This window comes from Xenophilus azovorans DSM 13620 (assembly GCF_000745855.1).
Taxonomy (GTDB): domain Bacteria; phylum Pseudomonadota; class Gammaproteobacteria; order Burkholderiales; family Burkholderiaceae_C; genus Xenophilus; species Xenophilus azovorans.
In genome coordinates, this window is the sequence record NZ_JQKD01000017.1 from 54,796 (window position 1) to 111,113 (window position 56,318).

Below are 56,318 nucleotides of genomic sequence, written 5' to 3' on the forward strand. Positions count from 1 at the left end.
CTACCACGCCAGCACCTGGGACGGCTACCCCGCCGCGCGCCAGCGGCTGCTCGACGCCGTGCGCGACACCGCGCCGCGCAACACCGTGCTGCTCGGCGGCGACATCCACCAGAACTACGTGTGCCGCGTCCTGGCGGACTTCTCGAAGCCGCGCTCCGCCGTCATCGGCAGCGAGTTCTGCGGCACCTCGATCAGCTCGGCCAGCAACGTCCCGCAGGCCCGGGTCGAAGAGATCGCGCGGCTCAACCCGCACGTGCTGCTCGCCCGCTCCGACCGGCGCGGCTACGCGGTCGCCGAGGTCACGCCCGCGCGCTGGACCACCACGCTGCGCGTGCTCGACGACGTCATGCGCGAGGACAGCGGCATCTCGACGTTGGCCCGCTTCGTGGTCGAGGACGGCCGGGCGGGACCGCAGCCGGCGTGAGCCGCGCCGCCCCGTTCATATAGATAAATTGAATGCGAAGCTGATTTAGAAAGTATTTGATCAATAGTTGTCGGGGTGCTGTACTCGACTCCGACAGTTCTTCACCCGATCCCCACCAGCACCGCACAGCCCATGCATCCGCCCTCCTTCCCCATCCAGGTCAACGGCCGGAGCTACCGCCGCCCGGACGCGCCCGCCGTCGTCATCTGCGTCGACGGATGCGAGCCCGACTACATCACGCAGGCCATCCAGTCCGGCGCCGCGCCCTTCATGCGCGAGATGCTGGCGCGCGGCACCTCGCTGATCGGCGACTGCGTGGTGCCGAGCTTCACCAACCCCAACAACCTCTCGATCGTCACCGGCGCACCGCCGGCGGTGCACGGCATCTGCGGCAACTACTTCTTCGATCCGGCGCTGGGCAGGGAGGTCATGATGAACGACCCCTCCTACCTGCGCGCCGGCACCATCCTCGCGGCCGCGGCGGAGGCGGGCGCGTCGGTGGCAGCGGTCACCGCCAAGGACAAGCTGCGCACGCTGCTGGGCCACGGGCTGCACGGCATCTGCTTCTCGGCCGAGAAGGCCGACCGGGCCACGCAGGCCGAGTGCGGCATCGACGGCGTGCTCGAGCTGGTCGGCCGGCCGCTGCCCTCGGTCTACAGCGCCGACCTCAGCGAGTTCGTCTTCGCCGCCGGCGTGCGGCTGCTCGAGACGAGGCGGCCCGATCTCATGTACCTGTCCACGACCGACTACGTGCAGCACAAGTGCGCCCCGGGCACGCCCGACGCCAACGCGTTCTATTCGATGATGGACGGCTACCTCGCCCGGCTCGACGCGCTGGGCGCGTCGATCGCGCTCACGGCCGACCACGGCATGAGCCCCAAGACGGACGCCGCCGGCCGGCCGCGCATCGTCTTCCTGCAGGAGACGCTCGACCGGCTGCTGGGCGCGCAGGCGGCCCGCGTCATCCTGCCGATCACCGATCCGTACGTCGTGCATCACGGCGCGCTGGGCTCCTTCGCCACCGTGTACCTGCGGGAGGGCGGCGACGCGGCCGACGCGGCGGCGGCCCTGCGCGGCATCGACGGCATCGAGCAGGTGCTCGGGCGCGACGAGGCGGCGGCGCGCTTCGAGCTGCCGCCGGACCGCATCGGCGACCTGGTGGTGCTCGCGGACCACCTGAGCGTGCTGGGCACGCGCGCCGCCGACCACGACCTCTCGGGCCTGACCGTGCCGCTGCGCTCGCACGGCGGCGTCTCCGAGCAGAAGGTGCCGCTGCTGTTCAACCGCCGCCTGGACGGCCTCGACCCCGCGCGCCGGCTGCGCAACTTCGATGTCTTCGACCTGGTGCTCAACCATGCCGATGCCCCGCGCGCCTAGAGAAGAAAACCGAGCGATGACGACGACCCACTACTTCAACCCCGTGCACATCGTCCACGGCGCGGGCGCGCTGTCCGCGCTGCCCGGCCTGCTCGAAGGGCGCCGCGCGGCGCTCGTGATCTTTCCCGAGGCGCGCGGCATCGGGCTGACCGCGCGGATGGAGCGCGCGCTCGGGGACGCGCTGGCATGCGTGATCGAGGACGTGCGCCCCAACCCCGACGTGGCGGAGCTGCGCCCGCTGTACGAGCGCTTCTGGCGCGAGCAGGCCGACACGGAAGTCATCGTCGCCGTCGGCGGCGGCAGCGCGATCGACACGGCCAAGGCGCTGATGACCGGCACGGCCGGCGGCGGATTCGATGCCCTGGTGGCCGGCCTCGCGGGCGACGCGCCCTTCGCGCCGACACATTTCAAGTCGCTCGTCGCCATTCCCACCACGGCCGGCACCGGCAGCGAGGTCACGCCGTGGGCGACGGTGTGGGACCGCGAGCGCCAGCGCAAGTACTCGCTGCACCTGCCGCAGACCTGGCCCAGCCATGCCGTCATCGACCCCGAGCTCATGCTGTCGCTGCCGCCCGCGGTGACGCTGCAAAGCGGCCTCGACGCGCTGTCGCACGCGCTGGAGGCCATCTGGAACGTCCACGCCAACCCGATCTCGGACACCTTCGCCGTGTCCGCGGTGCACGACATCGTGGCGGTGCTGCCGCAGCTCATGGCGCAGCCCGCCAGCCTCGAACTGCGGGGCCGCATGGCGCTTGCCGCGCTGAAGGCGGGCATGGCCTTCTCGAACACGAAGACGGCGCTCGCGCATTCGATCTCCTACGAGATGACGCTGCGCCACGGCCTGCCGCACGGCATCGCCTGCTCGTTCATGCTCGACGACGTGCTGTCCCGCGCCCTGGGCCAGCGCCCCGACCGCGACCGCGTGCTGGCCGAGGCGCTCGGCGCACCGCTGGAGGACGCCCCGCGGCGGCTGGCCGCCTTCATCGAGGGCCTGGGCGTGAAGACGCGCTTCGCCGACTACGGCGTCGACGAACAGGAGGCCCGCGACATGGTCCTGCACGCGCTGTCGGGCGTGCGCGGGCGCAACTTCATCGGCGCGCAGCCGGCGGGAGAGCAGCCATGAGCGCCGCACGCCCGAGGGACAGCGAACACTTCCGCGCGGAGGGCCTGCGCATCGACGGGCAGCGCGTGATGCGCCCGCGCACCTCCGACGTGCTGGACCCGTACAGCGGCGAGCGCGTGGGCACCGTGGCCCGGGCCACGCTGGAGGACGTGCGCGAGGCGATGCGCGTGGCCCATGCCTGCCGCCCCCGGCTGACGCGCCACGAGCGCGCGGCCATCCTGCAGCGGGCCGCGGCGCTGCTGCGCGAGCGGGCCGACGAGGCGTCGGCGCTGATCACGCGCGAGTCCGGCCTGTGCCGCAAGGACTCACTCTACGAGGTCGGCCGCGTGGCCGACGTGCTGGTGTTCGGTGCGGGAGAGGCGCTGCGCGACGACGGCCAGGTCTTCTCGTGCGACCTGACGCCCCACGGCAAGCGGCGCAAGGTGGTCACGATGCGCGAGCCGCTGCTGGGCGTCATCACCGCGATCACGCCCTTCAACCACCCGATGAACCAGGTCGCGCACAAGGTGGTTCCCAGTATCGCCACCAACAACCGCATGGTGCTCAAGCCGTCGGAGAAGGTGCCGCTGTCGGCGCTGTACCTGACCGACCTGCTCTACGAGGCGGGGCTGCCCACCGGGATGCTGCAGGTCGTCACGGGCGACCCGCGCGAGATCGCCGACGAGCTGCTGACCCACCCGCACGTGGAGATGATCACCTTCACCGGCGGCGTGGCCATCGGCAAGTACATCGCGTCCAAGGCGGGCTACCGCCGCATCGTGCTCGAGCTGGGCGGCAACGACCCGCTGATCGTGATGGAGGACGCCGACCTCGACCGCGCCAGCGAGCTGGCGGTGCAGGGCTCGTACAAGAATTCCGGCCAGCGCTGCACGGCAGTCAAGCGCATGCTGGTGCACCGCGCGGTGGCCGGCGAGTTCACCGAGCGCGTGGTCGAGAAGACCCGCCACTGGCGCTTCGGCGACCCGGCGGACACCCGGGTCGACATGGGCACGGTGATCGACGAGCCCGCGGCCCGGCTGTTCGAGCAGCGCGTGGACGAGGCCGTGGCCCAGGGGGCGCGGCTGCTGTGCGGCAACCAGCGCGCCGGCGCCCTCTACGCGCCCACCGTGGTCGACCGCGTCGACCCCGCCATGGCCCTGGTGCGGGAGGAGACCTTCGGCCCGGTGTCGCCCATCATCACCTTCGGCGACATCGACGAGGCGATCCGCATCTCCAACGGCACCGCCTTCGGGCTGTCCTCGGGCGTGTGCACGAACCGCATGGACTACTTCACGCGCCTGGCCAACGAGCTGCAGGTGGGCACCGTGAACCTGTGGGAGGTGCCGGGCTACCGCATCGAGCTGACGCCCTTCGGCGGCATCAAGGACTCGGGCCTGGGCTACAAGGAGGGCGTGCAGGAGGCGATGAAGTCCTTCACCACCTGCAAGACCTTCACCCTGCCCTGGCAGTGACGTGCCCGGCCCGTCGATCCAGATGGCGCAGGGCGCCGAGTGGCCCTACCTCGAGATCCTGCTGCGGCTGGCGCTGAGCCTGTCGCTGGGCCTGCTCATCGGCCTGGAGCGCGAGCGGCGCGGCAAGGAAGCGGGGCTTCGCACCTTCGGCTTCATCTGCCTGCTGGGTGCGCTCGGCGGCCTGCTGGGCGTGCGCTTCGCGCTGCTGGTGCTGGCGCTGGTCGGCGTGCTCGCGGTGCTGCTCAACGTACAGACGCTGCGCGCCGGCCAGGGCGCCGAGCTGACCACCTCGGCGGCGATGCTCGTGACCTGCCTGGCCGGCGTGCTCTGCGGCCAGGGCCACACCGTCTCGCCGGCCGCCGTGATGGTGCTGGCCACGGCCCTGCTGGCCTGGAAGGAGCGGCTGGCCGGCTTCTCGGCGGGCCTGAGCGAGAGCGAGATGCGCTCCGCGCTGCTGCTGGCGATCCTCGCCATCGTGATCTACCCGGCGCTGCCTGCGGGCACGGTGGGCCCGTGGAACCTGGTGGAGCCGCGCGCGGCGTGGGTCACCGTCATCCTCATCGCCGGCATCGGCTTCGCCAACTACATCCTCTGGAAGCTCTACGGCGCGCGCGGCACGGAACTGTCGGGCTTCCTCGGCGGCCTGGTCAACAGCAACTTCACCGTGATCGAGCTGTCCTCGCGCGTGGTCGCCACGGGCGGCCGCTTCATCGGCCCGGCCTACCGCGGCATCCTGCTGGCGACCACCGCGATGGTGGTGCGCAACGCCGGGCTGCTGCTCATCCTGGCGCCGCTCGCGCTGCTCGGCGCCTCGGCGTCCTTCGGGCTCATGCTGCTGGCGAGCGGCGCGCTGGCGCTGCTCAGCTATCGACGCGGCGCGCCGCAGGCGGCCGAGGCGCAGGCGGTGGACATCCAGCTCGACCTGCCGTTCTCCCTGCCCCTGGCGCTGAAGTACGGCGTGGTGTTCCTGATCCTGCACATCGTGGGCGGACTCACGCAGCAGCACTTCGGCGATGCGGGTTTCTACGTCGTGAGCATCGTCGGCGGCCTGATGTCCAGCGCCAGCGCCATCGCCGCGGCGGCCACTCTCGCCTCGCAGGGCAGCCTGTCGCCCGGGACCGCCGGCATCGGCGCGGTGCTCGCGTCGCTCACCAGCCTGGGGTTCAGCATGTCCTTCGTGCTGCGCACGCGGACGCCGGCGCTGATCGGGCGGGTGAGCACGGCGATGCTGTGCATCGCGGCCGCGGGCGTCGTCGGTCTCGTTGCCTGGCATGTCGGCCAGCCGCTGGCGGCGCGCCTGGTGCCGGCGCTGGCCGGCCTGCAGGGCTAGCCTGCGCCGGTCCTCAGGCCGGATCGGCGAAGCGCGCCGCACGCTTGTCCATTCCCGCGCGCACCGCCTCGGCCTGGTTGGGGCTGCCGATCAGCGCCTGCTGCTCGCGCGCCTCGGCCAGCAGCACCTCGGCCGGCGAGGCGGTTTCCGCCAGCGCCATCAGCCGCTTGGCGGCGCGGACCGCGTGCGGGCTGCTTGCGGCGATCTGCCGCGCCAGCGCGCGTGCATCCTCCAGCGGCGCGGCGCTGGTGCGGGTGACCAGGCCGAGCGCCGCCGCCTCGGTGCCTTCGACGATCCGCCCGGTGTAGACCAGCTCGCGCAGCACGTCGCCGCGCACGAGCGGCGCCAGCAGCGCGCAGCCGGCCATGTCGGGCACCAGGCCCCACTTGATCTCCATCACGCTGAGTCTCGCGTCGGGCGCGGCGATGCGAACGTCCGCGCCCAGCGCGATCTGCAGACCGCCGCCGAAGGCCGCGCCGTGCACGGCGGCGATGACAGGCACCGGAAGCTCGCGCCAGCCCCAGGCCACGTGCTGGAAGCGGTTGGCCAGGCCGTGCGTGCGCTCCTCCAGCGTGCCCATGCCCTGCCCCTGCGCGGCGCCGGCCATGCTGGCCATGTCCAGCCCGGCGCAGAAGGCGCGGCCCTCGCCGTGCAGCACCACGGCGCGCAGGCCGCGCGCCTCGCGCAGCCGGGCGATGATGTCGTTGATGGCGTCGAACATCGCCGGATCGAGCGCGTTCATCTTGTCGGGGCGGGCCAGCATCACGTCTGCGACGCCGGCGTCGTCGATGTGCAGGCGCACGCGGTCGGGATCGGGAGAAGCGGTCATGCGGCGTTCCGGCAAGGAAAGCGGCCTTTGTAGCCATCGGCCGGCGTTCGGACAAGCGCGGGCTGTCGCCGACCTCACAGCGCCCGCGCGATCACCTCCTTCATGATCTCGCTGGTGCCGCCGTAGATGCGCTGCACGCGTGCGTCGGCATACATGCGCGTGACCATGTACTCGTTCATGAAGCCGTAGCCGCCGTGCAGCTGCACCAACTCGTCGAGCACGCGGCCCTGCGCCTCGGAGCCCCACAGCTTGGCCATGGAGGCGGTGGCGGTGTCGAGCGTGCCGGCCACGATCTGCTCCACGCAGCGGTCGATGAAGGCGCGGCCGACCATGATCTGCGTCGCCACCTCGGCCAGCTTGAACTTTGTGTTCTGCATCTCGGCGATGGGCTGGCCAAAGGCCTTGCGTTCGCGCACGTAGGCCAGCGTGGCCTCGTAGGCGCCCTCCATGCAGGCGACGGCCGCCAGGCCGATGATCAGCCGCTCGTAGGGCAGGTCGCTCATGAGCTGGAAGAAGCCCTGCCCTTCCCGGCCGCCCAGCAGGTTCTCCGCCGGCACGCGCACGCCGTCGAAGAACAGTTCGGAGGTGTCCTGCGCCTTCATGCCCATCTTGTCGAGCACGCGGCCGACCTTGAAGCCCTCGCGGTCCTTCGTCTCGACGATGAGGATGGAGGTGCCGCGCGCACCCTGCGACGGGTCGGTCTTGCACACCACCAGGATCACACCGGCGAGGTAGCCGTTGGTGATGAAGGTCTTGCTGCCGTCGATGACGTAGCCGTCGCCCTCGCGCACGGCCCGCGTGCGGATGCCCTGCAGGTCGGAGCCGGCGCCGGGTTCGGTCATCGCGATGGCGCCGACCAGTTCGCCGCGCGCCATCGCCGGCAGGTAGCGGCGCTTCTGCTCCTCGGTGCCGTGGTTGAGGAAGTAATGCGCGACGATGGAATGCACCGAGTTGCTCATGCCGGTGAGGCCGCGGCGCGCCATCTCCTCGTGGATCACGGCCTCGTGGCGGAAGTCGCCCCCGCCGCCGCCGTATTCCTCGGGGATGTCGGTGCACAGCAGGCCCAGCTCGCCGGCGCGGCGCCACAGGGCGTGGCCCACGTGGCCGCGCTTTCGGGCCGCCTCGTCCTGCGGCTGCATCTCGGACTCGATGAAGCGCACGGCGGTGTCGCGCAGCGCGTCCAGCTCCTCGTTGCGCCAGGAACGCTCGAACTGCAATGGCATGGTGGTCCTTGTCGTGAAGTTCAGGCGCCGGGCCGGCGGGGCGGACGTCCTCAGGCCGTGGGCAGCACGTGGTCGCGGTACTGCTCGCGCAGCTTCGTCTTGAGCAGCTTGCCGGTGGCGGTGTGCGGCAACTCCTCGACGAAGACCACGTCGTCCGGCAGCCACCATTTGGCGATGCGGGTGGCGAGGAAGTCGAGCACGGACTGCTTGTCGACCGCCTGCCCCTCGCGCGGCACGACGATCAGCAGCGGCCGCTCCTGCCACGTGGGATGGGCGACGCCGATGATGGCCGCCTCCGCCACGCCGGGATGGCCCATGGCGGCGTTCTCCACGTCGATGGAAGAGATCCACTCGCCGCCGGACTTGATGACGTCCTTGGCCCGGTCCACCAGTTGCAGGAAGCCGTCGGCGTCGATGGTGGCGACGTCGCCGGTGCTGAAGAACCCTTCCTCGTCGATGGGCGAGCCGCCCTCGCCCTGGAAAGCGCCGGGCCGCCCCAAGCTTTCCAGACCCCCTCGGGGGGTGGCGGAGGCAGCGCCTCCGCCTGGGGGCTCTTTGAAATAGCCGCTGGCGATCCACGGCCCGCGCACGCGCAGGTGGCCGCGCGATTCGCCGTCCCAGGGCTGCACCTGGCCCGCATCGTCCACCAGCTTGAGGTCCACGCCCCACACGCCGCGGCCCTGCTTGAGCTTGACCTTGACCAGCTCCTCCTCGGGCAGATCGTCGTGCCTGGCCAGCAGCTTGCTGATGACGCCGATGGGGCTGGTCTCCGTCATGCCCCAGCCCTGCGTCACCTCCACGCCGAAGCCGCGCTCGAAGCGCTCCAGCATCGCGCGCGGGACGGCGGCGCCGCCGATGCCCACGCGCCGGAGGCTCAGCGCGCGCGGGTCGATCCCGGGGTTCGCGTCCAGGTACTGGAACAGCATCAGCCACACGGTGGGCACGCCCTGCGAGAAGGTGACGCGCTCGTCCCGCATCAGCTCGTACACGCTTCGGCCGTCCAGGTGCGGGCCCGGCAGCACCAGCCTGGCGCCCACCATCGCGGCCGCGTAGGGCGCGCCCCAGGCGTTGGCGTGGAACATGGGCACGATCAGCATCAGCGTCTCGCGCGAGCCGATGCCGAAGGTGTCGGGCGCCAGCTCCATCAGCGTGTGCAGCAGCGTGGAGCGGTGCGAGTACAGCACGCCCTTGGGGTTGCCGGTGGTGCCGGAGGTGTAGCAAAGGGACGAGGCGGTGCGCTCGTCGAACTCGGGCCAGGCGAAATCGCCGCTCTGCGCGCCGACCAGCTCGTCCCAGCAGCGCAGGTCGGGTACGTCGATGCCCGGCATGTGCTCGCGCGAGGTCATGCACACGTAGGTCTTCACGCTGCCGAGCTGCGGCGCGAGCTTCTCCACCAGCGGCGCGAAGGTGACGTCGAAGAACAGCACCTTGTCTTCCGCGTGGTTGGCGATGTACGCGATCTGCTCCGGGAACAGGCGCGGGTTGATGGTGTGCAGCACCGCGCCGCTGCCGGAGACGCCGAAGTACAGCGCCAGGTGGCGCCAGCTGTTCCAGGCCAGCGTGCCGACCCGCTCACCGGGCTGCACGCCCAGCGCCGCCAGCGCGTGCGCCACCTGGCACGAAGCACGGCGGATGCCGGCCCAGTCGGTGCGGTGCGTGCCGCCCTCGGGCAGCCGCGAGACGATCTCGGTGCGCGGATGGAAGCGCGCCGCATGCTCGACCAGCGACGAGATCATCAGCGGGCGGTCCTGCATCAGGCCGGAGAGGGTCATGCGGTGCTCCTTGGGTGGGCGTGAGGGGTTCAGCCGCGGCCGGGGAAGCGCGGCGCGCGCCGCTCGCTGAAGGCGCGCACGCCCTCGATGAAGTCGGGGCCGCCGACCAGCGCGCGCTGGCGCTCGGCCTCGTAGTGCAGCTGCTCGGCCAGCGTGCGCGAGGCGGCCGCGTCCAGCGCGCGGCGCGCCTCCAGCACGGCGTGCGCCGGCAGCCGCGCCAGCCGGCCGGCGAGGGCCAGCGCCTGCTCGCGCAGCGCGGCGTCGGGCGCCTGGGCCCAGGCCAGGCCCCAGGCCACGGCCTGCGCGGCGGGGATGCGCTCGTCCAGCAGCGCGGCGCCCAGCGCGCGGGCGCGGCCGGCGCGGCGCTCCAGGAACCAGGTGGAGCCGAGGTCGGGCACGATGCCCAGCCGCGGCAGGAAGGGAAAGTACAGGTACGCGCTCTCGGCCATCAGCGTGAAGTCGCCGGCCAGCGCGAGGCCGGCGCCGGCGCCCGCCGCGGCGCCGTTGACGGCGCACACCACCGGCACGGGCAGCGCCTGCAGGTCGAGGACCAGGCGGTTGGACAGCTGCTGCATGGTGTCGGCCGTGCGCTCGCCGATGCTGCGCGCATCGCCGGGCTCGCCGGCCTCGGCGATGGAGGACAGGTCGGCGCCGACGCAGAAGCCCCGGCCCTCGCCGGTGAGCACCAGGGCGCGCACGGCGGTGTCCTGCGCGGCCTCGGCCAGCCGGGCGCGCAGCTGCTCCTGCAGCGGGATGCCCAGGGGATTGAGCCGCGCCGCGTCGCACAGCGAGAGCACGGCCACCTCGCCGTGCCGGTCCAGGCGCGCCAGGCTGTCAGCGGCATCCGCCATGGCGCTCAGAGCCTCTCGACGATGGTGACGTTGGCCATGCCGCCGCCCTCGCACATGGTCTGCAGCCCGTAGCGGCCGCCGCGCGCGTGCAGGGCATGGACCAGCGTGGTCATCAGCTTGGTGCCGGAGGCGCCCAGCGGGTGGCCCAGCGCGATGGCGCCGCCGTGGACGTTGAGTTTCGCCGGATCGGCGCCGGTCGCCTGCAGCCAGGCCAGCGGCACTGGCGCGAAGGCCTCGTTGACCTCGAACAGGTCGATGTCCTCGATGCGCATGCCGGCCTTCCTCAGCGCCGCCTGCGTGGCGGGGATCGGCGCCTCCAGCATGATCACCGGGTCGTGCCCCAGCACCGTCATGCGATGGATGCGCGCCAGCGGCTTCGCGCCCAGCGCCTTCAGGCCGCGCTCGCTCACCACCATCACGCCGGTGGCGCCGTCGGCGATCTGGCTGGCGGTGGCCGCCGTGCAGCGGCCGCCCTCCTGGATCGGCTTGACGCCGGCGATGCCCTCCAGCGTGGCGTTGAAGCGGATGCCCTCGTCCACCGTGTGCGGCCGGCCCTCGTCCTCGGCGCCGCCGTCGGCGCTGCGCACGGCCACGGGCAGGATCTCCCGGGCGAAGCGGCCCTCCTGCGTGGCGGCGGCGGCGCGGCGGTGGCTCTCCAGCGCGTAGACGTCCAGTTGCTCCTTCGAGAGCCCGTACTTCTTCGCCATCATCTCGGCGCCCATGAACTGGCTGAACTCGACGCCGGGGTAGCGCTGCTGCATCGCCGGGCTCATGTAGAAGCCCATGCCGGCCTTGCGCGGCATCTCGCTGGTGCTGAACATGGGCACGCGGCTCATGCTCTCGACGCCGGCGGCGATCACCACGTCCATGCTGCCGCTCATCACCGCCTGCGCGGCGAAGTGCAGCGCCTGCTGCGACGAGCCGCACTGCCGGTCGACCGAGGTGCCGGGCACCGACTCGGGCAGCGAGGAGGCCAGCACCGCGTTGCGCGCGACGTTGATGCCCTGCTCGGCGGTCTGGCTGACGCAGCCCATGATCACGTCCTCGACCAGCGCCGGGTCGGCGCCGGCGCGGCGCACCAGCTCGTCGATGACCTGCGCCGCCAGGTCCACCGGGTGCCAGCCCGAGAGCTTGCCGCCGCGCCGGCCGGCGGCCGTGCGGGTGGCGGCGACGATGAAGGCTTCTGCCATGGAGGTCTCCTGTCGTTCGTTCGCTGGATGATCATGGGCCCGCGCAGCCCCCACCATAGGCACAAGCCCCGCTTGCCGCCTCGTCCGAAGCGCCGAAAGACGCGGCGCGCCGGAGCGTCAGCGCCGCAGCAGCGCCTGCCGCAGCAGCCGCGAGGCGCGGTCGCGGATGCGGCCCGGCATGCCGCGGTGCGGCCGCTGCGGCTGCACGCGGGCGGTGGCGCAGGCCCACAGGAAGTCGTGCAGGATCGGCGTGTCGTTGATGGTGTCGGTGCTGCCGTACTTGTGGAACTCCGGGTGCCACTGCGTCGCGGCGATGTAGCTCGCGCCCTGGTCCGGCCGGCGGCGGATCGCCTCCGGGATGCGGTCCGGCATGCTCCAGGCCTCCACCTCGAAGCCCGGCGCCAGGTCCTTGATGCCCTGGTGGTGGATGCTGTTGACGCGCGCGCTGCCCACCTCGGGGTACAGCTTCGCCAGCCGCGTGCCGGGCACGATCTCGATGGCGTGGAAGTTCTGGTCGTAGGCCACCGGGTCGCGGTGGCGCAGCGTCTCGGGGTGGCCGTGCTGCGCCTCGATGTCCTGGTAGAGCGTGCCGCCGAAGGCCACGTTGATGAGCTGCAGCCCGCGGCACACGCCGAAGACGGGCTTGCCCGCCTGCGCGAAGGCCTCCACCAGCGCCAGGTCGTACAGGTCGCGGATGCGGTCGCCGATCCAGGCGTCCTTGAGTGGCTCCTCGCCGTAGCTGCCGGGCCAGACGTCGGCGCCACCGTGCATGACGACGCCGTCCAGCCACTCGGCATAGTGGGCCAGGGTGGTGTCGCCGCGCGCGGTGTCGCCGGTCGGGCAGGGCACCATCACCACCATCGCGCCGGCCGACATCAGCCAGTGGCAGATCGACTGCTCGACGTACTGCAGCGTCTTGTTGGTGAACAGGGAGCGATCCGGGTCGGCGTGCGAGAAGCAGGCCGAAAGGCCGATCTTGAGGCGGGCGGCGGCAGGCAGGGGCATGCTTGGATAGGTTCCGGCAGCGCCGCCGGAGTTCATCGGCGCATTGTGCGCGCCGCCCCGGCGCCGGGGGGTGTCGGCCGGCCACCCGAACCGCCGACGCTGTGACATCTGCCACGGCAAGGATCGTGCCAGCACGGTATAATTATCCGGTTTCGCTTCCCGCACGACGACTGCGTCGTCTCCCTCACCCGCCGGCCTGCAGCGCCGGGCCTTCGGGCTCCAGCCTGCACCTTGCACACGCTGCATCTGGCGGTTCTCCAGTGGAACGCGCTCCGCCACATGCCTGCCGGCCGCCTGCCGTGGCCGGCCCCGGTCGTTGTCCGCCGCAGCGAATGAATTCTCTGAAAGGACACAGTACATGGCCAAGGAAGAACTCATCGAGATGCAGGGCGCCGTCACCGAAGTGCTGCCCGACTCGCGCTACCGCGTGACGCTGGAGAACGGCCACGAGGTCATCGCCTACAGCGGCGGCAAGGTGCGCAAGAACCACATCCGCATCATCCTGGGCGACAAGGTGTCGCTGGAGATGTCGCCCTACGACCTGACCAAGGGCCGCATCACCTTCCGCCACCTGGAGCGCCGCGGACCGGCGCCGAGCGGCGCACGCTGAAACAGCGCACACGCCGACACCACGAAGGGGCCTCGCAAGAGGCCCTTTTTTCGTCATGAGGTCCGGACCGACGGACATGCCGCGTCTTCGCGCAAGGCGCCGCCGCATCGGCATGCAGGACAACGCCCCGACCTGCGCCGGAGGGCGTCGCGCACGCGCCTGCGGTGGCATGCTGCGCGTTGGCCCTCCCCGGCCGCCGGGCATGGGCGGGCCCGCACAGGGGGAGAGCAACTGACACAACACCAACACTGTCCGGAGGTACATCCATGATCAAGATCGGTATCGTCGACGACCACGCCGTGGTGCGCGCAGGGCTGCGCGATTTCTTCGCCACCCATGTGGACCTGCGCGTGGAGGGCGAGGCCGCCTCGGGCCGCGAGGCCATCGACCTGGTGCGCAGCACCGAACTCGACGTGCTGGTGATGGACCTGTCCATGCCCGGCCAGAGCGGCATCGACGCGCTGGCCATGATCCGCGCCAAGGCGCCGGACGTGGGCATCCTGATCCTCAGCGCCTACCCCGAGGAGCACTACGCCATGAACCTGATCCGCCAGGGCGCCAGCGGCTACCTCAACAAGGAGTGCGACCCGGAGGAGATCGTCAAGGCGGTGCGCACCATCGCGCTGGGTCGGCGCTACATCACGCCGGCCGTGGCCGACCTGCTTGCCAACCAGCTCGGCAAGAAGGAGAGCACGGCGCCGCACGAGCAGCTCTCGGAGCGCGAGTTCCAGGTCTTCCTGCGGCTGGCCAAGGGCGAGACGGTGGGCAAGATCGGCGACGACCTGTCGCTGTCGGTCAAGACCATCAGCACCTACCGCACGCGGCTGATGGAGAAGCTGAACCTGCAGACCAACAGCGACCTGACCTACTACGCGATGAAGGCGCAGCTCATCGACTGAGCCATCGGCCCGCCTTCCGCGACAACGGCCCCTCCGGGGCCGTTTTTTCATCGCCGGGCCGCCCCAAGATGAAAAAGCATCCCCTCGGGGGATCGGACAAGCGCGAAGCGGTTGGCCGAGGGGCCATTTTTCATTTCACCATGACTCCAGCACCGAACTTTGCTGGACTACGCCGAAGCCCGATACAGCAGGTTTATCAATAACTTAGGCGAGTCCAACATATGCCGGTGCTTTCCGAAACCTGACCCGGCTTCCCCTCTGATGGCCCCTACATGGCTCTTGGGAATCGGGTCTTTCCGAGGAGTCATCGTGGCAAAACTCAAGCTCACCAAGTCCGCAGTCGATGCGGCACAACCCCAGGCGCAGGCCGTCGAACTCCGGGACACGCTGGTGCCCGGCTTCCTGTGCAAGGTTACACCAGCGGGCCGCAAGGTGTTCATGCTCCAGTACCGCACGAACGCTGGCGAGCGGCGCAAGCCCGCCCTGGGCCTGTACGGGGAACTGACCGTCGAGCAGGCCCGCTCGCTGGCCCAGGAATGGCTGGCCGAGGTGCGCCGGGGCGGCGACCCCAGCGCGGCCAAGGCCGCCGCCCGTTCAGCCCCCACGGTCAAGGAGCTGTGTACCAAGTTCATGGAGGATTACTCCAAGCAGCGCAACAAGCCCAGCACCCAGCGCGGGTATCAGGCCGTCATCGACCGCTGCATCGTTCCGATGCTGGGCCGTTTGAAGGTCCAGGACGTGAAGCGCCCGGACGTGGCCACGGCGATGAAGAAGATGGCGCACAAGCCGGCCGAGGCCAACCGTGCTTTCAGCGTGATGCGCAAGATGTTCAACCTGGCCGAGGTGTGGGGCCACCGGCCTGACGGCACCAACCCCTGCCGCCACGTCCCGATGTACCCCAACGGCAAGGCCACCCACCTCATCAGCGACGAGGACATGGGCAAGCTGTTTCGGCGACTGGAGCACATCGAAGCCGAGGGTCTGGAGAACTACGTCATCCCGCTGGCGATCCGCCTTCAATTCGAGTTCGCCGGCCGCCGCTCCGAAATCGTGACGCTCCGATGGGATTGGGTGGACCTGGACAACCGCCGCGTGGTCTGGCCGGACAGCAAGACGGGCGGCATGTCCAAGCCCATGAGCGAGGAAGCCTATCGACTGCTCTCGACGGCGCCACGGCAGGAAGGCACTCCCTATGTGCTGCCGTCTCCAAGCCATCCCGGCAAGCACCTGACCACGGGCGAGTATTACGGCGGCTGGAGCCGCGCCCTCAAGGCGGCGGGCGCCACGCACGTCGGCACGCATGGCATCCGCCACCGCTCCGCGACCGACATTGCCAACTCGGGCATCCCGGTCAAGGTCGGCATGGCGCTGACGGCGCACAAGACCGTGGCGATGTTCATGCGCTACGTCCACACCGAGGACGATCCGGTGCGCAAGGCGGCCGAGCTGGTGGCGAACCGGCGCAAGACGATCACCGAGGCGCAGCGGCCTGCGGAGGTGGCTGCATGACCAAGAAGGCGCCTGCGATGGCGGGAGTCGCACCCGCCGCCGTGCCTGCCGGCTACGCCGGCATCCACGGCGGCATCGTGGATCTGCTCGATGCCGCGCGCCAGACGGCAGCGCGCAGCGTCAATGCGCTGATGACGGCCAGCTACTGGGAGATTGGCCGCCGCATCGTGGAGGCCGAGCAACAGGGCAAGCGGCGCGCGGGTTATGGCGAGCAGTTGATCGAGCGGCTGGCAAGCGACCTCACCCAGCAGTTCGGCCGTGGCTTCAGCCGTCAGAACCTGCAGCAGATGCGGTCGTTTTTTCTGACCCGGCCAATTCGCCAGACAGTGTCTGGCGAATCTTCCCCGGAGCCAGTGCGGCCTTGGCGGCTGGACGAGCTGGCGCAGGTCTTCACGCTGCCGTGGTCGGCCTATGTGCGGCTGTTGTCGGTCAAGGACGAGCATGCGCGCCAGTTCTATGAAGCCGAGGCCTTGCGCGGCGGCTGGAGCGTGCGCCAGTTGGATCGGCAGATCGGCAGCCAGTTCTACGAGCGCACGGCGCTGTCGAAAAACAAGGCGGCGATGCTGGCCAAGGGCGCGGTGGCCAAGCCCGAAGATGCCGTCGCGCCCGGCGATGCCATCAAAGACCCCTATGTGCTGGAGTTCCTCGACCTCAAGGACGAGTATTCGGAGTCCGATCTGGAGGCCGCCTTGATCCGGCGGCTGGAAGACTTCCTGCTCGAATTGGGTGAAGGGTTCACCTTCATTGGACGGCAGCGGCGCTTGCGCATCGACCAGACCTGGTATCGGGTGGACTTGCTGCTGTTCCATCGCAAGTTACGCTGCCTGGTCATCATCGACCTGAAGCTGGGGAGTCTGACGCATGCGGACGTGGGCCAGATGCACATGTACTGCAACTATGCCAAGGAACACTGGGCCTATCCCGAGGAGAACCCGCCGGTGGGGCTGATTCTTTGTGCCGACAAGGGGCTCGCCCTGGCGCGGTATGCGCTGGAGGGCTTACCCACCAAGGTCATGGCGGCGAACTACCGGATGGTTCTGCCGGATACCGATGTGCTGCAAAAGGAACTGGAAAGCACGCGGCTCTTGCTGGAGTCTCGCGGAACGATTCGTCCCAAGACGTGGAAGCGGTAGACACACCTGCGGAGCTATACGCCTGTTTGGAGATTGGGCAGAACCTCAGTCTGTAGTCGGTTTTACGGCTTTCTTCCGTGAGGAGGAAGAAGGCAACGACGGCAAACATTCAAACAAACGTTCCGCATAGACGAATCCCATCCGCCTTACTGCGTCCTGATCGAAATACAGTAGCCATGCGGCAAGTAGCGCCAGCGAAATGAGCAATGTCAAGCCTGCGGCAAGCCCTGGATCGGCAAGGTGCACCAAGTCAAATTGGAGAGGTGCTACCTGCAAAATCTTTGCAATCAACAATCCGTAGACGACGCCCATGAGGCACGACAGGATACCGACAGGCTTCATCGCCAGCATGTTGCGATGAAATCCATAGGCGATGTTCTCTTTCAGCAAGAGCTGCTTGTTGGAACGCGTGAGTTCGCGAAGCCGCTTAGTGGCACCGATGTAGATGTCGTCTGCCTTGTCTGGGTTTGCTGATTCTTCTTCTGCCGTTGGCATGGCGATACCCAACTTGGCAGTGATCGCCGTGTGATAACGCTGCTTGCTGACACCATCAAGGAACTTGTCGCGGTGGCGTAGTGCGATGGTCGTGGGCATGCCACCCCATTTTGAGACCAGCATCTCTTCAAGTTTTTTACCACGTCCGCGCGCTACGCTCGCGAGTGCATAGATAGCGCCGCAGCCGCCCAGCAGGCCGATCACACCTGTAAGCACAGGGTGCCGAGCCCCGTAGACGCACAACAGCGGCACCAGCACGGGTAAGGCCACAAGAAGGCCAGGGATAACACGTGCCTTGCGCTCGTAGGGGTCTTTGACCAGTTCAAAAATTGTTGTCATGTGAAGTCAGGCCTGTGCCGCCAAGGCGTCGATATAGGGTTGGATTTCATCGCGGTTTTTTAGCGTGATCTGCTGTGCGAGGGGGTCTGGTGCTTCCTTGGTATGCAAACCCAAACGTCTCAGCGTGTAGTACAGAAACGCTTGGCGGCATGGAAGTTTGACCTCTCCATCTTCCATGCCGTAGTCCAACTCTAAGACTCGTTTCTTGGCTGCAGGCAAATCGGGATGCGGTGCAAGTACCAGCGTCAATACAGTTTGCCAATGCGAATCTTGGTTGGAGTCCACTTGGGTCGCCTCGAAGCCATCGATGCGCAGGATTCGAGCAAGGACGAAATCGCTGAAGCGCTGGCGCTTGTGGCAAAACGCGCGCATGTGCCAGCGAAAACCGTCATTGCCAAGGGCGTGGGGAGACAGCAAGCGAACCGATTCATCCAACGACGTCATGGACTGGTAGCTCACCAGAATGGATTCCTGCTGGCGGATTGCGCGCACCACTGCTTCGACGGTCTGCTCATTGATCGTGCGCCAAGGGGACGGGGCCCAATCTGTCTCCGGCGCGGAGCCGATGAAGCTGGCCGTCGGCTCGACAATTCCCATCTTTGTCGCTAGCAGTTCTGCTAGATAGCGTTGCGCCGAGCTTCGTTGGTAAAGCGGGTGAAAACTCTGCGCTGCCGTGTAGGTCTTGGAGCTGCGGTCGTAAGTCAGGTTGCTCGGCGCCAACTCCATGTACTTGGAAATGTCCAGCGATGCCTGCGGGACCGAAATACCAAAGTGCTCGGTGAGATCCATCCGGTTGATGCGCCGCTCCCAGCGCAGACGGAAATCGATGAATTGAAGTCTGCTCTCCAGCCCCCAACTTAGCCCCTTAGGCTCAGCAGGTTCGGCGGCAGGAACGGAAGGTTTTTGCATCAGTCACGCCTAAAAAGTAGACGGATATAAAAAATCGTCGTACATTAACTATACGCGATCATCCTTCGGTCGTCTACCCGGAGACCCCAGTGCCTACAACCATCACGTTTTTTCCCGTCGACAACGGGGACATGACCCTCATCAAGTTCGGCGATCTCGACGCGACGACTCTGCTGATCGACGTAAACATCAGGCAAGACGCCGACGACCCTGACGGGGAGGCGCGCGATGTCGCCAAGGATTTGCGCGAACGACTGAAGAAGGATGAGAACGGCAGGCCGTATGTCGATGCGTTCCTGCTGAGCCACCCGGATCAAGACCATTGCCGAGGGTTGAAGCGACACTTCTACCTAGGGCCACTCGACAAGTACCCGGACGACAAGAAGGACGACAAGGACAAGAAAATCGTGATCCGCGAGATGTGGTCGTCCCCGATCGTGTTTCGACGCGCCAGCAAGACGCACACCTTGAGCGACGACGCCAAGGCATTCAACACGGAGGCGCGTCGGCGCGTGCAACTGAACCGTGACAAGAATTTCGCCGTCGGGAACGGTGACCGCATTCAGATCATGGGCGAGGACATCGACGGAAAAACCGATGATCTCACTTCGATTGTGCGGAAGGTGGACACGCGCTTTTCAACGATCAATGGCAAGAGTTCCGCATTCTTTTCTGCGTTTCTTTTGGCTCCACTGGACGCCCAGGATGACGAGGAAGAGGAAGAGTGCCTGGTCAAGAACCAGTCCAGCGTTATTCTGAACATCACGTTGGCGGCTGACGCGCAGACGCCGGATGGTGCGAAATTCCTTACTGGTGGCGATGCTGAGGTGTTCATCTGGAACCGCCAGTGGCAACGCCACAAGGCTGAAGCAGATGTGCTTGAGTACGACATCATGCAGGCGCCTCATCATTGTTCCTGGCATTCGCTGTCCTATGACAGCTGGTCCGACTACCGTGAAAAAGCCAAGCTCGATGCTGATGCTCGCAAGGCGCTTTCGCAGACCCGTGACGGCGCCGTCATCGTCGCCAGCTGCAAGCCGATTGCAGATGATGACAGCGATCCGCCCTGCATCCGTGCGAAGCGTGAGTACGTGACGATCGTGGACGAAGCAAAAGGCGAGTTCTACTGCACAGGCGAGTACCCCAGCGAAAAGTCCGTGGAACCGCTCGTTTTCACCGTAACCGCTCAGGGTGTGCAACCTCCCTCGAAGAAGGAGTCCGGATCGAAGGCCGCTGCCGTGGTGACCTCTGCGCGCACCCCCATGCCGCACGGAGCATCATGACGGGCACCATCGCAGACGCACTGCATCAACTTCAGCGGCATCGAGGCCTTATCCGCGTTGGCGAGCCAAGGACAACTGGTGCATCGACGGAGATTGAAGTCGATGTTGCGGTCCAACTGCCGAACAGGTCTCGGCGCAATGGTATCTCTGAGACCGGAGTGCGCACCGTCGAGACGTGCGTGCTGGTATTCGGTAGTGACTGGCCCCTGTCTGCACCCGAGCCCTTCTTACGTGCGGACTTCCCGCTCAACTTGCCGCACATCAACCCCCATCGCCAAGGCGAGTTAGTCTCGCCGTGCCTATTCGAAGGGTCGTTGAACGAGCTGCTGCATCGGTTTGGCCTGGACGCCGTTGTCGATCAGTTGATCGACTGGCTGCACAAGGCCGCGGCCGGAACACTCCTGGACCTGGAGCAGGGGTGGGAACCAACGCGCCGAGACAGCTGTCCTTCGACCGTTGTATTCAGTGCCGAGAAGGTCGCGGCCGCCGCTCCCGCTGACGGCACGATTCTGGTGGTTCCCGCAGGCTACGTGACGATCGATGGCGGTCTGTACGCCATCATCAACGCCGAACTGACCGCACAAGTCGATCCTGTGTTTTATCAGGATGTTCACAACGACAAGCTGGGCAAATGGGGGAACGGCCATGCCGCGGCCTTCATCGCGCGCGCTCCGATGACCGACGGCCTCCCGCATGTGATCGGACGCTATCAACCAGAGACAGTTGTCGATCTCGCGACGCTGCTCGATCGAGCAGCGGAGCTTGGTATTGATCGCGACGCTTTGGCCCAGGAAGTGGACGGTTATTTCGGACGCTCAATCCTGGATATGCGACAGGACTCGCATGGCTGGGTGCATGGTTTGTACGCGATTGTGATTCTGGCTGTGCAAAGGCCAGCGTCGCTTGTGGGCTCGCCAGGGAGGAGTGTCGAGGTATTGCCCTATGTGGTGCGCTATGAACTCAACGCTCAATCGCTCCTGGAGCGTAACGCCACGGTTCACCCGGCCTTTCACGCGCATGCGTTGTCTCCTGAACTGCTGGCAAGGACGTCCGGCATTCCATACGCAGCCACATCACAGCCGCTGGTCGTGCTCGGCTGCGGAAGCGTGGGATCGAAAGTCGCGATGCAACTGGGGCGAGCGGGCTTTGGTTCGATGACTTTCGTCGACAACGAACCCATGTCGCCTCACAACGCCGCGCGGCATGCACTCATTGAGCGGGCATCAGTTCTGGTTCCGCCTCGGAAGTCGGCGCTGATGAAGACAGCCTTTGAATCGCTGTCGCATCTTCAATCGCGAGCGTTCGACACCGACGCAGTGACTCTTTTGGTCGATCCGGAACAGTTTGCGGCAACCGTTCCGCAGGATGCGGCCCTCATCGTGGATGCGACGGCGTCACTTCAGGTGCTGGCTGCAGAAACACAATCGGCAGCGTTGGATCAATCCCCAGCCCGATTGGCACGGATCGCGATGTATGGTCAGGGGCGCTGTGTGGCGGTATTGCTCGAAGGAGCTGGCCGTGCCGGCCGAGTTGACGACCTCACGGCGTTCTTGTTCGAGTGCTGCCGGTTTGCACCGGAACTGCGTGCGTCGATTGCCGGCGAGACGTCTGAGCCGACTCGGATTTTCGTGGGTGACAACTGTCATTCGCTGACGATGCCTATGTCTGACGCCGTTGTTTCGCGGTCGACGTCACTGGCCGGCCTGCAACTGGAACGATGGCTCGTTGATGGGCTTCCGAAGGAAGCGACGCTTTGCGCCGGAATCTCAGATGCCGAAGGCCTTGGAATGGCATGGACCCGCGCCAGCCTTGGCCCGACCACTGCGCTTGAAGTCGCAGACGATGGTGGCTGGAACATTCGGGTCCTGTCCCCAGTTGCGCAAGCAATCCATGCTGATGCGCTGCGCTGGGGTGCTCTGGAAACAGGCGGCGCCTTGATCGGCCGCATCTCGTTTGAAAATCGAACCATCACCATTGCAGGCCTTGTTGAGGCACCGCCTGACAGTGTTCGAGAGGCCGCCCGCTTCGTCCTCGGAACCAACGGGCTTGTTCAAAATTTGCGCGCCGCAAACGCGGCCTCTTTGGGGTATCTCGCCTTTATAGGAACGTGGCACAGCCACCCGAAAGGCGGCGCACATTCGGGTATCGACCGAAATACATTGCGCGGCATCGCCGAGGATGCTGGCGGCCTTCCGGCCGTGTCGTTGGTATGGACTCCGACAGGACTCACGTGTGCGGTGGATCGCTGGTAGGTGCAAAGCCACCGGCACTTTGTTGGCATAAAACAAGAGGGATGTATGGCTGACTACTTCGAGATCGACTTTCTTGGCGTCGAAACAGCGAAAAGCGGGGACGCGATCACGCTGCGCTACTCGGTGAATGGCACCGAGGGCGTGCACGTTGTTGACGGTGGGTATCTGGATACGGGTGATCAGATAGTCGAGCATCTGAAGACGTACTATGGAACAACAGTCATCGACCATGTGATCCTCACGCACCCAGATCGCGATCACGCCAACGGACTACGAAAAGTCCTGGAGCAATGCACGGTCAGGAATCTTTGGATCAACCGGCCGTGGATATACGCGGACCAGTTGATCGATCGCTTTGAGACCTATGAATCGGTTGAAGCCCTGCGACGGAAGTTGCGCTCAATCTACGATGCCACGGCAATTCTTGAGGATATTGCGGTGGAGAAGGGAATTCCAATCCATGCCCCCCTTCAGGGGCAGAGCATCGGTCCGTTCGCGGTCATGGCACCTACCCTGGGGCGCTACTTGGACCTGATCGTGGACTCCGCGAAGACACCGGAAGCTGTCGAAGAAAGTGCTTTTGATAGCGCGCTGAGCAGCATATTCCGGGCAGTGAAGGCCGCGACCGCCTACATCAAGTCCCTGTGGGGCGAGGAATATTTCCCGCCTGAGCCGACCAGTCGTGAGAATGAAATGAGTGTGGTGCAGTCGGCTGTCTTGAACGGTCATCGCGTCATGCTTACTGGCGATGCCGGGCGTGAAGCACTGCAGGAGGTGATCGACTACGCACCTTTCGTGGGACTCGCGCTGCCAGGTATTCGGTATTTCCAAGTGCCCCATCACGGCGGGCGACACAACGTTTCGACCGAAGTCTTGGATCAACTGCTCGGCCCACGGTTGAACAGTATGCCGGACAAGCACCATTGGAATGCCATATGCAGTTCTGCCAAGGCGGATGAGGATCATCCGCGGAAGTCGGTGATTCGCGCCGTATTGCACCGGGGTGGGCACTGGGCGGCAACTGAAAGCCAGAACATACGCATCGGGGCAGGCATCACCCGCGATGGCTGGGTGCCGATTCCCCAGGCGGCGTATCCGGAAGATCAAGAAAATTGACAGCGCCTGAAGGCCAGCACCACTTTTCAACTGCCTGCTGGCAACTTGGCCTGCATCCCGACGTTCCTTCGTCGGGCTCATGGGCTGCGCCCCGAGCTTCGTGCCGAATCGCAGTCATCCGGCTTCAAGCCCGGACGCTCTGATCTGGACTGACGCTTCGGACCTGCGCGCTACGCTTGTCAATACCGGGGTGGCTGCGTGGTGAGGTGTGGCGGCTTGCTGTTCCCTTCATCGTGCCACGGCGTGCTCGCCGTCAATGACTGCGCACCTTCGGCGCTTGCGGCCTGGCGGCCGTCTTCGATCTTTGACTGCTTGCGCTGCGCCGTGCCCTGCAAGGGCTGGGCAATTCCGCCCGGTAACCTTACAGGAGTTCACCATGAACCACGCATTCATCACGGACGAGCAGCGCATCGTGCTGCTGGCCAACGGCCGCGAATCCTTGGAGAACCCGGACTTCGATCCGGCCCCAGTGGTCAAGCTGTTCACGCCGGATGCCGGCGCGACCTGGCTGCTGACCGAGATTGATCCCGATGACCACGATCACGCCTTCGGTCTTTGCGACCTGGGCCTAGGGATGCCGGAAATCGGCTGGGTCAGTCTTTCCGAACTGGCGACCGTGCGCGGGCGGCTGGGCTTGCCGGTAGAGCGGGATCTGCACTTTCGTGCCGAGAAGCGGCTGAGCGCCTATGCGCGCGATGCGCGGCTGGCGGGGCGTGTCGTTGTCTGACCTGGTTCTGGGGCGCCGCAAGGCGCTCCTGAGCGTTCTCAATCATTTCAGGAGGTCAAGGCCATGAGCAGCCACCACGACTACATCCTCGAAATCACGGCAGAGCATGATGCGTTCAAGCCGTTCCCACCGGAGAACGGCCAGCCCTTGCGCTTTGCGCTCGGCGACGCGGTGATCTATACCAACGAGTTTGGCGCACAGTTCCGGTGCCGCGTCACCGGGTTTTATCGTCCCAGCGGACTTTCGGGCCTGTACGCGCGCGGTGCGCGCTACCTGCTGGACTCGTCATCGCCGTGGATGCCGGTGTCGGAAGCCAGCCTGCGCCCCGACGACCCGGCCTGATGCCTTCGCGCCCCTGGCGGGGCGCTGCGCGCTGCGCTTGCCTCCAGGGGAAAGCCCTGCGGGCTATCCCCGCCGCGCAGGCTTGGCGCCCCTCTCGCGCAGCGAACCGGCTGGTGCCGGATCGCTCCCTTCATGCCGGACATTACGATGGCACTTCGGGCGTGGGTGTGTCGGGTTCGTAGTCGCCCAGCCACTCGAAGAGACGTTCGATATCGCAGTCCAGCTGGTTCAGCGTGGCCTGGGCCATTGCGTACCAGGTGGTGCCGTCGTCCGTTTCTTCGGAGGCGGACAGCAGGACGTTGAGCTGTGCGCGCCGTCCCAGCAGGCGCTGCATCTCGTTGCCTACCGTCTTGCGGTCGGTGGTCCAGATGAGGGTCGGCAGAAAGATGCCAGGCCCTTCTGCTCCAGGCGCAGGCGTTCCGGGTTGCATGGGATCGCTCATGGTGGTTCTCCAGAAGGTGGAGATTCCACGGTAGGCATTGGCCCGTGACCGGGCCACTCGAAATTCGCGCTATTTCGGGGGGATTTCGGGATCAGCGCCGATCGGCCGTGGCGCAGTCATGCGGGCGGGCTGCCTTTGAGCCGGTGCTTACCAGGGCTTCCAGCGCCGCTGGGGTGTTTGCGGCACGGCGCCGAGCAATTGGATCGGCGGCAGTGCATGGGGCGCATTGTTCCTGGGGAAGCGCCGGCGCACTTCGCATTCCAGTTCGTGCGCGAGGCCGCGTGCGTCCTTCTCGCCGCGCAGTGCCCGTTGCCGCCAGTCTCGGGCCTGGGCCATCAGTTCATCGTCTTGTAGGGCTCGTATGTCCATGCCATTGCCATTTTGCCGATGGCTGGGTGGGTAGCTGTCCACGGGGATTTCATTGAAGTCATGTGGGCGTCCCCGGCCACCTGGGAGATGGCCGGTCGCGCTCTCGTGCTAGCGCATCGAGCCGCCTGCGGCGTCTCGCCCCCTTCGGGCTTCGATCGTTCCCTCACTCCGTTCGGCTGACGCCTCCGGCCCGGCTTCCAGCTTCGAGCCTGCGCGCTTCGCTTGCCGTGCGGTCGGCTTGTGGGATGGCCGTTGCCATGTCCAGTCCTCTTCCCTGACTTCATCACCTTGTCCGCGACTGTAGCCCGCGGCCGTGTGCCGTCAAGGCGCGCAGGGCCGTGTCCTCGGCTGCGCCTGCGGGCCGCCCCCACCCTGCGCTTGTTTCCTTGACGGCCCCCGTCCGCGCGCTCCCTTTCGTCGCGGGCGATGAACTCAGGAAAGACGGTGGCAACAGGGCCAACCGGGTTCCTCGCGCCGACCGCACCGAACAGCCGAAAGGCTGGGCTTCGAATCTTGGAATCCGGTGTGCGGTTTTCTTCAACAGCCTTTTTGTTCAGGAGAAAGACCATGCAACTCGCATCCCGCTTCGCTTCCCATTCCCCCGCATTGCGCAGCGACTCCCCGCTGTCCGATGACCAGATCCGCCGCGTGGCCCCGTCCATCTTCGCGGATGCCCCCCATGAAAGCCGCTCCGAGCGGTACAGCTACATCCCCACCGCCGCCGTGCTGACCGAGCTTCGCAAAGAGGGGTTTCAGCCCTTCATGGTGTGCCAGACCCGCGTTCGCAACGAGGGCCGGCGCGAGCACACGAAACACATGCTGCGCCTGCGCCACGCCAACCAGATCAACGCCCGCGAAGCCAACGAAATCATCCTGCTGAACTCGCACGACGGCACGAGCAGCTATCAATTACTGGGTGGCATGTTCCGCTTCGTTTGCAGCAATGGCCTTGTCTGCGGCGACACCGTGGGCGATGTGCGCGTGCCCCACAAGGGCGACGTGGCGGGCCATGTCATCGAGGGCGCCTATCAGGTGCTGAGCGGCTTCGAGCATGCGCAGGAATCGCGCGAATCCATGCAGGCCATCACGCTGGATGCCGGGGAATCGGAAGTGTTCGCCCGCGCCGCGCTGGCCCTCAAGTACGACGACCCAACCAAGCCCGCGCCCGTCACGGAATCGCAAATCCTGATGCCGCGCCGCTTCGACGACCGCCGCCCCGACCTGTGGAGCGTGTTCAACCGCACGCAGGAGAACCTGACCAAGGGCGGATTGCATGGCCGCGCCGCCAATGGCCGCAGACAGCAGACCCGCCCCGTGCAGGGCATTGATTCGGACATTCGCCTGAACCGCGCCCTGTGGCTGCTGGCCGATGGCATGCGCGCCCTCAAGGCCTGACCCCCTCTGACGTGTTCCCCGCCGGAGGGGCGGTTTCCCCTCCATTCCCTTGTTTCACTTGATTGGAGATTCACCATGAACGCCGTTACTTACACCGAAGCTCAAGCCCTCGACAGCCGCGCAAACGTGCTGCAAGCCGCCGACCCGAGCAAGCACATGATTCTGGTTCCGCTGTCGCGGCTGGTGCTGCGCCCCACGGGCCGCAACGTGCGCAAGACCGTCCCGCGCATGTCCATCCCCGAGCTGGCCGCGAGCATTCAGCGCGTGGGCCTGCTGCAAAACCTGATCGTGATTCCCGCCGCCGATGACCTGCATTACGAGGTGGTGGCAGGTGGCCGACGCTTTGCGGCCCTCAAGCTGCTGGCAAAGAAGCACCGTATCGCCAAGGATTGGGACGTGCCTTGCCTGCAGGTGGCCGATGGCACGGCCCGCACCGCCAGCCTGACCGAGAACGTGCAGCGCGAAGCCATGCACCCAGCAGACCAGTTTGAAGCCTTCGCCGCGCTGGTGGCCGAAGGCCGACCGATTGAGGACATTGCGGCGGATTTCTCCGTTACGCCGCTGGTGGTGCAGCGCCGCTTGAAGCTCGCCAATGTCTCGCCGCGTTTGATGGAGGACTACCGGGCCGATGCCGTGAGCCTCGATCAGCTGATGGCGCTCTCCATCACCGACGACCACGCCGCGCAGGAATGCGCGTTCTACGATGCGCCGCAATGGCAGCGCCAACCCTCGCACTTGCGCGAACGTCTGACGGAGCGCGAGATTGACGCCTACCGGCATCCGCTGGTGCGCTTCGTCGGGCTGGACACCTACGAGCAGGCGGGCGGCGGCATCCGCCGCGACCTGTTCGCGGAGGGCGATGCAGGCGTGTACCTGACCGACGCCGCGCTGCTGGAACGACTGGCGCAAGACAAGCTGGCGGGCATCGCCGCAGAGGTGAAGGCCGAGGGCTGGGCTTGGGCTGATGCCACGCCGGGCGTGACCCATGCCGATCTGCACGCCTTCCAGCGTGCGCCGAGGGAGCGCCGCGAGCCGAACAAGCGCGAAGCACAGCGCATCGAGAGGCTGCAAGCCAAGATGCAGGAGGTGGCCGAAGCCATTGATGCCGCGACGGACGCCGACGACGAGGACAAGGCCGATGCGCTGCAAGAGGAAGGCGAGCGGCTGGGCGAGCAGTTGCAGGCGCTGGAAGACGGCTTGCAGGGGTACGGCGCGAACGTGAAGGCCGCAGCCGGGGCCATCGTCACCATCGGCCGCAACGGCGAGGTGGTGATTCATCGCGGACTGCTGCGCGAGGCCGAGGCCAAGGCACTGCGCACACTGGAGAAGCTGCGCCAAGGGTTCAGCGACCCAGATGCCGCGAACGATGACGAAGGCGAGGACGACGAGCCGCCCAAGGCAGCAGCGATTTCCGACCGACTGGCCCAGCGCCTGAGCGCCCATCGCACCGCCGCGCTGCAAATCGAGGTGGCCCGGCATCCGCAGGTGGCGGTGGCCGCGCTGGTGCATGGCATGGTGCAGACCGTCTTGCAGGGCCGCTACTACGGGCGCGACCTGCCGCTGGGCGTGAGCCTGAAAGTCCAAGACCGGCTGGACGGCATGGCCCCGGACTGGCCCGAGTCACCCGCCGCCGTGGCGCTGCGTGAATTGCAGCAGGCGTGGAGCGGCAAGCTGCCCGAGGACAGCGCCGAACTGTTTGCCGCGCTGCTGGCGATGGAGCAAGGCGAACTGGTCAAGCTGCTGGCCGTGTGCGTGGCTTCCACGGTGGACGTGGTGACGCCTCGCGCCACACCGCACCAGCCCGGCGAGGAACTGGCGCAGGCCGTGGGCCTCGACATGGCCGCATGGTGGCAGCCGACCGCCGAGGGGTATTTCAAGCACGTTCCGAAGGCGGCAGTTCTGCAAGCCGTGGGCGAGTACGCGCCCGATCAGGTTTCCCGGCTGGCGAAGCTGAAGAAGGCCGACATTGCCAGCGAAGCCGAGCGGCTGGCCGATGGCGCGGGTTGGATGCCTGCCATCTTTAAGGTCGAAGGCCCGCAGCAGGCAGTGAAGGAAAGCGCGCAGGAGGCAGGCCCGGAGCAGGACGCCCCGGAGGATGCCGAGGCAATGGCGGATGAACCCGCCGAGGCGCTGGCCGCTTGACCCACGCCGAAGGCAAGCGCCCCGGCTTCGACCGGGGCGCTTCGCTGCAAGGAGAAGCCCCCATGACCCGCACCACCACCAACCGCCCGCGCATGGCGGCGGTCTATGCACCCGGCACGGTGCGCGCCCGCCGCTGGCACGGCGATGGCGACGTGCGCGGCTACCGACCGCCCTCGGGCTGGTCGGCCCGCGCTGACCTCACCGACATACATCCCATCACGGGCCGCGCCTTGCCGCGTGCCGTGTGGTGGATCATCGAAACGAAGGAATGATCATCGTCAGCACCGCGCCCAGGCCGTTCCGCCCTGGGCGCGGTGAAACGCATAATCCGGGCGCGGCGGTGGCCGCGCCCGGTGTTGAAGCCGAATAGCCGGGGCATTACGCCGCCGCCTTCACTGGCACTCAGGCGGCGGCGTTGAAGGCATCGCTGTACTGCGCGATGCCTTCGGGCACTGGCCCATGGAAGGCCAGTGCGAGAAAATAGCCGGGCGGCACGCCCGGCAGTTGCAGGCCCGCATGGGCCTGGAAGCCAAAGCGCCCGTAGTACGCGGGCTCTCCGAGCAGCACACAGCCTTCGGCCTGCATGGCCCGCAGTTCAGACAGCGCCTGTTCCATCAGGCGCGAGCCGATGCCGTGCCCCTGCCTCTGCGGCAGGACGGAGATCGGCCCCAGGCCGCACCAGCCTTTGGCCTTGTGGCCGTGGTCGTTGGTGATAGTCACCGGCGACAGAGCCACATGGCCGACGACCTGGCCGTGTTCTTCGGCCACGATGGAAAGCGTCAGTTCGCTAGCGTCGCGCAATGCACGCACGATGAATTGCTCCGTGTGGCTGGTGTGCGGCGCATCGGCGAAGGCGGCAATGGTCACGGCCTCGATAGCGGCAATGTCGTTCGTGGTTTCGTGTCGTAGCTGGATGGTCATGGTGTTCTGCGTTCCCTGCTCAAAATATAGAACGGCCTGGGCGTGTCGGCGCGTAGCGCCGCCGGGCTTTCGGGCTGCGCCCCGTGCCGACTTCGCTGTCACGGCCATTCGGCTTCAATCCACTCACGCCTTCGCGCCTGCGGCGCTGCGCGCTGCGCTTGCCTCCGGGGGATCGGCGCAAGGCCCATCCCCGCCGCGCGAGCTTGGCGCCCCTCGATGCCGCCGAACCGTCGATGCCGGATCGGCCCGGCCAGCGCCCCGCCGCAATGGACGGAGCTGGCGAACACGCTGGTGCTTGCTGCGGCAGGTTGTGCGAATGCGTGCCGTCCTCAACGCTGGCGGTTCTCGCCCATCACGTCACGAAGGACGGTTCACGGACATCCCGCCCGGCATCGCTATGGAGCTTCCACGCCACGCCTCAAGACCGGCGCCGCAAGGTGCGGCCGGGGCGTTCTCGCTTGTCGTCGGGTGGTTGACCTGGCCCGCGTCAGTGGGCGAGCCGGTGCTGCCTTCGTGCGGGGATGCCGAGCCGGCCCTGCCTCCTTTCGATGCGGTTCGGCCCAAGGCGTCCTTGTGTTGTTGTGAATCCTAGCGGTGGCGCGGCTGCGCCTCGGGCTTCATGGCTGCAACCGTCCGGCGAAAACAATTTCCCCTGCTTTGTCACTGCGTTCGGCGCATTCCTCGCGGGACAAATTCTTTTCGCCTCCCGGCTCTCCACTGCGTTGCGACCGCAAGCGGTGCAGCCCGCCCGTCCCCCGCCGGCCGGATCACAACAAGGACGCGATGGGCGCGAACCTTGTTCCACCAAAAGGAGTTTCATCATGGCCAACATCGGCACCTTCACCGCAGACAAAGACGGCTTCACCGGCACGCTTCGCACCCTGACGCTCAACGTCAAGGTCAAGCTGGTGCCCAACGACAAGGGGGACAACGAGAAGGCCCCGGACTTCCGCCTGCAGGCCGCCAGCCACGACATCGGCGCGGCGTGGAAGAAGACCAGCGAGGCCGGGCGGGAGTACATCTCCGTGACCCTCGACGATCCTTCGTTCCCGGCCACGGTCTATGCCCGCCTGATCGAAGGAGAGAACGGCACGCACGACCTGATCTGGTCGCGCAGCAAGCCCCAGGCGGCCTGACGGCCGCCAGCGCCCCGCCCACTGCGGCGGGGCGCTGTACTGCTTGGATCAGCAGACTGGAAGGCTTGGCTCTCCCAGCTTCGTGATGGTGGTGGTCGGGCAGCATCACCATGACTTCGTGTTGCCAGGGCGAATGCAGGGCGATTCGGCGCACTGCGCCGACCGGGCTTTGCGGGCTGCGCCCCATGCCGACTTCGCCGTCATGGCCATTCGGCTTCAATCCCTATCGCAGCTGCGCGCTTCGCTTGCCTCCGGGGGAAAACCCTGCGGCCTCTCCCCGCCGCGCGATGCTTGGCGCCCCTGAAGTCCCCGAACCGGCTGCACCGGATCGGCCACGCCAGCGCGGTCGCACGCTATGGCGTGTCACTCTTCTTCGCCACAGTCTCCAACTCCTGGCGCACCTGCGCCAGCAGCTGATCGACCTGCTGCAGGTCGTCGCCGGCATAGGCCAGCGTCAGCAGCGTGAGCGGGTGCACCTCCATGACCTCGCACAGCTCGGCCAGCTTGTTCAAGGTGGGGCTTTTGAGGTCGCGTTCCAGCGTGCTCATGTAGGTGCGGCTGGACACGTCCGAGAACGCTTCCTGGCTCAAACCACGTGCTTTCCTGATGGTCTTTAGTGCCTCCGACAATGTATGTTTCGCTGCCAACCCTGGATCTCCGCAAAATCCAAGATGACATCCGATTGAGCCCTATAGGGCTACAATCTATAGTGTTCAACTATGCCCGCCTGCCGCTTTCGTGCTTTTACGGAAATCCGTATCTGCAGCTTCTCACAGAAGCACAAAACCGCATCCGTGCCTTTCCACAAACCCGCCGATGCGGTTTTGCGCTTTCACGCTTCGGCGGTTTTGTGCGAATGAGGTAACGCCCATGAACCAACTCATGACCGAGGACGAGCGCAAGCAACTGCTGGAACACGGCCGGGTCCGGGCCGCTGGCCGGGCCATCGACCCGCTGCCCGTGGTGCGGTTGTTCACGCCGGACGCACACGCCACTTGGCTGCTGGTGTCGCTTGACCCCGCTGACGGCGATACGGCCCATGGCCTGATCGACTTGGGGATCAGCATGCCTGAGCTGGGCGAGATCAAGCTGTCCGACCTCGCATCCATCGTCGGGCCGAGCAAACAGCCCGTGATGCGAGATCGGTATTTCCGGGCGGTGCGCCCGTTGTCGGAGTACCTGCGGCTGGCCCAGGAGAACGGTTCCGTCCTCGATTGAGCCGTTCGCGCCCCGGCCAAGCCGGGCGCATTGAGACTATTTCGGTCTTGCTCCAGACCTGTCAGGTCTTAGTCGGCACTGTTGCACCAATCGGGTGCCACCTTGGCATAAACAGCCATGACGCCAGCCGTGCCATCGGGCACGGTGGATAGCGCAGGAGGCGCGCATTTCCTCGCGCGCCACCGTCGCATTCAGACGATCCACGCAATCCATCGGATGCTTTTCGTCTTGACACGCAAGTTACTAATCTACCAGCTTATTCACGATTGGATGCTAGTTCGATGCGGTGACGTTGGCGTGTGAAACCGGTGACGGCGGTCCTGCTCTACGGGAGCTTGCGTCATGGCCGAACCGCACCACCTTGCGCACTGGTATCCGACCGCCGCCTACCTCTACGTGCTGTGCCTGGACACACTGGCGCTGGCCTGGGAGTACCTGCGCCGCCATCCCGATTACCGGCTTGACTGGCTGCACCGTGCGCGCCGCCCCGATGCTGCGCATCGCTGGGGCTTGCGTCTGCTGGAAGACCCTGCCCTGGATGCGCGTGACGCGCATCCAGCCTGGCTCCCCGGCCATGGGGCCGTGGTGCAGCTTCACCCCGATGCCGATCCGCCTCCGGATGCCACCGCCTTCGCGTTCTGGCGCATCCCCGGCCACAAGCAGTTGCTGCACGACGGCAAGGGTCTGGCGCTGATCGCGCGCAGCCCCAGCCTTTGCCAGCGCTATGCGCTGGCGCCTGGCCTGGAGGACGGCATGGCCGTGGCCCATGCCTATCGTGGCCGTCACGCCGCCCCTGCGGCCCCTATGCCTGGTACGCCTGCGTCAATGGCTCGGCCCAGGCCACCGCCTGCGGCGCTGCTGGAGCTACACACCCTGCAGGCGCTCGACGCCACCCTGGCGGGCGCGTCCTTGCGCGACGTCGCCGAGGGCTTGTTCGGTGCGGACGCCGCAGCCGGCTGGTACAGCGACGGCGGCCTGCGCTCCAAGGTGCGCCGCCTGGTGCGGCGCGGCGATGCGTTGATGCGCGGCGGCTATCGCCGCCTAGCACAACTGCCGCCGCTTGAGAAGGGTCGTTTTGAAGAGAGCGCAAAACGACCCTGAGCAGGAGGGCTTCGTTTTCTGAGACTGCCTTCATCCGGTTGCGCTGTGTGGCCGGAGCCCTGCAACCGATGGAGGTTCTCACCATGCGTCCTGCTCCCTTGCGGCCTGCCGCTACTGTCTCGACCGCTGCCGCGCAGCCCCAACGCTATCTCACCAACGACGAAGCCGCCGAGTACCTGCGCCTGTCGCCGCGCACGCTGGAAAAGCAGCGCGTGCTGGGAGGCGGTCCCAAGTTCCGCAAGTTCGGCCGCCGCGTCATGTACGCCGTGGCCGACCTCGACGCCTGGGCTACGGATCGCAGCTTCGAGAGCACGTCCGATCCTGAGTACGCCGAGCACCATGCGGCGGACAGCCGTGCGCGCTGATCGCTGGCGCGCGGGTGGCCTTCGCCATGTCCAGCCCTGCGCTGCCGTCCCGGCAGCGGCCCCTGCCGGAGCGCGAACAGCTCGACCTGTTCCGCGCCCTGCCGGGCGACATGGCGCCGCGCGACAGCCAGGACCTGATGGCCTTTCCGTTCTTCTCGCTGGCGAAGTCACGGCGCACGGCGCCGATCGACTTCCAGGCCAGCGGCGTGACGATCCGCGTGGAGGGGACGCAGGAGCATGGCATCGCGACGATTTGGGACGCGGACGTGCTCATTTGGGCGGCCTCGCAGATCGTGGAAGCGCGCGACGCGGGCTTGCGCCCGTCGCGGCTGATGCAGGCCACACCCTACGAGATCCTGCGCTTCATCGGGCGCGGTACGTCGCTGCGCGACTACCAGCGCCTCAAGGCGGCCTTGGATCGCTTGCAGTCCACCACGGTGGCCACGTCGATCCGCGAGACCACGGGGAGGCGGCTACACCGCTTCTCGTGGATCAACGAGTGGAAGGAACTCGCCGATGCCAAAGGCACACCCTTGGGGCTGGAACTGATCCTGCCGGACTGGTTCTACGCCGGCGTCATGGACGCCGCCTTGGTGCTGACCATCGACACTGCGTATTTCCGGCTCACGGGCGGGATCGAGCGATGGCTGTACCGCCTAGTGCGCAAGCACGGCGGGCGACAGCCTGGCGGCTGGCAGTTCGACTTCCAGCACCTGTACCGCAAGTCGGGCAGCGTGGCGCGGTACTACGACTTCGCCGCCGACCTGCGAGCACTGGTGGCGCGGCAAGCCCTTCCGGGCTACCAGTTGGGCATCGAGTACGTCTCGGGCATTGCCTCGCCGCTGCTGACGTTCCGGCCCGTGCCGTCCACGGCACGGGGATAACTGCTGCGCAGCCTGTGGACGGACTCGTGCTATCAGGCAACAGAGGTATCGTGCTATCAGGCAACGAATCCTCGTGCTATCAGGCAACAAAACCGGCCGCAAAGCTAATACTGGCGCGGGTTTCGGCCTCTCCTAACTTCCCTAACTTAAATACTCTAACTGGTAGTAGCAGCGCCGCGCCTCGGTGGACAACCGCCACAGGACGCGAAGCGCAGCGGCAACAGGCGGGCTTTCCGACACGGAGGGTCCGGTCATGATCGTCGCGCTGCTCAACCAGAAAGGCGGCGTGGGCAAGACCACGCTCGCCACCCACATCGCCGGCGAGCTGGCGATGCGCGGGCAGTCGGTCATCCTGCTGGATGCCGATCCACAGGGCTCCGCGCTGGACTGGACACAGCGCCGCAGCCAGCAAGGTTTGCCAAGGCTATTTAGCGCCGTGGGCCTCGCACGCGAAACGCTGCACCAGGAAGCGCCAGAACTCGCCAGGCGGGCCGATCACGTCGTCATCGACGGGCCACCCAGGATCGCTGCCTTGGCGCGCTCCGCGCTGCTGGCGGCCGAGCGGGTGCTGATCCCGGTGCAGCCCAGCCCCTACGACCTGTGGGCCAGCGCCGAGATGGTGGCGCTGATCCGTGAGGCGCAGGTGTTCCGGCCTGCGCTGCGCGCGGCCTTCGTCATCAACCGGCGCGTGAGCACCACCGTGATCGGACGCGAGGCCCGCGGCGCGCTGGCCGAGCAGCCGCTTCCTGCGCTGCGCGCGGAAGTGCATCAGCGCATCGTGTTTGCCGACAGCGTGGCCGCCGGCCGGCTTGCACGCGAGACGGCGCCAGACAGCGCCGCCGCGCGCGAAATCACCGCGCTGGTCGATGAACTGCTGCGGTGGCCGTCATGAGCACTCCTGCCAGCAAGCGCACGGGCAAGCGCATCGGCATCGGCGCTCGCCCGCCCGCGAATCCGCACGCCGAGGCGTGGATTCGCCAGGGCAGTGCCGATGACCTCCAGAAAGGCGACCTCTACACGGCCCGCCTGACCCTCGACATCACGCCCGCCATGCGGGCGCGCATCAAGGTATCGGCCTTCACGCAAGGCGTGACGGTGGCCGATCTGTTGCGCGCGCTGCTGGAGCGGGAATTCCCGGAGAAGTCCTCATGAACACACCCGCCTCGACGGCTTCGGCACCGCCGTCCATCCCGCCTGTCGGCGTGGCCGACGGCGTACCGCTGACGCGCGTTGCGCTCGCATACATCGACCAACGCTTCGACCTCTACCTGCGCTTCGGTGATCCTGCCCGCATCATCCGGTTCGACCGCTGGCGCCGCTGCGCGGTGTTCACGCCGAATGCGGTTCTCTGCCGCATCCGCTGGCAGGCCAACGACTACGGCACGATCCGCTGGCAGCTCATGGTGATGCAGGCGTGCATGCCGATGGATGGCGCGCAGCGCATCTCCGGCGTGCAACCTGGCGCGCGCCTCTTGCTGCACGCCGAGGGTGAGCAATCGGTGCGTGCCGTGCTGGCGCGCATCGACGCCATCGAGGCGCTGGGCATCACGCCTGTCGGCGTCTCGCCCGCGTACTGGCGCACGCTCGCCAACCGGCTCGCAGCGCACTTGCCGCTGCCCGAATACACCGCCGAGCGGCACGCCGCCTGGCTGGCCGGGAGGGCGCTGCCATGACCGCAGTTTCCACTTCCGGCACCGCGCCGCACCCTCGCTTGCGCGTGCGCGCTCGCCTCGTGCTGGCGGGCCTGTCCGCCTGCGGCCTCGCTGCGCTGGCCTGGGCGTCCTTCGTGCATCCGCTGCCACGCCTGACCTACAACCCGTCCGACAGCGTGGAGGTCGGCTGGTATCGCATCGATCCGCTCGACCATCGCACCAGCTCGCCACCACGTCCGTTGTCGGTAGGCAGCATCGTGCTGGTGCCGCTGCCTGCCGAGGCTGCCGCGCTCGCTGCGCAGCGCGGCTACCTGCCGACGCGCATTCCTCTGCTCAAGCGCGTGGGCGCGGTGGCGCCGCAAGAGGTGTGCATCGCTGACGGCAAAGTCCGCATCGACGGCGTGCCTTCAGCCGCCGTGCTGTCTGCCGATCGCTGGGGCCGGCCGCTGCCATCCCGGCAGCAATGCCACCGCTTGCGGCATGGCGAGCTGTTCCTCCTCAGTGTGACCAATCCGGCGTCGTTCGATAGCCGGTATTTCGGGCCGGTCAGCGCAGCTTCCGTGATCGGCGTTGCGCGCCCCGTCTGGCTGGAGTCGCGCCCATGATGGCCACCGATTCGCTGCGCATCATCGTGCTATCGGGCGTGTCGTTCTGCTGGCCGTTGTCATGTCGTCGCGCGTGCAGTGCGAGCGCATCCGCGCTGCACTTCGCGCTGCCTCCGGCGCAGCCGTCCCACGTGCAGGCGTCTTGCCTCGAACACGGCTGGCCTGCGGCCATTGCCGTGTTCGCCGGTGCGCTGGCTGCTGGTGCAGCCTTGCCACCGGGCCGCAGTTGCCGGGATCGAGAACCTGGGGGACAGGGGGAGGCAAATGCGGAAGGCAAGACAAAAGGGGGCGGCACCTGTCGGCCCGCAAAGCCAGTCTGCACGTGGGGGGGCGAGGCACGCAGCGGCTTTGCCGCCGTGCCGCTTGGGGCGTGAGGCACGCACCGATACAGGCATGTCCGCGTGCTTCGCACGCCCGGACACGCCAGAGTTTGCAGGGAGCGCAGGCATGACCAACCGCCGCGACGATGATTTCCGCATCCGCCCCAGCGCACCGAAGAACCGGGGCCAGGGCTTCGTATCCAAGGTGCTCCAGCAGGCAGGCAAGGCCAGCGGCGGCAAGTCCACGGTGCGCCGTCCTGGCGGCAGTGGCAAGGGCACCGGCCAGCGGCCCGGATCGCGCCTGGGACGCGGCCACACGGCGGCGCGCTTCGCAGGGGCGAAGCTCACGCCTATGTCGCGGCGCGTGACCATCAAGACACTACTGGTCAACCAGCAGCGGGCCAGTCCGCAGTCGCTCGTCAAGCACCTGCGCTACATCGAGCGCGACGGCGTGGGCCGCGACGGCGAACCGGGTCGGGCCTATGGGCCGCAGACCGACGAAGCTGATCTGAACGCATTCAAGGAGCGCTGCGCCGATGATCGGCACCACTTTCGCTTCATCGTTTCGCCCGAGGAAGGGGCCGAGCTGGAAGACCTGCGCACCTACACGCGGCACCTGATGGGACGCATGGAGGCCGACCTGGGCACGCGGCTGGAATGGGTGGCGGTCGATCACTGGAATACCGACAACCCGCACACCCACCTGATCGTGCGCGGGCGCGACGACACCGGCAAAGACCTCATCATCGCGGGCGACTACATCACTGATGGTTTTCGTCATCGCGCCGCCGAGCTGGCGACCGAATGGCTGGGGCCACGCACCGAGCTGGAGATCCAGCAGACCTTGCAGCGCGAGGTGGAGCAAGAGCGGTGGACTAGCCTGGATCGCACGTTGAAACGCGAGGCCGGCGAGGATGGCCGGGTACAGATCGAACGCTTCAACGAACCGACGTTGCAACGCCAGCGCCTGCTGCTGATCAGCCGCCTGCAACGCTTGCAGCACCTGGGCCTGGTCGACGAGACGCAGCCCGGCAGTTGGGCCGTCCATGCCGATGCCGAGAAGACCTTGCGCGCCCTGGGCGAGCGTGGAGACATCATCCGCACCATCCAGCGGGCCATGAGCGGCCAGCCGCGCGAGCTGGCGGTGTTCGAGCCGGGCGACGATGGCCGAACTATTCTCGGCCGCGTAGCCGCGAAGGGGCTGGCCGACGAACTGCGCGACCGGGGCTATCTGGTCATCGACGGCGTGGACGGCAAGGCCCACTACGTCGCGCTCAATGCCCGCGACGAGCTGGCGAACTATCCCAGCGGCGCCGTGGTGGAGGTGAAGGGATCGGCCGCCGTGCGCGCGGCCGACAAGAACATCGCCGCGCTGGCGAGCGATGGGCTGTACCGCACCGACCTCCACCTAGCCATCGCGCAGGGTCAGGCCGGACCGGGCCGCGATCCGCAGGAAGTCGTCGCGGCCCACGTCCGCCGGCTCGAAGCCCTGCGCCGCGCCGGCATCGTGGAGCGCGTGGCCGAGGGATTTTGGAAGGTGCCGGACGACCTGGCCGAACAGGGCCGCCGCTACGACGCGCAGCGCCTAGGCGGCGTTGCCGTCGAGTTGAAATCGCACCTGCCCATCGAGCGGCAGGCCCGCGTTATCGGGGCCACCTGGCTCGACCAGCAGTTGATCGGCGGCGGCACGGGCCTGGGCGACCTGGGCTTTGGCGGCGAGGCCAAACAGGCCATGCAGCAGCGCACCGACTTCCTGGCCGAACAGGGGTTGGCCGAGCGGCGCGGGCAGCGCGTGATCCTGGCGCGCAACCTGCTGGGCACGCTGCGCAACCGGGAGCTGGCGCAGGCCGCGAAGGACATTGCAGGCGAAACGGGCCTGGAGCATCGGCCCGTGGCCGACGGGCAGCGCGTGGCCGGCATCTACCGGCGCAGCGTCATGCTCGCCAGCGGGCGCTACGCGATGCTTGATGACGGCATGGGCTTCTCGCTGGTGCCGTGGAAGCCGGTGATCGAACAGCGATTGGGGCAGCAGCTTTCCGCGACGGTTCGCGGCGGCGGGGCGTCCTGGGAGATTGGGCGGCATCGGGGGCCAACCATTTCTTGAGTCAAGGTAAAGCCACAAGCCGGTGGGCAAAATTAGATTTTATCCATAGATGGGTGATCAATCCAAAGCGTTACCAAAGGTTGGGATGCCAAAATTAGAATTATCTGTAATTTCGGATACACGGCCACATTCAAAGGCACGCTATCGCGTATATGGATTGATGGTTTCCGACCAGTGCCGCATGCGCCTTCCGCAGAATTTGGGGCAAATCCACGATGAAGAGAATAATTTGGACGTTCTGGTTTTTTGCGCTGGCATTGAGCGCTTTATGGCTTTTTACCGATACGCTCTGGCCTGCACAGTCCAACTACTTCGCCCTGCGAACGGTATGGATTCAATACAGCGGCGTACTGGCCATCGGCGCGATGTCCGTGGCGATGATGTTGGCCACGCGCCCGGCGTGGCTGGAGCCCAGCTTGAACGGACTGGACAAGATATACCGCCTGCACAAGTGGCTCGGCATCGCTGCTCTGGCCGCTGCAACAGTACACTGGCTGTGGGCGCAGGGTACTAAATGGGCCGTAGGCTGGGGCTGGCTGACGCGCCCCGCGCGCAAGCCCCGCGCAACGGCCGATTCAATGGGCTCCATTGAATCGGCGCTGCGTGGCTGGCGTGGACTGGCCGAGGACTTGGGCGAATGGGCCTTCTACGCCGTCGCCGTGCTACTGGTGCTGGCTTTGGTTAAGCGCTTTCCCTACCGGCTGTTCGCCAAGACGCACCACTGGATGGCAGCGATCTACTTGGTGCTGGCCTTCCACACCTTGGTGTTGGTGCAGTTCTCCTACTGGGCCCAGCCCGTGGGCTGGGCTTTGGCTATGCTGCTGGCGAGCGGCACGGTATCGGCGGTGTGGGTGCTGCTGGGCCGAGTCGGTGCGCAGCGCACCGCGCACGGTGTCATCGAATCGCTGCAGACCTACCCTGCGCTGAACGTGCTGGAAACCACCCTGCGGATGGACCCGGGCTGGCCCGGCCACCGGCCCGGACAGTTTGCCTTCGCCATGTCCAACCCGAAAGAAGGCCCGCACCCCTACACGCTAGCCTCAGCCTGGGTGCCGGAAGACCGGCGCATTACCTTCATCACCAAGGCGCTGGGCGACCACACCCGCCGGCTGCCTGAGCGCCTACGGGTAGGCGACCAGGTAACGGTCGAGGGGCCTTACGGCTGCTTCACTTTCGACGACGGGCGTGCCCGCCAGATCTGGATCGGCGCCGGCATCGGCATCACCCCATTCATTGCGCGCATGAAGTATCTGGCGCAGCACAAAGGCCGAGACGCACGCCCCGTCGATTTGTTCCATCCGACGAGCGACGCTGATCCGCAGGCCATCGAGAAACTGCGCGCTGACAGCCAGGCGGCCGGCGTTGCGCTACACCTGTTCATCGACAAGAAAGACGGTCGCCTGACGGGTGAGCGCCTGCGTGCCATGGTGCCGGGTTGGAAAGACGCCAGCGTCTGGTTCTGCGGCCCCACGGCCTTCGGCCGCGCGTTGCGCGCCGATCTGCTGGCCCAGGGGTTGGAGCCGGAAGCGTTCCACCAAGAGCTTTTCGAGATGCGCTGAATGGAAGAAAGCATATGCGCATATTGATCGTGGAAGACTCGCAAACGCTGGCCGAAGCCCTGAGCCAGAGCCTTCAGTCGGAAGGCTATGCCTGCGATACAGCAGCCGATGGCGTGTCCGCGCTGAAGTTTCTTGCCAGCTACCGGTACGACGCCATCATTCTGGACTTGATGCTACCCCGGCTGGACGGCTTTGGCGTGTTGCGCGCATTGAGCCGGGAGGCCCATGCCGCACCGGTGTTGGTGCTCTCCGCGCGCGAACTGCTCGACGACCGGGTGCGGGCCTTGGATGCGGGTGCCGATGACTACCTGACAAAACCCTTCGAGCTAGCCGAACTGCTGGCTCGCCTGCGGGCGCTAGTACGGCGTCCGCCGCAACGGGACGTTCCAGTTCTGCGCCACGGCGATCTGGAGGTCGATCCGCGCTCGCGCATCGCGAGGTTCAAGTGCATTGATCTTGGGCTCACGCCGAAGGAGTATGGACTGCTCGACTTGCTGCTGCGTCGGCGCGGCGCCACGCTGTCGCGCTCGCAGATTTTTGAACATTTGTACGACAGCCGCAGCGATGCATCGGACAAAGTGGTAGAGGTGATCGTCAGCACCTTGCGAACCAAGCTTGCCCAGTGCGGCCTGGATGAACTGATCGTGACACGCCGTGGCTTCGGCTACATCCTGCCCTGAACGATGGTACGTCCCGATTCCGAAGCCCTTTCTGATGCGAGTCAAGGCGGATCCTGGTCCTTGCAGCGGCGGCTGGCTGCCAGCTTGGTGATCTGCATTGGAGGAACCTTCGCGATCCTGTTTCCCGTCCTCGACTACTGGATTGACCACGAAATCTATCGACGGATGGATACCACCCTGATGCAACGATCAGCGGCGGTGGGGCGCGTGCTGCAGGAGTTGGATGCGAGAAAGCTCGAAAGCCTCATGCCGGAATATGAGCATGGCGGGCATACCGAGTTCTTCACGGTCTTCGATTCACAGACCCACCGGACCTTGCTACGGTCTCCCAGCAGTGCAGGCGCCGAGCTATCGCTTGGCCCGGTGGAGCAAGGCACCCCGCGCTATTACGACGTGACACTTCCGGATGGCCACGCGGGCCGCGCGCTGGCGACGCGCGTGTCGGTAACTGGAGAGAGGTCTCAGCTATTAGTCGTCGCAACAGAACGCCGGGATTGGGATCAAACCGAGCGGCGCATCCACTTTGCGCTCTTGGGCGGTATTGTGCTGGCAACGCTGCTAGCGACGGGCCTGGCGCTGCTCATGGTTCGGCATATCGTGGTCATGCTGGAGCGGGTCGGCGAGCAACTGGCCGATCTGCGTTCGGATCGGCCGATTGCGCGGATCGGAGCGGACTTTCCCCGTGAACTGCGTCCGTTTGCCGAAGCCTTCAATCAGGGCTTGCATCACCTGTATGCGGCCATTGTCCGCGAGCGCCGCTTCTCCCGCGATGTGGCCCACGAGTTGCGCACGCCCCTGGCGGAAATCCGCATCAGCGCAGAAAGCGCTTTGATCGATGCCGACCCGGCCCGAATCCAGCGCGCCCTGAATGCAATGATCCAGGCCAGTTCACGCATGCAGCGCAGTGTGGACACTCTGCTGTTGTTGGCGCGTCTTGAGTCCGGCCAACACACACTGGCGCTGGATCCTCTGGATCTGACAGCTTTGCTGCAAGAGTTACTGGCGGGACTCAACGTCCAGAAAATGGCACCCAAGTCACCCATCCGCGTGACTTTGCCTGAATCAGCATGGGTGCAAAGTGATCAGGGCGTGATCGAACGCATCCTCTCCAACCTCTTGCGCAATGCCATTGAATACGCGCCCGAAGGCGACGACATTCAATGTAGGCTGGAGCTCGAGGCATCCGGCTGGATGTTAACCATCGTTAACACAGCTCCCAATTTGCAGGCATCCGATCTAGATCAATTCGGCCTTCGCTTCTGGCGCAAGGATTCCGAAGGCGGCACGGCGCATCACGCTGGACTGGGACTGGCGCTGGCCCTGGCGCTCGCGCATGCCATAGACCTGCCGCTGGCGTTCTCACTGGACAACGGTCGGCTGTCCGCGCGGCTTGGCCCTTGGCCACCGCTGCTCTGAGATTGACGCAGATCTACACCGCAGTGCCGAACATGGCTCCCACGCCCGCTGTCACGGCCATGGCAAATGTGCCCCAGAACGCGACGCGCAGCGCACTTTTGAAGAGCGGCGTACCACCCACGGCAGCAGCCGCAGCGCCGAGCAGGGCCAGGAAGACAATCGCCGTCGCGACGATCCAATAGAGCAGGCTCTGCTCTGGCGCCAGCAGAACCACAGCCAGCGGCATGGCCGCGCCCACGGCGAAGCTCCCGGCGGACGCCATTGCAGCTTGCAGCGGGCGAGCGCTCAGCGTTTCAGAAATGCCCAGTTCATCGCGCGCGTGCGCGCCCAGCGCATCATGTGCCATCAACTGCGTGGCGACTTGATCCGCGAGCCGATGATCCAGGCCACGCCGGACGTAGATGGCGGCCAGTTCCCGATGCTCTGCATGCGGACTACGGTTCAGTTCATCTTGTTCCCGTGCCAGATCTGCCTTTTCCGTATCAGCTTGTGAATAGACCGACACGAACTCGCCTGCAGCCATGGACATGGCGCCGGCTACCAACCCCGCGATGGCCGTGGTCATGATGCTGGCATGGCTTGCATGGGCAGCAGCCACGCCTGCAACTAGGCTGGCCGTGGAAATGATGCCGTCATTGGCACCCAGAACAGCGGCGCGCAGCCATCCGATATGTTCAGTGCGGTGACTTTCAGGGTGGGCGCGGTGGTGAAATTTGGTCATTGGAGATTCGAATTCATGTAAAGCAGCCTGAGGCCAGTAGGTCAGGGGCGTCGACCGGGAAGCATGCGAACCACTGTGTTGTCACGCATGACGTAGTGGTGCAACAGCGCCGCCATCGCATGCAATCCGATCAAGACATAGCCCAATGTCGCCAGCGCCTCATGGACATCCTTGAGTTGGCGCGACAAAGCAACGTCGGTGCCGATCAGAGAGGGAACGGGCAAGCCAAACAGAACAATCGGCTTGCCCGCCGCACTCAAGGTGAGCCATCCGAGCAGCGGCATGGCGAGCATGAAGCTGTAGAGCGCATAGTGCATGCCATCGGCGAGCGTGGCCTGCCAGCGTGGCATGGGTGGTTGGATCGCGGGCTTCACGCCCGCCTGGATGCGCACCCCGATACGGATCACGACGATCACCAGAACGCTGAGGCCCAGCAGGTAGTGCAAGGACTTCATGGCGTCTCTCAAGGCTCCCTTGGGTGCCAGTCCGCGCAATTCCATGCTCGCATAGACCGCAATGATGAGAATCACGGTCAGCCAGTGCAAGCCTATGACCAAGGGACTGAAACGGTATTCGGAATTCTTGATGTCCATGGCGCATGGCCCCGATGTTTGAGATGGCAAAAAAGCGAACCGCTGGCTATCCTGGCTATCGGATCAAGTGACTGAGAAGTCAACTTACCGGCAGCTTGTGGCTCAAGACAAGCGGTTTTTTTCTGAATAGATCGTACAGAGAAAATTTCGCTTTCTCCAAAGCTTTCTCAAAGCTTCACCGAAGAACATGAGCTGATCTTTACAAGAGATCGACCGCATGTTTCGCCTCATTAACCTCGCGCACCGCTTCATATGCGACGAATTTTCAATTCGCGCTGTGTGCTCTCTACTCTGCTCTACGTCATTTGGGGCGGCACAAGCATGAGCTTCCCGACCTTGAAAGCGGCGGGCACCTCCAGCCGAACCAAGACCTTGGCCCTGTCCGCCGTCGGTGTGGCAGTTCTGGCTGCCGTAGGGTACGGCTGGTGGGCTTGGGCAACCCAGCAGACAACCGTAGCCGATAAAGACGCGAGCGAAGCTGTCGCCCAACCGAACGCTGGCGGCGTTCACCTCAATGCCACTCAGCTTCGCGCGCAGGGTGTGGAAACCGCACTCGTCAAGGATGCTGCAGTGATACCGCTGGATAGCTTACCCGCGCAGACGGTGGCACCACTCTCGGCTAGCGCGCAGGTCGTGGCGCCATATGGCGGTGTGGTGACGCGCGTTCTGGTCGATGAAGGCGCCGCAGTGCGCCAAGGTCAGGCACTGGCGCGCATCCAGAGCAAGGACGTTCTGGCGTCTCAGGCTGATCTGGCGCGTGCCCGCACCGAAGCGGCGGTGGCTACGGCGCAGGCCCGGCGCGATGCCACGCTCTTGGCCGAGGGCATCATCCCAGCCACGCGCAACGAGCAAACCCAGGCGCGCGCGGCGGCTGCGCAAAGTACGTTGCAAGAGGCCAATGGCGCCCTCGCACGGCTTCGACCCGTTAGCGGCGGGCAGGCCGGCGAGTATGAATTGCTGGCGCCTTTGTCCGGGCGGGTGATGCGTCGTCACCTGAGCCTCGGGCAGGCGGTCGCGCCGCTCGACATCGCCTTCATAGTGGCTCAGCCTGGCCCGCTGGATGTCAGCGTCGCGGTTCCGCTGCGCTGGCGCTCGGATCTCCACCCAGGCTTGGAAGTGCGTCTTCCCGATGGCACGATCGCTCGCGTGACGGCTGTTGGTGGCGACACTGACCTCAGTAGTCAGAGCCTGCGGGTACGTGCCCGCGTCGATGCAGATCAGGCAGGGGCAGACCGCTATGCGGCCGGGCAGCAGATCAGTGTCGCGCTGTTGCTGCCAGCACCGCAGGGCACCTTGAGCGTGCCATCGTCCGCACTGCTGCCAGCGGGCAGCGCCCACGTGGTCTACGTTGCTGAGCCGTCATCGCAAGACAAGCACGGCGACCTACGCGTCCGCGCTGTTCCGGTGCGACTGCTGGGGCAAGACGAATCAGAGGCGTCAAGCGCCGTGCGTGCCGTCTCGCCAGACACTGCGCCGCTTGCGGCAGGCATGCAGGTCGTCGTGCGCGGTACGGCACTGCTTAAATCCATGATTCCATTGCAATGAGGGGCGACCACGCATGTTGTCCCGTCTGATTGAATTTTCCCTGCGCCAACGTGCGCTGGTACTGCTTGGCGTGCTGGCTTTGGCGGGTGCGGGCCTGGCGGCCTTCCTGCAATTGCCGATCGACGCCTATCCGGATATTTCCCCCACGCAGGTCAAGCTGATTATCAAGGCCCCTGGCATGACGCCCGAGGAGGTGGAGTCGCGCGTGATCACGCCGCTGGAGATGGAGTTGCTCGGTGTGCCGCGGGGCGTGATGCTGCGCTCCACGGCCAAGTACGCCATAGCCGACATCACGCTGGACTTTGCCGAAGGCAGCGACATCTACTGGGCGCGTCAGCAGGTGGCTGAACGCTATGCCGGCGTTTCGGGCAGCCTGCCCGAAGGCGTCAGCGGCGGGCTGGCGCCGATTTCGACACCGCTGTCGGACGTGTTCATGTTCACCATCGAAGGCGGTGGCCTCACGTTGAGCGAGCGCCGCGCCCTACTGGACTGGACGCTGCGCCCGGCCCTGCGCACGCTGCCCGGTGTTGCTGATGTCAACGTGCTGGGTGGAGAAGCCAAGAGCTTTGCTGTGGTGCCGGATCGCGCACGGCTTTCCGCTGCGGGCCTCAGCTTCTCTGATGTCATCACGGCGATCGGCCGCAACAACCGCAATGACGGTGCGGGCCGCCTGGATGCAGGCGAAGACACGCTGATCGTGCGCGCCGAAGGCGCGATCCACACTTTGGACGATTTATCCCGTCTGATCCTGCGCGCGGGGGCCAATGGTACGGCCCCAGTTCGCCTGGGCGACGTGGCCCAGGTGCGCATCGAAGGCGTGACGCGATATGGCGCCGTCACCCGGGACGGCGCGGGCGAAGCGGTGGAAGGCATCGTGGTGGCGCTGCGCGGGGCCGATGCCTCGGCGCTGGTCAAAGCCATTCGAGCCCGGCTGGACGAGGTGACTCCCAGCCTGCCGCCCGGCGTCAAGGTGGTGCCGTTCTATGACCGCAGCACGCTGATCGAGCGCGCCGTGGGCACGGTGGAAAGCGCCTTGCTGGAAGCGACGGTACTGGTCGTTATCCTGCTGCTTCTGTTCCTCGGCGAGCTTCGCGCCGCGCTGGTTGTGGCGGTGATGGTGCCTTTGGCGGCACTGGGCACCTTCTTGCTGATGCGTCTGGTCGGCATGAGCGCCAACCTGATGAGCTTGGGGGGCCTCGCGATCGCCATCGGCATGCTGGTGGACGCTGCCGTAGTGGTGGTGGAAAACGCCGTCAGTCGGCTCGACCCGCACGCGCCCAGTGCGCACCAGCCGCGCCTGCACCGCATATTCGCCGCGGCGCGCGAGGTCGCCATGCCTGTGGCCTCGGGCATCCTCATCATCTGTCTGACCTTCATGCCCCTGCTCACTCTGCAAGGGTTGGAAGGCAAACTGTTTGTGCCGGTGGCGCTGACCATCGTATTCGCCCTGGGCGTCTCGCTGCTGCTGTCGCTCACGCTGGTGCCGGTGCTGGCCTCGCTGCTGCTCAAGGAACACGCTCACACCGAGCCGTGGGTGATGCGCTGGGCCACGCGCCTGTACCAACCGCTGCTGGAGGCTGCGCTTCACCACCCGCTACGCGCATCGGCGGTCGCCATCGCGGCCCTGGCATTGGGTGTGGTGGCCTACCTCGGCACGGGCAAGGCGTTCATGCCGACGATGGACGAGGGCGATATCCTGCTGCAACTGCAAAAGCCGCCGTCCATCGGGTTGCAGCGCTCGCTGGAGATTGACCTGGCAGTGCAGAAGGCCATCGGTGCGGCGGTGCCCGAGGTGCGGCACAGCATCGGGCGGGTGGGCTCCGACGAGCTGGGGCTCGACCCGATGGGCCTGAACGAAACCGACCTGTTCATGCAGCTCGCACCGCGCAAGGATTGGCATGCAGCCGACAAGGACGCGTTGAGTGCCGAGATACGCAAGGTGATGGATGCCTTCCCCGGCCTGGAATTCGGCTTTACCCAGCCCATCGAGATGCGCATCTCGGAAATGCTCACCGGCAGCCGGGGCGACGTGGCCGTCAAGCTATTCGGCCCTGATCTGCAAACGCTGGGCGATCTGGCGCAGCGCATGGCCGCTCGCATCGAGAAAGTGCCCGGTGCGCGCGACGTGCTCACCCAGGCCAGCGACAGCGTGGAATACCTGCAGGTGAAGGTGGATGCGCAGGCGGCGGGGCGCGCCGGACTGGCCGTGACGCAGGTTCAGGACGAGCTGCGCGCGCAGCTCGAAGGCGTGCCGGCCGGGCTGGTGATCGAGCCGGACAGGCGCACGCCCATCGTGGTGCGCGGGGATGCCCGGCTGCGCGGATCGGCCGAGCGGTTCAAGGACTTGCAGCTCGCCCGTGGCGATCAGGGCGAAATCCCCTTGACCTCGCTGGCGCGCATCGCCACCACTGATGGCCCCGTGCTGGTGCGGCGCGAGAACGGCTCGCGCTTCGCGCTGATCCAGTCCAGCGTGAGTGGGCGCGATCTGGTCGGCTTCGTGGATGAAGCGCGCGCCGCCGTGGTGCGCGACGTGCCGCTGCCGCCCGGCTACCGCGTCGAATGGGGTGGGCAGTTCGAGAACCAGCAACGCGCAGCGGCCCGCCTTGGCATGGTGGTGCCGGTGGCCCTGGGACTGATTTTCTTCGTGCTGTTCATGACCTTCGGCTCGGTGCGGCAGGCCGCGCTCATCCTCGGCAACGTGCCGTTTGCCATGGTCGGCGGCGTGGCGGCGCTGTGGCTGTCGGGGCAGTACCTGTCGGTGCCTGCTTCGGTCGGCTTCATCGCGCTGCTGGGCATCGCCGTGCTCAACGGATTGGTGCTGATGACGCACTTCAACCACCTGCACGCGCTAGGCCTGCCCATGGAACAGGTGGTGCGCGAAGGTTCGCTGCGACGGTTGCGCCCCGTGCTGATGACGGCTTCCATCACCGCCTTTGGCCTAGTGCCCCTGCTGCTGGCCAGTGGCCCTGGCTCTGAGATCCAGCGCCCACTCGCCATCGTGGTGATTGGCGGACTGGTCAGTTCCACTGCGCTGACCCTGGTCCTGCTGCCGGTGCTGTACCGGCGATTCGGCCAGGCCATCTCCTCACAACAAGGAGTCCACGCATGAACGGATTGAAAGAAGCGCAACTGGTGCGCCTGAATCTGGTGTTTCCACCCACGCTCGAAGACGCCGTCGCCGATGCCCTGATGGCCGACCCGGTGCTGCCAGGGTTCACCCTGTTGCACGCCGAAGGGCATACCGGCGACTTCGCGCGCGCGTCCATTCGCGAGAAGGTTCGCGGCCGTGTGGATCGGCGCGTCATTTGGGTGTTGATCGAATATGAACAACTGGAACAGGTCCTGGCGCATCTGCGCCAGCGCATCGCGTCTAGCGATGTCCGCTGGTGGGTGGAGTCGGTGTTGGCAAGTGGAAGACTGGTATGACGAGTAAAAACAAAGGATGCAGCCTGGTACTACCGACTGGTGCCGTCATGGTGGCTATCGCGGCTTTGACATTTCATCCCGCGCAAGCGCGCGCCGATGATCTTTCGTGGCTGCCTGCGCAGGCGCAAGTCGAAGCGGCGATAAAAATCCAGCCGGTCGTGAATGCCGCAGCCGCTCGCTTGGACGCGGCGGCCGCCACGCAAAGCGCCCTTGAAGCCGGTAGCCACGAATTTGAACTCAGTAGTGGCCTACAACGTCGCAACGTGACCAACGAAGCGCGTCGCTACAACGAATGGGAAATCCAGCTCAGCCGTGCTGTTCGCTTGCCAAACAAGGCGCGTATAGATCGGGACATCGGCAGCCGCACCCGTAGGGTGGCCGATATGCGCCTTGAAGATGCCGAGCACCAAATGGCAAGGCGACTGTTGGAAGTCTGGGCCGGATGGCTGCGCAGTTTCGTCGTAGCCGACGAGATGCAAGCTCAGGAAAAGTTGCTTAGACGTGAGCAGGAAGCAATGGCCCGCCGCGTGGCCCTGGGCGATGCAGCGCAGCGGGACAGCGACGTTCTGCAAGCCGAACGCGCGATGCTTGCAGCCCAGGTTAGCGCTGCGCGCGACGCAGAACGGGCAGCACGACAAACGATGGTGATCGAGTTCCCGGGCATTGAGATTCCCGCGCGGCCATCCACGCTGCCAGATCCCGATCCTTTGCCGGGCGGGGTACAGGAGTGGCTGGCGCGAATTGTGCGACAAAGCGTCGAAATCGGCATTGCCGATGGAGAGGCAGCGCGCCTTGCCAAGGTGGCCGAGCGAGCTCGCGCCAACCGCACGCCCGACCCCACAGTCGGGGTACGGATGATGTCTGAACGCGGTGGGACGGAACGTGTCATTGGCGTTGTCCTGACGGTGCCATTTGGCACTGACTATCGCAGTGCAATGGCTGCCACGGAAAGCGCCAACGCAGCTGCCGCAGAGGCAGAGGCGCTCGGCGTGCGGCGCGCGGTGGAGCAAAGTGCGTGGTTAGCCGCGCAGGCAGCTGAAAGTAAGCGCACGCAGTGGCAGTCATTCGCGCAGGCGCTGGCCGCGCAGACCACGGCCAGCAACCGCACGCGGCGAGCTTGGGAACTGGGAGAGGCCCCCTTGGCCGAATACCTCTTGACGTTGCGAAACCTGCGCCAGACACGCCTCGGTGAGGCACAGGCTCGCATCGATGCGCTGCAAGCGTCAGCACTGGTGCGTATCGATGCGCATGCGCTGTGGCATTCGAAGGAGGCACATGCCGATGCCCCTCAATGAATCCCGACTACTGGGCAACGCCCCACTATCCAACGCACCATTCGCACCTCGATTCTTAATCACTCATTTAGCGCTACCAGCGGGTGCGGCGCTGATCATCAGCAGTCTATTGATGGATGGCGGTGGGGACTTCTGGGTCGCCGATCATCTCTATCGCTTGCAGGGCAGCCGATGGGCTTTGCGGGATGCCTGGCTAACCAGCAACCTGCTGCATCGTGGTGGGAAGAATCTTTCCACCTTCCTGGCAATTGCGGTTGCAGCAACGTGCATCTGGGCTTGGAGAAAAAAACGTAGCAACAAATGCTCGGCATACCTACGCTGGCCGCTACTGTATCTTTTTTGTGCGTACTTGATCGGGGCACTGACGGTTTCGGCGCTGAAATCGTTCACTAACATGGATTGCCCCTGGAACTTGGTGCGCTATGGCGGAGCGCGAGTGTTTGTGGGCCTGTTTGAAACACGCCCGCCCGGTATGCCGCGCGGTGTGTGCTTTCCCGCAGGGCATGCAAGTGCCGGATATGCATGGGTCAGCCTATATTTCTTTACCTTGATGGTTCGTCCTGCCTGGCGTTGGATGGCCTTGGCTGCAAGTTTGATGATAGGTGCCATCTTTGGATGGACCCAGCAGGTGCGCGGAGCCCACTTCCTTTCCCATGACTTGTGGACGCTCCTGATTTGTTGGGTCGTTGCCTTGGGTCTTTTCATGGTCTGGCAACGCTGGTTTGTTGATGGCTCAGGCGATGTCTATTCATCGGGGTTCCAAGCATGAGAACTTTCAAACAGGCTCTCGGTCTGATGCCGCGATTCAGAACTGCAAACCTCAAGGACCTAAGCCATTGGCGACCACAATGCAGCGTCGAGTGGCTGATCTTGATGACCAGTATTTTCTTTGCACTAGCCTGCAATGGTCTATTTTGGAGTAGCGCCTTAGGCGTCCAGTCCAGCTTACGCATGGGTACATCCGTACTGCTGTTTCTGGTGGGAATTCACAGTCTGCTGTTGAGTTTGGTTGTGTGGCGCTGGAATGCCAAGGTTTTACTTGCGGTGCTTTTTGTTGCCTCTGCCCTCGCAACACATTACATGCGCAGCTTTCATATCTACCTCGATTCGAGCATGTTGCGCAATGTTCTAGCCACAGACTTCAAGGAAAGTCGCGAGCTACTGACGCCTGCATTGATTGCTCCACTAAGCCTACTGGCAGTAGTTCCGATTATTTTTCTTTGGCGAATCCGATTGCTCGGGCGTACTTGGCTGAAAGCAACCGTGTGGCGTATGGGATTGATGCTGTTTTCGACACTGATGATTTCGGGCGGTGTCATGCTGTCATTTCAGGACATGTCCGCACTGATGAGAAATCATCGCGAAGTGCGATACTTGATTACACCGGGAAACTATCTGGTGGGTTTGCCGAAGGCACTGACAGGTTCCTCTATCACGCAGTCCGCCGAAAAAATACCCATTGGAGCTGATGCCGTTGCAACAGTCAGGCCCGAAGGCAGTCGGCCACGTTTATTAGTCTTTGTCGTAGGCGAGACGGCTCGCGCCCAAAACTGGGGATTGAACGGCTATGCACGCGAAACAACGCCTCAATTGACTCAGATGGGTGTGATCAATTTCTCCGACATGCACTCCTGTGGAACTAATACCGAGGTTTCTGTGCCTTGCATGTTCTCGTCCTTTGGTCGCCGAAACTACGATGAAGACAAGATTCGCTCACACCAATCCTTACTGCATGTTCTGGAGCGCGCCGGTATTACCACCTTATGGAGAGATAACCAGTCAGGTTGCAAAGGGGTGTGCGATGGTCTCGAATATCAAAGCCTAGGGAATGCACAAAGTTCCTCTTTATGCGTTGATGGTCGGTGTTTCGATGAGATTTTGCTTGAAGACTTACCAGCTCAGGCTCGCAAAAATCCCGGTGATCGTGTGATTTTTTTGCACCAGCTTGGAAATCATGGCCCCAGCTACTTTCAACGATACCCAGCAGCGTATCGAAAATTCATCCCAACATGCGACACACCGGAAATGGGGAAATGCACCCGCGAACAGATTGTGAATAGCTACGACAACGCTATTCTCTACACAGATCATTTCCTAACCCAAGTCATTAAAAAATTGCAGGGCCTTTCCGACTACGACACAGCTATGATATTCGTCTCGGATCACGGCGAATCCCTGGGCGAGAAGGGACTTTTTCTGCACGGCATGCCTTATGCGATTGCTCCACAAGAGCAGACTCGTGTTCCTTTGGTTATGTGGTTCTCTTCAACGTTTACTCAAAGTCGAGGGCTGAATATTGGCTGTTTGAGTGAGCGAGCCCGCTCTTATGCGAATCACGACGCATTGTTTTCGTCTGTCTTGGGGCTAATGCAGGTTAAAACAAGTGAGTACGATAGGAATTTCGATTTTTTCTTTGGCTGTGATGATAAGAATATATAAGAGTTGTTCTCATGAAAGATAAAAAACACACAATCGCAGCTGATTCCATGTCCGCATTCGAAAATAAACAAAAATCTCGCCGAGGAATATTGAGAATTTGGCATGCGTCCCATTACTCAATTCAGGGATTGCGCGCTGGATGGAATGAGCCGGCCTTTAGACTTGAGTCAGTATTTTCCTTTGTGTTGGTCCCATTGGCCTTCTGGTTGGGGCAGGGATGGGTCGAAGTCGCTCTTCTCTCAGGAAGTATCCTTATTTTGATGATTGTGGAGCTACTCAATACTGCTGTGGAATCGGCGATTGATCGTATTGGCCCTCAATGGCATGAGCTATCAAAGCGTGCAAAGGACATGGGAAGCGCTGCCGTGCTGTTAGCCACTTTGCTGACTGGGGGGGTTTGGCTGTCAGCACTCTGGCAAAGGCTGATTAATTAGCCGCGCAAATGAAATTAGACGAATTAAAGTGGAGTGAGCACAATGGAGCTTCGACATCTTCGCTGCTTTCTCATCGTTGCGGAGGAACTTCATTTCGCTCGCGCCGCTGAACGACTACATATCGACCAATCTCCACTTTCACGCACTATCAAAGAATTAGAAGAGGAACTTGGTGCTCGTTTATTCATTCGTACTACCCGAAGCACTCAACTAACCCGTGCCGGGCGACAGCTTTTGGAGCATGTCCCGCGCATTTTTACCGCATTGGATCAGGCCCGTGATGGCGTCAAGTCTGCCACCAACGGATTTTTAGGCCAGTTACGCATTGCCTTGTCTGATGGTGTAACACCCACACGATTGTCAACTTTGCTGGCGCGATGCCGTGAAGAGGACCCTGAAGTTGAGATGCGTCTGTTTGAGGTGCCGCTCGGGCTGCAGATCAAGGGTTTGCATGAAGATCTGTATGACGTAGGTTTTTCGATGGCAGAGGATGGAGGCGATGGTATCTTGGTCACACCTGCTTGGGAAGATGAACTGATGGTAGCGGTGCCAGCCCGCCATCCCGTGCTCGCCTTCAAACAGGTTCCGCTGAAAGAAGTGCTGCGCTATCCGTTGGCACTGGGCGACCCGGCGGTCTGCGAAGGCCACGCGCGGCAGATCGATCGTTTTCTGCGCAAGCTCGATCAGGAGCCGCTGATTGCGCAGCGCGTGGCAACCTTCGACGTGATGATGACGCTGGTTTCCGCTGGCCTGGCTTTGGGCCTAGCGGGCGAGGCGCATATCGCCTCCAGCCGCGAGCCGGGTGTCGTGGCCCGCCGCTTGGCAGGCAAGCCATACATGCTTACGACCTATCTGCTACGCCGCGATGCGGAGCCGTCCGAGATGCTGGCTCGGTTCATCGAGCGTGTGGCCTTCATTGATTCGGCAGACGGTATCGACGCTGCCGACGATGCCTGAACCATCCGACGAAAGGACTGGAATCATGAACAGAGTGATGCTAATGATGCTGACCGTCGCACTGACCGCATGTGGCTCGTCTCAACCTTCGGAAACCGTGGATTTCCTCGCGGCGCATCCCGAGCGCATCAAGGAGATTCAACGGCAATGCAAGGAAGATCGCACAAAAGTCGGTGATGAACTTTGCCGCCGTGCTGCCGAAGCCGCCAATCGGCGTTTCTTCGGTGACCGACCTGAGCAGAAGTCCAAATAGCTCTGTTGTAGTCGCTTCGCAGCGACAAAGTTCTCGCTGACACCTCACTACGCCGCAACGCGCTCCCGTCTGCGGCGTTTTTATTGCCTTCGCTCCTGCAAGAAATCAGGCTTTTTCGGCCTAAATCCCCGCCATAACGGTCTTTGACCGACCTATGCACACGCCTTGATCCTGATGCACGCGGCACGTTGTTGTGCCGTGATTGGAGGCGGGATCATGCAAGGGACGAACGTGCTGTTCGGTCAGATCGCCGTGGTATTCGGCATCGTGATCGCCGGCGTGTGGGCAGCCACACAATGGACAGCCGCCGCCCTGGGCTATCAGCTACGCCTTGGCTCGCCCTGGTTCGACTTCTTCGGTACGCCGGTCTATCACCCGTGGCGGCTGTTCGAGTGGTGGTTCTTCTTCGATGCCTACGCGCCCAGCGTCTTTGACATCGGCGGCGCCATTGCGGGTGGCAGCGGCCTGGTGGCCGTGCTGGTGGCCATCGGCATGTCGATCTGGCGCTCGCGGCAATCGCGCCTGGTCACGACCTACGGCTCGGCGCGCTGGGCGAACGCGGATGACATTCGCGAGGCCGGTCTCACGCAGCCGGACGGCGTGTTCCTCGGCCAGCACGAACGCCAGTACCTGCGCCACGAAGGTCCGGAACACGTCCTGACCTTCGCACCAACCCGCTCGGGCAAAGGCGTGGGCCTGGTGGTGCCCACCTTGTTGAGCTGGCCCGCGTCCGCCGTCATCCATGACATCAAAGGCGAGAACTGGCAGATCACCGCAGGCTGGCGCTCGCGCTTCTCGCATTGCCTGCTGTTCAACCCGACCGATGCGAAGTCAGCGGCCTACAACCCGCTGCTGGAGGTGCGTCGCGGCGCCCATGAGGTGCGCGACGTGCAGAACATCGCGGACATCCTGGTCGATCCCGAAGGCGCGCTGGAGCGGCGCAACCATTGGGAGAAGACCAGCCATGCTCTGCTGGTCGGCGCCATCCTGCACGTGCTCTATGCGGGCGAGGACAAGACGCTGCGCGGCGTCGCCAATTTCCTCAGCGACCCGGCCAGCCCGTTCGAGCTGACCTTGCATCGGATGATGACCACGCCCCACCTCGTGAACGTGGGAGGTGGTGGCCCGCATCCTGTCGTCGCTTCGGCGGCGCGCGAAGTGCTCAACAAGTCGGACAACGAGCGTTCCGGCGTGTTGAGCACGGCCATGTCGTTCCTCGGCCTGTACCGCGACCCTACGGTGGCCGAAGTCACGTCGCGTTGCGATTGGCGCATTGCCGACCTGATCGCGGCCGAGCATCCGGTATCGCTGTACCTTGTGGTGCCGCCTTCAGATATTTCGCGGACGAAGCCGCTGATCCGCCTGATCCTCAATCAGATCGGGCGACGGCTGACGGAATCGCTCGATGGCTCCGACGGCATCGAGCGCCGCCACAAGCTGCTGCTGATGCTTGACGAGTTCCCGGCGCTCGGGCGGCTCGACTTCTTCGAGACGGCACTGGCCTTCATGGCGGGCTATGGCATTCGCAGCTTTCTCATCGCGCAGTCGCTCAATCAGATCGACAAGGCGTATGGGCAGAACCATTCGATTCTGGACAACTGCCATGTCCGCGTGACGTTCGCCACCAACGACGAACGCACGGCCAAGCGGATCTCCGAAACGCTGGGCACTGCAACCGAGCTGCGCGCACAGCGCAACTACGCAGGCCACCGGCTCGCGCCGTGGCTGGGCCACCTGATGGTGTCGCGCCAGGAGACCGCGCGCCCACTGCTGACGCCGGGCGAAGTGATGCAGTTACCGCCGGATGAAGCCGTGGTGATGGTGTCCAGCGTGGCGCCGATCAAGGCCAAAAAGCTGCGCTATTACGCGGACACCAATTTCAAGCGGCGCGTGCTGCCGCCGCCCGTGCTTGCGGCCGGACGCTATGCCGACGTTCCGCCCTCGCGAGCCGACGACTGGAGCGGGCTGGCGATTCCCGCCGTGCCTGCCGCACCGGCCACTGCACCTACTGATGGCCTGGAGCACTTGGGTTCGGCCGACGACGGCGGACCGCGCCGTCAGCCCGAACTTTCCGAAGCCGTCGCCTACGACCCCGAGCTGGCCGCGCCTGCGGCCGACCTCGCGCTGCTCGACGACGACGACGACCTGCCGCTTCCT

The 56,318-nt window shown here is 65.1% G+C and carries 55 protein-coding genes (2 of these 55 only partly in view); 41 read left to right on the plus strand and 14 right to left on the minus strand.

The features are described from left to right. From Q392_RS11050 to Q392_RS11070, 5 genes are all read left to right on the plus strand, one after another. Positions 1-424: the end of an alkaline phosphatase D family protein gene (locus Q392_RS11050; RefSeq protein ID WP_038206461.1), read on the plus strand. 1,184 nt of this gene lie to the left of the window's left edge; 424 of the gene's 1,608 nt are visible here — the last part of the coding sequence; its start codon lies beyond the left edge, outside the window; the stop codon is at positions 422-424. A gap of 132 nt (positions 425-556) precedes the next feature. Continuing rightward, the gene (phnA, locus tag Q392_RS11055; RefSeq protein WP_038206488.1) at positions 557-1,801 is read left to right on the plus strand and encodes a phosphonoacetate hydrolase; all 1,245 of its coding nucleotides are present in this window, start codon (positions 557-559) and stop codon (positions 1,799-1,801) included. A gap of 16 nt (positions 1,802-1,817) precedes the next feature. Beyond that, positions 1,818-2,924, plus strand: a complete 1,107-nt coding sequence (gene psrA, locus Q392_RS11060; protein WP_038206492.1) for an iron-containing alcohol dehydrogenase PsrA — start codon at positions 1,818-1,820, stop codon at positions 2,922-2,924. Further along, positions 2,921-4,375, plus strand: a complete 1,455-nt coding sequence (gene phnY, locus Q392_RS11065; protein ID WP_038206494.1) for a phosphonoacetaldehyde dehydrogenase — start codon at positions 2,921-2,923, stop codon at positions 4,373-4,375. Before psrA ends, phnY begins: the two co-directional genes overlap by 4 nt. Before the next feature lies 1 nt (position 4,376). Continuing rightward, positions 4,377-5,705 carry an MgtC/SapB family protein gene (locus Q392_RS11070; RefSeq protein ID WP_245610697.1) on the plus strand — a complete coding sequence of 443 codons (1,329 nt, stop codon included), beginning with the start codon at positions 4,377-4,379 and terminating at the stop codon, positions 5,703-5,705. Between the two features lie 13 nt (positions 5,706-5,718). On the opposite strand, the gene Q392_RS11075 is transcribed toward Q392_RS11070, so the two are convergent. From Q392_RS11075 to Q392_RS11100, 6 genes are all read right to left on the minus strand, one after another. Next, positions 5,719-6,534, minus strand: coding sequence for a crotonase/enoyl-CoA hydratase family protein (locus tag Q392_RS11075; protein WP_038206497.1), 816 nt, complete (start codon positions 6,532-6,534; stop codon positions 5,719-5,721). A 74-nt stretch (positions 6,535-6,608) separates the two neighbouring features. Continuing rightward, positions 6,609-7,757: an acyl-CoA dehydrogenase family protein gene (locus Q392_RS11080; protein WP_038206499.1), complete on the minus strand. Its 1,149-nt coding sequence runs from the start codon at positions 7,755-7,757 to the stop codon at positions 6,609-6,611. Between the two features lie 50 nt (positions 7,758-7,807). Further along, positions 7,808-9,529, minus strand: a complete 1,722-nt coding sequence (locus Q392_RS11085) for an AMP-binding protein (RefSeq protein WP_038206502.1) — start codon at positions 9,527-9,529, stop codon at positions 7,808-7,810. A 29-nt stretch (positions 9,530-9,558) separates the two neighbouring features. Further along, positions 9,559-10,380, minus strand: coding sequence for an enoyl-CoA hydratase-related protein (locus Q392_RS11090; RefSeq protein WP_051953293.1), 822 nt, complete (start codon positions 10,378-10,380; stop codon positions 9,559-9,561). Positions 10,381-10,385: 5 nt separating this feature from the next. Beyond that, positions 10,386-11,570 carry an acetyl-CoA C-acetyltransferase gene (locus Q392_RS11095; protein WP_038206505.1) on the minus strand — a complete coding sequence of 395 codons (1,185 nt, stop codon included), beginning with the start codon at positions 11,568-11,570 and terminating at the stop codon, positions 10,386-10,388. Positions 11,571-11,687: 117 nt separating this feature from the next. Continuing rightward, positions 11,688-12,575, minus strand: coding sequence for a gamma-glutamyl-gamma-aminobutyrate hydrolase family protein (locus tag Q392_RS11100; protein ID WP_038206507.1), 888 nt, complete (start codon positions 12,573-12,575; stop codon positions 11,688-11,690). Positions 12,576-12,933: 358 nt separating this feature from the next. Between Q392_RS11100 and infA the strand changes: the two genes are divergently transcribed. The 4 genes from infA (at position 12,934) to Q392_RS11120 (ending at position 16,726) form a co-directional block, all read left to right on the plus strand. After that, positions 12,934-13,185 (plus strand): translation initiation factor IF-1, encoded by a 252-nt coding sequence (gene infA / locus Q392_RS11105; protein WP_038206511.1) that lies wholly within the window; start codon positions 12,934-12,936, stop codon positions 13,183-13,185. A gap of 266 nt (positions 13,186-13,451) precedes the next feature. Beyond that, on the plus strand, positions 13,452-14,084 hold the full coding sequence (locus Q392_RS11110; RefSeq protein WP_038206515.1) for a response regulator: 633 nt from the start codon (positions 13,452-13,454) through the stop codon (positions 14,082-14,084). A 309-nt stretch (positions 14,085-14,393) separates the two neighbouring features. After that, entirely contained in the window at positions 14,394-15,593 is a 1,200-nt protein-coding gene (locus Q392_RS11115) for a tyrosine-type recombinase/integrase (protein WP_003056225.1), read from the plus strand. Beyond that, positions 15,590-16,726, plus strand: a complete 1,137-nt coding sequence (locus Q392_RS11120; RefSeq protein ID WP_003056224.1) for a PDDEXK nuclease domain-containing protein — start codon at positions 15,590-15,592, stop codon at positions 16,724-16,726. Before Q392_RS11115 ends, Q392_RS11120 begins: the two co-directional genes overlap by 4 nt. A 45-nt stretch (positions 16,727-16,771) precedes the next feature. Here the strand turns inward: Q392_RS11120 and Q392_RS31890 are convergent, their stop codons facing one another. Continuing rightward, on the minus strand, positions 16,772-17,560 hold the full coding sequence (locus Q392_RS31890; protein WP_003056223.1) for a hypothetical protein: 789 nt from the start codon (positions 17,558-17,560) through the stop codon (positions 16,772-16,774). Positions 17,561-17,566: 6 nt separating this feature from the next. Next, complete coding sequence (locus Q392_RS11125; RefSeq protein ID WP_003056222.1) at positions 17,567-18,469, minus strand: WYL domain-containing transcriptional regulator; 903 nt, start codon at positions 18,467-18,469, stop codon at positions 17,567-17,569. Positions 18,470-18,558: 89 nt separating this feature from the next. On the opposite strand from Q392_RS11125, the gene Q392_RS11130 reads away from it, so the two are divergent. From Q392_RS11130 to Q392_RS11145, 5 genes are all read left to right on the plus strand, one after another. After that, the gene (locus tag Q392_RS11130; RefSeq protein WP_003056221.1) at positions 18,559-19,752 is read left to right on the plus strand and encodes an anti-phage 6A-MBL system MBL-fold protein; all 1,194 of its coding nucleotides are present in this window, start codon (positions 18,559-18,561) and stop codon (positions 19,750-19,752) included. Beyond that, complete coding sequence (locus tag Q392_RS31895) at positions 19,749-22,004, plus strand: anti-phage 6A-MBL system cap2_3 protein (RefSeq protein ID WP_011517546.1); 2,256 nt, start codon at positions 19,749-19,751, stop codon at positions 22,002-22,004. Before Q392_RS11130 ends, Q392_RS31895 begins: the two co-directional genes overlap by 4 nt. A 45-nt stretch (positions 22,005-22,049) precedes the next feature. Beyond that, positions 22,050-23,120, plus strand: a complete 1,071-nt coding sequence (locus tag Q392_RS11135) for a ComEC/Rec2 family competence protein (RefSeq protein ID WP_003056219.1) — start codon at positions 22,050-22,052, stop codon at positions 23,118-23,120. A 376-nt stretch (positions 23,121-23,496) separates the two neighbouring features. Further along, complete coding sequence (locus Q392_RS11140; protein WP_003056217.1) at positions 23,497-23,847, plus strand: DUF2958 domain-containing protein; 351 nt, start codon at positions 23,497-23,499, stop codon at positions 23,845-23,847. Positions 23,848-23,910: 63 nt separating this feature from the next. Then, complete coding sequence (locus Q392_RS11145; RefSeq protein WP_003056215.1) at positions 23,911-24,189, plus strand: hypothetical protein; 279 nt, start codon at positions 23,911-23,913, stop codon at positions 24,187-24,189. Between the two features lie 142 nt (positions 24,190-24,331). Here the strand turns inward: Q392_RS11145 and Q392_RS11150 are convergent, their stop codons facing one another. Together Q392_RS11150 and Q392_RS31900 are read right to left on the minus strand one after the other, a co-directional pair. After that, a complete protein-coding gene (locus Q392_RS11150; RefSeq protein WP_003056213.1) occupies positions 24,332-24,631 on the minus strand; it encodes a hypothetical protein in 300 nt (99 codons plus the stop codon). 147 nt (positions 24,632-24,778) lie between these two features. Next, on the minus strand, positions 24,779-25,042 hold the full coding sequence (locus Q392_RS31900) for a hypothetical protein (protein ID WP_012204589.1): 264 nt from the start codon (positions 25,040-25,042) through the stop codon (positions 24,779-24,781). A 525-nt stretch (positions 25,043-25,567) separates the two neighbouring features. Here Q392_RS31900 and Q392_RS11155 point away from each other — a divergent pair. The 3 genes from Q392_RS11155 to Q392_RS11165 all read left to right on the plus strand — a co-directional run bounded on the left by Q392_RS11155 (position 25,568) and on the right by Q392_RS11165 (position 28,809). After that, positions 25,568-26,395 carry a DUF932 domain-containing protein gene (locus Q392_RS11155; RefSeq protein ID WP_003056211.1) on the plus strand — a complete coding sequence of 276 codons (828 nt, stop codon included), beginning with the start codon at positions 25,568-25,570 and terminating at the stop codon, positions 26,393-26,395. A gap of 75 nt (positions 26,396-26,470) precedes the next feature. Further along, the gene (locus Q392_RS11160; protein ID WP_003056209.1) at positions 26,471-28,537 is read left to right on the plus strand and encodes a ParB/RepB/Spo0J family partition protein; all 2,067 of its coding nucleotides are present in this window, start codon (positions 26,471-26,473) and stop codon (positions 28,535-28,537) included. Positions 28,538-28,599: 62 nt separating this feature from the next. Next, on the plus strand, positions 28,600-28,809 hold the full coding sequence (locus tag Q392_RS11165; RefSeq protein WP_003056207.1) for a hypothetical protein: 210 nt from the start codon (positions 28,600-28,602) through the stop codon (positions 28,807-28,809). A 130-nt stretch (positions 28,810-28,939) separates the two neighbouring features. Here the strand turns inward: Q392_RS11165 and Q392_RS11170 are convergent, their stop codons facing one another. Continuing rightward, positions 28,940-29,458: a GNAT family N-acetyltransferase gene (locus Q392_RS11170; protein WP_011517543.1), complete on the minus strand. Its 519-nt coding sequence runs from the start codon at positions 29,456-29,458 to the stop codon at positions 28,940-28,942. Between the two features lie 821 nt (positions 29,459-30,279). Here Q392_RS11170 and Q392_RS11175 point away from each other — a divergent pair. Beyond that, on the plus strand, positions 30,280-30,594 hold the full coding sequence (locus Q392_RS11175) for a DUF736 domain-containing protein (protein ID WP_003056203.1): 315 nt from the start codon (positions 30,280-30,282) through the stop codon (positions 30,592-30,594). A gap of 353 nt (positions 30,595-30,947) precedes the next feature. Here Q392_RS11175 and Q392_RS11180 read toward each other — a convergent pair whose 3' ends face one another. Beyond that, on the minus strand, positions 30,948-31,241 hold the full coding sequence (locus Q392_RS11180; RefSeq protein WP_003056202.1) for a helix-turn-helix domain-containing protein: 294 nt from the start codon (positions 31,239-31,241) through the stop codon (positions 30,948-30,950). A gap of 223 nt (positions 31,242-31,464) precedes the next feature. Between Q392_RS11180 and Q392_RS11185 the strand changes: the two genes are divergently transcribed. The 13 genes from Q392_RS11185 to Q392_RS11240 all read left to right on the plus strand — a co-directional run bounded on the left by Q392_RS11185 (position 31,465) and on the right by Q392_RS11240 (position 42,498). Beyond that, positions 31,465-31,812, plus strand: coding sequence for a DUF2958 domain-containing protein (locus Q392_RS11185; RefSeq protein ID WP_003056199.1), 348 nt, complete (start codon positions 31,465-31,467; stop codon positions 31,810-31,812). Positions 31,813-32,154: 342 nt separating this feature from the next. Next, complete coding sequence (locus Q392_RS11190; RefSeq protein ID WP_038206519.1) at positions 32,155-32,913, plus strand: DUF2285 domain-containing protein; 759 nt, start codon at positions 32,155-32,157, stop codon at positions 32,911-32,913. An 83-nt stretch (positions 32,914-32,996) separates the two neighbouring features. Then, a complete protein-coding gene (locus Q392_RS11195; protein WP_038206626.1) occupies positions 32,997-33,278 on the plus strand; it encodes a helix-turn-helix transcriptional regulator in 282 nt (93 codons plus the stop codon). A 26-nt stretch (positions 33,279-33,304) separates the two neighbouring features. Further along, a complete protein-coding gene (locus tag Q392_RS11200) occupies positions 33,305-34,162 on the plus strand; it encodes a replication initiator protein A (RefSeq protein WP_023127255.1) in 858 nt (285 codons plus the stop codon). A 253-nt stretch (positions 34,163-34,415) separates the two neighbouring features. After that, entirely contained in the window at positions 34,416-35,054 is a 639-nt protein-coding gene (gene parA, locus Q392_RS11205) for a ParA family partition ATPase (RefSeq protein WP_003056189.1), read from the plus strand. Beyond that, on the plus strand, positions 35,051-35,314 hold the full coding sequence (locus tag Q392_RS11210) for a hypothetical protein (RefSeq protein WP_003056186.1): 264 nt from the start codon (positions 35,051-35,053) through the stop codon (positions 35,312-35,314). Before parA ends, Q392_RS11210 begins: the two co-directional genes overlap by 4 nt. Beyond that, on the plus strand, positions 35,311-35,835 hold the full coding sequence (locus Q392_RS11215; RefSeq protein ID WP_003056183.1) for a DUF2840 domain-containing protein: 525 nt from the start codon (positions 35,311-35,313) through the stop codon (positions 35,833-35,835). The genes Q392_RS11210 and Q392_RS11215 overlap by 4 nt, the downstream gene beginning before the upstream one ends. Further along, positions 35,832-36,419 (plus strand): S26 family signal peptidase, encoded by a 588-nt coding sequence (locus Q392_RS11220; RefSeq protein ID WP_011517538.1) that lies wholly within the window; start codon positions 35,832-35,834, stop codon positions 36,417-36,419. Before Q392_RS11215 ends, Q392_RS11220 begins: the two co-directional genes overlap by 4 nt. Beyond that, complete coding sequence (locus Q392_RS31920) at positions 36,416-36,793, plus strand: hypothetical protein (protein ID WP_077176498.1); 378 nt, start codon at positions 36,416-36,418, stop codon at positions 36,791-36,793. The genes Q392_RS11220 and Q392_RS31920 overlap by 4 nt, the downstream gene beginning before the upstream one ends. 73 nt (positions 36,794-36,866) lie before the next feature. After that, positions 36,867-38,843: a relaxase/mobilization nuclease domain-containing protein gene (locus tag Q392_RS11225; RefSeq protein WP_038206524.1), complete on the plus strand. Its 1,977-nt coding sequence runs from the start codon at positions 36,867-36,869 to the stop codon at positions 38,841-38,843. A 215-nt stretch (positions 38,844-39,058) separates the two neighbouring features. Next, positions 39,059-40,402 carry a ferredoxin reductase family protein gene (locus Q392_RS11230; RefSeq protein WP_038206526.1) on the plus strand — a complete coding sequence of 448 codons (1,344 nt, stop codon included), beginning with the start codon at positions 39,059-39,061 and terminating at the stop codon, positions 40,400-40,402. A gap of 14 nt (positions 40,403-40,416) precedes the next feature. Beyond that, entirely contained in the window at positions 40,417-41,082 is a 666-nt protein-coding gene (locus tag Q392_RS11235; RefSeq protein WP_038206528.1) for a response regulator transcription factor, read from the plus strand. Between the two features lie 60 nt (positions 41,083-41,142). Further along, positions 41,143-42,498 (plus strand): sensor histidine kinase, encoded by a 1,356-nt coding sequence (locus tag Q392_RS11240; RefSeq protein WP_227472609.1) that lies wholly within the window; start codon positions 41,143-41,145, stop codon positions 42,496-42,498. A gap of 13 nt (positions 42,499-42,511) precedes the next feature. Here Q392_RS11240 and Q392_RS11245 read toward each other — a convergent pair whose 3' ends face one another. Together Q392_RS11245 and Q392_RS11250 are read right to left on the minus strand one after the other, a co-directional pair. Further along, on the minus strand, positions 42,512-43,219 hold the full coding sequence (locus tag Q392_RS11245; RefSeq protein ID WP_035884269.1) for a VIT1/CCC1 transporter family protein: 708 nt from the start codon (positions 43,217-43,219) through the stop codon (positions 42,512-42,514). Between the two features lie 41 nt (positions 43,220-43,260). Next, complete coding sequence (locus tag Q392_RS11250) at positions 43,261-43,812, minus strand: cytochrome b (RefSeq protein ID WP_011517532.1); 552 nt, start codon at positions 43,810-43,812, stop codon at positions 43,261-43,263. A 321-nt stretch (positions 43,813-44,133) separates the two neighbouring features. Here Q392_RS11250 and Q392_RS31925 point away from each other — a divergent pair, with 321 nt between their 5' ends. The 10 genes from Q392_RS31925 to Q392_RS11280 form a co-directional block, all read left to right on the plus strand. Next, a complete protein-coding gene (locus Q392_RS31925) occupies positions 44,134-45,357 on the plus strand; it encodes an efflux RND transporter periplasmic adaptor subunit (protein WP_034690650.1) in 1,224 nt (407 codons plus the stop codon). 13 nt (positions 45,358-45,370) lie between these two features. Next, positions 45,371-48,466, plus strand: a complete 3,096-nt coding sequence (locus Q392_RS11260) for an efflux RND transporter permease subunit (protein ID WP_035884267.1) — start codon at positions 45,371-45,373, stop codon at positions 48,464-48,466. Next, positions 48,463-48,783: a DUF3240 family protein gene (locus Q392_RS11265; RefSeq protein ID WP_038206542.1), complete on the plus strand. Its 321-nt coding sequence runs from the start codon at positions 48,463-48,465 to the stop codon at positions 48,781-48,783. The genes Q392_RS11260 and Q392_RS11265 overlap by 4 nt, the downstream gene beginning before the upstream one ends. Continuing rightward, entirely contained in the window at positions 48,780-50,078 is a 1,299-nt protein-coding gene (locus tag Q392_RS31930) for a TolC family protein (protein ID WP_245610698.1), read from the plus strand. Before Q392_RS11265 ends, Q392_RS31930 begins: the two co-directional genes overlap by 4 nt. Beyond that, entirely contained in the window at positions 50,059-50,847 is a 789-nt protein-coding gene (locus Q392_RS31935; protein ID WP_227472611.1) for a phosphatase PAP2 family protein, read from the plus strand. The genes Q392_RS31930 and Q392_RS31935 overlap by 20 nt, the downstream gene beginning before the upstream one ends. 26 nt (positions 50,848-50,873) lie before the next feature. Next, complete coding sequence (locus Q392_RS31940) at positions 50,874-52,517, plus strand: phosphoethanolamine transferase (RefSeq protein WP_046984619.1); 1,644 nt, start codon at positions 50,874-50,876, stop codon at positions 52,515-52,517. A gap of 11 nt (positions 52,518-52,528) precedes the next feature. Further along, positions 52,529-52,951 (plus strand): diacylglycerol kinase, encoded by a 423-nt coding sequence (locus Q392_RS31945; protein ID WP_012204569.1) that lies wholly within the window; start codon positions 52,529-52,531, stop codon positions 52,949-52,951. Positions 52,952-52,993: 42 nt separating this feature from the next. Next, a complete protein-coding gene (locus tag Q392_RS11275) occupies positions 52,994-53,908 on the plus strand; it encodes a LysR family transcriptional regulator (RefSeq protein ID WP_012204568.1) in 915 nt (304 codons plus the stop codon). 25 nt (positions 53,909-53,933) lie between these two features. Continuing rightward, positions 53,934-54,161, plus strand: coding sequence for an EexN family lipoprotein (locus tag Q392_RS31950; RefSeq protein ID WP_084217001.1), 228 nt, complete (start codon positions 53,934-53,936; stop codon positions 54,159-54,161). Between the two features lie 216 nt (positions 54,162-54,377). After that, positions 54,378-56,318 carry the 5' portion of a conjugal transfer protein TraG gene (locus Q392_RS11280; protein ID WP_038206547.1) on the plus strand. It continues 81 nt past the right edge of the window, so only the first 1,941 of its 2,022 coding nucleotides appear in the window; its start codon is at positions 54,378-54,380; the stop codon falls past the right edge of the window.

Coding starts and splice junctions, on each gene's coding strand:
- phnA (WP_038206488.1), top strand. CDS start 557: ATGCATCCGCCCTCCTTCCCCATCCAGGTCAACGGCCGGAGCTACCGC.
- psrA (WP_038206492.1), top strand. CDS start 1,818: ATGACGACGACCCACTACTTCAACCCCGTGCACATCGTCCACGGCGCG.
- phnY (WP_038206494.1), top strand. CDS start 2,921: ATGAGCGCCGCACGCCCGAGGGACAGCGAACACTTCCGCGCGGAGGGC.
- Q392_RS11075 (WP_038206497.1), bottom strand. CDS start 6,534: ATGACCGCTTCTCCCGATCCCGACCGCGTGCGCCTGCACATCGACGAC.
- Q392_RS11080 (WP_038206499.1), bottom strand. CDS start 7,757: ATGCCATTGCAGTTCGAGCGTTCCTGGCGCAACGAGGAGCTGGACGCG.
- Q392_RS11085 (WP_038206502.1), bottom strand. CDS start 9,529: ATGACCCTCTCCGGCCTGATGCAGGACCGCCCGCTGATGATCTCGTCG.
- Q392_RS11090 (WP_051953293.1), bottom strand. CDS start 10,380: ATGGCGGATGCCGCTGACAGCCTGGCGCGCCTGGACCGGCACGGCGAG.
- Q392_RS11095 (WP_038206505.1), bottom strand. CDS start 11,570: ATGGCAGAAGCCTTCATCGTCGCCGCCACCCGCACGGCCGCCGGCCGG.
- Q392_RS11100 (WP_038206507.1), bottom strand. CDS start 12,575: ATGCCCCTGCCTGCCGCCGCCCGCCTCAAGATCGGCCTTTCGGCCTGC.
- infA (WP_038206511.1), top strand. CDS start 12,934: ATGGCCAAGGAAGAACTCATCGAGATGCAGGGCGCCGTCACCGAAGTG.
- Q392_RS11110 (WP_038206515.1), top strand. CDS start 13,452: ATGATCAAGATCGGTATCGTCGACGACCACGCCGTGGTGCGCGCAGGG.
- Q392_RS11120 (WP_003056224.1), top strand. CDS start 15,590: ATGACCAAGAAGGCGCCTGCGATGGCGGGAGTCGCACCCGCCGCCGTG.
- Q392_RS31890 (WP_003056223.1), bottom strand. CDS start 17,560: ATGACAACAATTTTTGAACTGGTCAAAGACCCCTACGAGCGCAAGGCA.
- Q392_RS11125 (WP_003056222.1), bottom strand. CDS start 18,469: ATGCAAAAACCTTCCGTTCCTGCCGCCGAACCTGCTGAGCCTAAGGGG.
- Q392_RS31895 (WP_011517546.1), top strand. CDS start 19,749: ATGACGGGCACCATCGCAGACGCACTGCATCAACTTCAGCGGCATCGA.
- Q392_RS11135 (WP_003056219.1), top strand. CDS start 22,050: ATGGCTGACTACTTCGAGATCGACTTTCTTGGCGTCGAAACAGCGAAA.
- Q392_RS11140 (WP_003056217.1), top strand. CDS start 23,497: ATGAACCACGCATTCATCACGGACGAGCAGCGCATCGTGCTGCTGGCC.
- Q392_RS11145 (WP_003056215.1), top strand. CDS start 23,911: ATGAGCAGCCACCACGACTACATCCTCGAAATCACGGCAGAGCATGAT.
- Q392_RS11150 (WP_003056213.1), bottom strand. CDS start 24,631: ATGAGCGATCCCATGCAACCCGGAACGCCTGCGCCTGGAGCAGAAGGG.
- Q392_RS11155 (WP_003056211.1), top strand. CDS start 25,568: ATGCAACTCGCATCCCGCTTCGCTTCCCATTCCCCCGCATTGCGCAGC.
- Q392_RS11160 (WP_003056209.1), top strand. CDS start 26,471: ATGAACGCCGTTACTTACACCGAAGCTCAAGCCCTCGACAGCCGCGCA.
- Q392_RS11165 (WP_003056207.1), top strand. CDS start 28,600: ATGACCCGCACCACCACCAACCGCCCGCGCATGGCGGCGGTCTATGCA.
- Q392_RS11170 (WP_011517543.1), bottom strand. CDS start 29,458: ATGACCATCCAGCTACGACACGAAACCACGAACGACATTGCCGCTATC.
- Q392_RS11175 (WP_003056203.1), top strand. CDS start 30,280: ATGGCCAACATCGGCACCTTCACCGCAGACAAAGACGGCTTCACCGGC.
- Q392_RS11185 (WP_003056199.1), top strand. CDS start 31,465: ATGAACCAACTCATGACCGAGGACGAGCGCAAGCAACTGCTGGAACAC.
- Q392_RS11190 (WP_038206519.1), top strand. CDS start 32,155: ATGGCCGAACCGCACCACCTTGCGCACTGGTATCCGACCGCCGCCTAC.
- Q392_RS11195 (WP_038206626.1), top strand. CDS start 32,997: ATGCGTCCTGCTCCCTTGCGGCCTGCCGCTACTGTCTCGACCGCTGCC.
- Q392_RS11200 (WP_023127255.1), top strand. CDS start 33,305: ATGTCCAGCCCTGCGCTGCCGTCCCGGCAGCGGCCCCTGCCGGAGCGC.
- parA (WP_003056189.1), top strand. CDS start 34,416: ATGATCGTCGCGCTGCTCAACCAGAAAGGCGGCGTGGGCAAGACCACG.
- Q392_RS11210 (WP_003056186.1), top strand. CDS start 35,051: ATGAGCACTCCTGCCAGCAAGCGCACGGGCAAGCGCATCGGCATCGGC.
- Q392_RS11215 (WP_003056183.1), top strand. CDS start 35,311: ATGAACACACCCGCCTCGACGGCTTCGGCACCGCCGTCCATCCCGCCT.
- Q392_RS11220 (WP_011517538.1), top strand. CDS start 35,832: ATGACCGCAGTTTCCACTTCCGGCACCGCGCCGCACCCTCGCTTGCGC.
- Q392_RS31920 (WP_077176498.1), top strand. CDS start 36,416: ATGATGGCCACCGATTCGCTGCGCATCATCGTGCTATCGGGCGTGTCG.
- Q392_RS11225 (WP_038206524.1), top strand. CDS start 36,867: ATGACCAACCGCCGCGACGATGATTTCCGCATCCGCCCCAGCGCACCG.
- Q392_RS11230 (WP_038206526.1), top strand. CDS start 39,059: ATGAAGAGAATAATTTGGACGTTCTGGTTTTTTGCGCTGGCATTGAGC.
- Q392_RS11235 (WP_038206528.1), top strand. CDS start 40,417: ATGCGCATATTGATCGTGGAAGACTCGCAAACGCTGGCCGAAGCCCTG.
- Q392_RS11245 (WP_035884269.1), bottom strand. CDS start 43,219: ATGACCAAATTTCACCACCGCGCCCACCCTGAAAGTCACCGCACTGAA.
- Q392_RS11250 (WP_011517532.1), bottom strand. CDS start 43,812: ATGGACATCAAGAATTCCGAATACCGTTTCAGTCCCTTGGTCATAGGC.
- Q392_RS31925 (WP_034690650.1), top strand. CDS start 44,134: ATGAGCTTCCCGACCTTGAAAGCGGCGGGCACCTCCAGCCGAACCAAG.
- Q392_RS11260 (WP_035884267.1), top strand. CDS start 45,371: ATGTTGTCCCGTCTGATTGAATTTTCCCTGCGCCAACGTGCGCTGGTA.
- Q392_RS11265 (WP_038206542.1), top strand. CDS start 48,463: ATGAACGGATTGAAAGAAGCGCAACTGGTGCGCCTGAATCTGGTGTTT.
- Q392_RS31930 (WP_245610698.1), top strand. CDS start 48,780: ATGACGAGTAAAAACAAAGGATGCAGCCTGGTACTACCGACTGGTGCC.
- Q392_RS31935 (WP_227472611.1), top strand. CDS start 50,059: ATGCCGATGCCCCTCAATGAATCCCGACTACTGGGCAACGCCCCACTA.
- Q392_RS31940 (WP_046984619.1), top strand. CDS start 50,874: ATGCCGCGATTCAGAACTGCAAACCTCAAGGACCTAAGCCATTGGCGA.
- Q392_RS31945 (WP_012204569.1), top strand. CDS start 52,529: ATGAAAGATAAAAAACACACAATCGCAGCTGATTCCATGTCCGCATTC.
- Q392_RS11275 (WP_012204568.1), top strand. CDS start 52,994: ATGGAGCTTCGACATCTTCGCTGCTTTCTCATCGTTGCGGAGGAACTT.
- Q392_RS31950 (WP_084217001.1), top strand. CDS start 53,934: ATGAACAGAGTGATGCTAATGATGCTGACCGTCGCACTGACCGCATGT.